This is a genomic window from Corallococcus sp. NCSPR001 (assembly GCF_017309135.1).
In the GTDB taxonomy this organism is placed as follows: Bacteria; Myxococcota; Myxococcia; order Myxococcales; family Myxococcaceae; genus Corallococcus.
The window spans coordinates 4615375-4672135 of the sequence record NZ_JAFIMS010000002.1; the positions used below are offsets into that span (position 1 = coordinate 4615375).

Annotated in this window: 47 protein-coding genes (2 of these 47 running past the window's edge); 25 read left to right on the forward strand and 22 right to left on the reverse strand. The window is 70.7% G+C overall.

What is annotated here, in order from left to right; translation table 11 throughout:
• Positions 1–1881: the 3' portion of a ribonuclease R gene (gene rnr, locus JYJ93_RS20875; protein WP_206793896.1), read on the forward strand. The gene continues 1491 nt to the left of window position 1, outside the view; 1881 of the gene's 3372 nt are visible here — the last part of the coding sequence; its start codon lies beyond the left edge, outside the window; its stop codon occupies positions 1879–1881.
• A 53-nt stretch (positions 1882–1934) separates the two neighbouring features.
• The gene (locus tag JYJ93_RS20880) at positions 1935–2153 is read left to right on the forward strand and encodes a DUF3185 family protein (protein WP_206793898.1); all 219 of its coding nucleotides are present in this window, start codon (positions 1935–1937) and stop codon (positions 2151–2153) included.
• A gap of 21 nt (positions 2154–2174) precedes the next feature.
• Here JYJ93_RS20880 and JYJ93_RS20885 read toward each other — a convergent pair whose 3' ends face one another.
• The 4 genes from JYJ93_RS20885 to JYJ93_RS20900 form a co-directional block, all read right to left on the reverse strand.
• Positions 2175–3014, reverse strand: a complete 840-nt coding sequence (locus JYJ93_RS20885) for a tetratricopeptide repeat protein (RefSeq protein ID WP_206793900.1) — start codon at positions 3012–3014, stop codon at positions 2175–2177.
• A 121-nt stretch (positions 3015–3135) separates the two neighbouring features.
• Positions 3136–4077, reverse strand: coding sequence for an iron ABC transporter permease (locus JYJ93_RS20890; protein WP_206793902.1), 942 nt, complete (start codon positions 4075–4077; stop codon positions 3136–3138).
• Positions 4074–4868, reverse strand: coding sequence for an ABC transporter ATP-binding protein (locus tag JYJ93_RS20895; protein ID WP_206793904.1), 795 nt, complete (start codon positions 4866–4868; stop codon positions 4074–4076). The genes JYJ93_RS20890 and JYJ93_RS20895 overlap by 4 nt, the downstream gene beginning before the upstream one ends.
• Positions 4865–5734, reverse strand: coding sequence for a helical backbone metal receptor (locus JYJ93_RS20900; protein ID WP_242543880.1), 870 nt, complete (start codon positions 5732–5734; stop codon positions 4865–4867). Before JYJ93_RS20900 ends, JYJ93_RS20895 begins: the two co-directional genes overlap by 4 nt.
• Positions 5735–5836: 102 nt before the next feature.
• On the opposite strand from JYJ93_RS20900, the gene JYJ93_RS20905 reads away from it, so the two are divergent.
• A complete protein-coding gene (locus JYJ93_RS20905) occupies positions 5837–7045 on the forward strand; it encodes a polysaccharide deacetylase family protein (RefSeq protein ID WP_206793907.1) in 1209 nt (402 codons plus the stop codon).
• A 59-nt stretch (positions 7046–7104) separates the two neighbouring features.
• On the opposite strand, the gene JYJ93_RS20910 is transcribed toward JYJ93_RS20905, so the two are convergent.
• Positions 7105–8463 (reverse strand): glycoside hydrolase family 16 protein, encoded by a 1359-nt coding sequence (locus JYJ93_RS20910; RefSeq protein WP_206793910.1) that lies wholly within the window; start codon positions 8461–8463, stop codon positions 7105–7107.
• Between the two features lie 72 nt (positions 8464–8535).
• Positions 8536–9528, reverse strand: coding sequence for an aldo/keto reductase (locus tag JYJ93_RS20915; RefSeq protein ID WP_206793912.1), 993 nt, complete (start codon positions 9526–9528; stop codon positions 8536–8538).
• Positions 9529–9683: 155 nt separating this feature from the next.
• Here JYJ93_RS20915 and JYJ93_RS20920 point away from each other — a divergent pair, with 155 nt between their 5' ends.
• The 3 genes from JYJ93_RS20920 (at position 9684) to JYJ93_RS20930 (ending at position 13808) form a co-directional block, all read left to right on the forward strand.
• Entirely contained in the window at positions 9684–10706 is a 1023-nt protein-coding gene (locus tag JYJ93_RS20920; protein ID WP_206793914.1) for an ABC transporter substrate-binding protein, read from the forward strand.
• Positions 10707–11115: 409 nt separating this feature from the next.
• The gene (locus JYJ93_RS20925) at positions 11116–12774 is read left to right on the forward strand and encodes an iron ABC transporter permease (RefSeq protein ID WP_206793916.1); all 1659 of its coding nucleotides are present in this window, start codon (positions 11116–11118) and stop codon (positions 12772–12774) included.
• Positions 12774–13808, forward strand: coding sequence for an ABC transporter ATP-binding protein (locus JYJ93_RS20930; RefSeq protein ID WP_206793918.1), 1035 nt, complete (start codon positions 12774–12776; stop codon positions 13806–13808). Before JYJ93_RS20925 ends, JYJ93_RS20930 begins: the two co-directional genes overlap by 1 nt.
• Before the next feature lie 3 nt (positions 13809–13811).
• Here JYJ93_RS20930 and JYJ93_RS20935 read toward each other — a convergent pair whose 3' ends face one another.
• On the reverse strand, positions 13812–14423 hold the full coding sequence (locus JYJ93_RS20935) for a pyridoxamine 5'-phosphate oxidase family protein (RefSeq protein ID WP_206793920.1): 612 nt from the start codon (positions 14421–14423) through the stop codon (positions 13812–13814).
• A gap of 118 nt (positions 14424–14541) precedes the next feature.
• Here JYJ93_RS20935 and JYJ93_RS20940 point away from each other — a divergent pair, with 118 nt between their 5' ends.
• Genes JYJ93_RS20940 through JYJ93_RS20950 form a run of 3 tightly spaced genes read left to right on the forward strand, consistent with a single transcriptional unit; the run spans position 14542 to position 16379 of the window.
• Positions 14542–15003 (forward strand): carboxymuconolactone decarboxylase family protein, encoded by a 462-nt coding sequence (locus tag JYJ93_RS20940; protein ID WP_206793922.1) that lies wholly within the window; start codon positions 14542–14544, stop codon positions 15001–15003.
• 49 nt (positions 15004–15052) lie between these two features.
• On the forward strand, positions 15053–15514 hold the full coding sequence (locus JYJ93_RS20945; protein ID WP_206793924.1) for a carboxymuconolactone decarboxylase family protein: 462 nt from the start codon (positions 15053–15055) through the stop codon (positions 15512–15514).
• Entirely contained in the window at positions 15501–16379 is an 879-nt protein-coding gene (locus JYJ93_RS20950; protein WP_206793925.1) for a sigma-70 family RNA polymerase sigma factor, read from the forward strand. Before JYJ93_RS20945 ends, JYJ93_RS20950 begins: the two co-directional genes overlap by 14 nt.
• Positions 16380–16385: 6 nt before the next feature.
• On the opposite strand, the gene JYJ93_RS20955 is transcribed toward JYJ93_RS20950, so the two are convergent.
• Positions 16386–17279, reverse strand: coding sequence for a LysR substrate-binding domain-containing protein (locus JYJ93_RS20955; RefSeq protein ID WP_206793927.1), 894 nt, complete (start codon positions 17277–17279; stop codon positions 16386–16388).
• 77 nt (positions 17280–17356) lie between these two features.
• Here JYJ93_RS20955 and JYJ93_RS20960 point away from each other — a divergent pair, with 77 nt between their 5' ends.
• A complete protein-coding gene (locus tag JYJ93_RS20960; RefSeq protein ID WP_206793930.1) occupies positions 17357–18580 on the forward strand; it encodes an MFS transporter in 1224 nt (407 codons plus the stop codon).
• On the opposite strand, the gene JYJ93_RS40635 is transcribed toward JYJ93_RS20960, so the two are convergent.
• Entirely contained in the window at positions 18573–18707 is a 135-nt protein-coding gene (locus tag JYJ93_RS40635; RefSeq protein WP_269012443.1) for a hypothetical protein, read from the reverse strand. The genes JYJ93_RS20960 and JYJ93_RS40635 overlap by 8 nt on opposite strands.
• On the opposite strand from JYJ93_RS40635, the gene JYJ93_RS20965 reads away from it, so the two are divergent.
• A complete protein-coding gene (locus JYJ93_RS20965; RefSeq protein ID WP_206793932.1) occupies positions 18706–19668 on the forward strand; it encodes a class I SAM-dependent methyltransferase in 963 nt (320 codons plus the stop codon). The two genes, JYJ93_RS40635 and JYJ93_RS20965, sit on opposite strands and share 2 nt — an antisense overlap.
• Here the strand turns inward: JYJ93_RS20965 and JYJ93_RS20970 are convergent.
• The 4 genes from JYJ93_RS20970 to JYJ93_RS20985 all read right to left on the reverse strand — a co-directional run bounded on the left by JYJ93_RS20970 (position 19619) and on the right by JYJ93_RS20985 (position 21798).
• On the reverse strand, positions 19619–20014 hold the full coding sequence (locus tag JYJ93_RS20970; protein ID WP_206793934.1) for a hypothetical protein: 396 nt from the start codon (positions 20012–20014) through the stop codon (positions 19619–19621). The genes JYJ93_RS20965 and JYJ93_RS20970 overlap by 50 nt on opposite strands.
• The gene (locus JYJ93_RS20975; protein WP_206793936.1) at positions 20011–20457 is read right to left on the reverse strand and encodes a hypothetical protein; all 447 of its coding nucleotides are present in this window, start codon (positions 20455–20457) and stop codon (positions 20011–20013) included. Before JYJ93_RS20975 ends, JYJ93_RS20970 begins: the two co-directional genes overlap by 4 nt.
• An 81-nt stretch (positions 20458–20538) precedes the next feature.
• Positions 20539–21000: a YdeI/OmpD-associated family protein gene (locus JYJ93_RS20980; RefSeq protein WP_206793938.1), complete on the reverse strand. Its 462-nt coding sequence runs from the start codon at positions 20998–21000 to the stop codon at positions 20539–20541.
• 15 nt (positions 21001–21015) lie between these two features.
• A complete protein-coding gene (locus tag JYJ93_RS20985; RefSeq protein WP_206793939.1) occupies positions 21016–21798 on the reverse strand; it encodes a class I SAM-dependent methyltransferase in 783 nt (260 codons plus the stop codon).
• A gap of 168 nt (positions 21799–21966) precedes the next feature.
• Between JYJ93_RS20985 and JYJ93_RS20990 the strand changes: the two genes are divergently transcribed.
• Complete coding sequence (locus JYJ93_RS20990) at positions 21967–24372, forward strand: ABC transporter permease (RefSeq protein ID WP_206793941.1); 2406 nt, start codon at positions 21967–21969, stop codon at positions 24370–24372.
• 4 nt (positions 24373–24376) lie between these two features.
• On the opposite strand, the gene JYJ93_RS20995 is transcribed toward JYJ93_RS20990, so the two are convergent.
• The 6 genes from JYJ93_RS20995 to JYJ93_RS21020 all read right to left on the reverse strand — a co-directional run bounded on the left by JYJ93_RS20995 (position 24377) and on the right by JYJ93_RS21020 (position 37005).
• On the reverse strand, positions 24377–27745 hold the full coding sequence (locus JYJ93_RS20995) for an ATP-binding protein (RefSeq protein ID WP_206793943.1): 3369 nt from the start codon (positions 27743–27745) through the stop codon (positions 24377–24379).
• Between the two features lie 179 nt (positions 27746–27924).
• Positions 27925–29232, reverse strand: coding sequence for a hypothetical protein (locus JYJ93_RS21000; protein WP_269012442.1), 1308 nt, complete (start codon positions 29230–29232; stop codon positions 27925–27927).
• Between the two features lie 356 nt (positions 29233–29588).
• Positions 29589–29975 carry a DUF642 domain-containing protein gene (locus JYJ93_RS21005; RefSeq protein WP_206793947.1) on the reverse strand — a complete coding sequence of 129 codons (387 nt, stop codon included), beginning with the start codon at positions 29973–29975 and terminating at the stop codon, positions 29589–29591.
• Between the two features lie 131 nt (positions 29976–30106).
• The gene (locus JYJ93_RS40640; protein WP_269012441.1) at positions 30107–32206 is read right to left on the reverse strand and encodes a putative metal-binding motif-containing protein; all 2100 of its coding nucleotides are present in this window, start codon (positions 32204–32206) and stop codon (positions 30107–30109) included.
• 128 nt (positions 32207–32334) lie between these two features.
• Positions 32335–34521, reverse strand: a complete 2187-nt coding sequence (locus tag JYJ93_RS21015; protein ID WP_206793951.1) for a putative metal-binding motif-containing protein — start codon at positions 34519–34521, stop codon at positions 32335–32337.
• A gap of 78 nt (positions 34522–34599) precedes the next feature.
• Positions 34600–37005, reverse strand: coding sequence for a Smr/MutS family protein (locus JYJ93_RS21020; protein WP_206800400.1), 2406 nt, complete (start codon positions 37003–37005; stop codon positions 34600–34602).
• Positions 37006–37080: 75 nt separating this feature from the next.
• Between JYJ93_RS21020 and JYJ93_RS21025 the strand changes: the two genes are divergently transcribed.
• From JYJ93_RS21025 to nadD, 5 genes are all read left to right on the forward strand, one after another.
• Entirely contained in the window at positions 37081–37815 is a 735-nt protein-coding gene (locus JYJ93_RS21025) for a tetratricopeptide repeat protein (RefSeq protein ID WP_206793953.1), read from the forward strand.
• Positions 37816–37882: 67 nt separating this feature from the next.
• On the forward strand, positions 37883–39271 hold the full coding sequence (locus JYJ93_RS21030) for an adenylate/guanylate cyclase domain-containing protein (protein ID WP_206793955.1): 1389 nt from the start codon (positions 37883–37885) through the stop codon (positions 39269–39271).
• A gap of 44 nt (positions 39272–39315) precedes the next feature.
• The gene (locus tag JYJ93_RS21035) at positions 39316–40506 is read left to right on the forward strand and encodes a DUF1343 domain-containing protein (protein ID WP_206793957.1); all 1191 of its coding nucleotides are present in this window, start codon (positions 39316–39318) and stop codon (positions 40504–40506) included.
• Positions 40507–40513: 7 nt separating this feature from the next.
• Positions 40514–41188, forward strand: a complete 675-nt coding sequence (locus JYJ93_RS21040; protein ID WP_206793959.1) for a hypothetical protein — start codon at positions 40514–40516, stop codon at positions 41186–41188.
• A 10-nt stretch (positions 41189–41198) separates the two neighbouring features.
• Positions 41199–41759 carry a nicotinate (nicotinamide) nucleotide adenylyltransferase gene (nadD, locus tag JYJ93_RS21045; protein ID WP_206793961.1) on the forward strand — a complete coding sequence of 187 codons (561 nt, stop codon included), beginning with the start codon at positions 41199–41201 and terminating at the stop codon, positions 41757–41759.
• On the opposite strand, the gene JYJ93_RS21050 is transcribed toward nadD, so the two are convergent.
• Positions 41756–44872: a hypothetical protein gene (locus JYJ93_RS21050; RefSeq protein WP_206793964.1), complete on the reverse strand. Its 3117-nt coding sequence runs from the start codon at positions 44870–44872 to the stop codon at positions 41756–41758. The genes nadD and JYJ93_RS21050 overlap by 4 nt on opposite strands.
• An 89-nt stretch (positions 44873–44961) precedes the next feature.
• Here JYJ93_RS21050 and JYJ93_RS21055 point away from each other — a divergent pair, with 89 nt between their 5' ends.
• Positions 44962–46287: a hypothetical protein gene (locus JYJ93_RS21055; protein ID WP_206793965.1), complete on the forward strand. Its 1326-nt coding sequence runs from the start codon at positions 44962–44964 to the stop codon at positions 46285–46287.
• A 45-nt stretch (positions 46288–46332) separates the two neighbouring features.
• Here the strand turns inward: JYJ93_RS21055 and JYJ93_RS21060 are convergent, their stop codons facing one another.
• Positions 46333–47205, reverse strand: a complete 873-nt coding sequence (locus tag JYJ93_RS21060) for a Rossmann-like and DUF2520 domain-containing protein (RefSeq protein WP_206793967.1) — start codon at positions 47203–47205, stop codon at positions 46333–46335.
• A 2-nt stretch (positions 47206–47207) separates the two neighbouring features.
• On the reverse strand, positions 47208–49805 hold the full coding sequence (locus JYJ93_RS21065) for an ATP-dependent Clp protease ATP-binding subunit (RefSeq protein WP_206793969.1): 2598 nt from the start codon (positions 49803–49805) through the stop codon (positions 47208–47210).
• Between the two features lie 216 nt (positions 49806–50021).
• On the opposite strand from JYJ93_RS21065, the gene JYJ93_RS21070 reads away from it, so the two are divergent.
• The 7 genes from JYJ93_RS21070 to JYJ93_RS21100 form a co-directional block, all read left to right on the forward strand.
• Complete coding sequence (locus JYJ93_RS21070) at positions 50022–50720, forward strand: YIP1 family protein (protein ID WP_206793970.1); 699 nt, start codon at positions 50022–50024, stop codon at positions 50718–50720.
• Complete coding sequence (locus tag JYJ93_RS21075; protein ID WP_206793972.1) at positions 50717–52042, forward strand: TolC family protein; 1326 nt, start codon at positions 50717–50719, stop codon at positions 52040–52042. The genes JYJ93_RS21070 and JYJ93_RS21075 overlap by 4 nt, the downstream gene beginning before the upstream one ends.
• Positions 52039–53292 carry an efflux RND transporter periplasmic adaptor subunit gene (locus tag JYJ93_RS21080; RefSeq protein WP_206793983.1) on the forward strand — a complete coding sequence of 418 codons (1254 nt, stop codon included), beginning with the start codon at positions 52039–52041 and terminating at the stop codon, positions 53290–53292. Before JYJ93_RS21075 ends, JYJ93_RS21080 begins: the two co-directional genes overlap by 4 nt.
• Positions 53289–54050 (forward strand): ABC transporter ATP-binding protein, encoded by a 762-nt coding sequence (locus tag JYJ93_RS21085; protein ID WP_206793984.1) that lies wholly within the window; start codon positions 53289–53291, stop codon positions 54048–54050. Before JYJ93_RS21080 ends, JYJ93_RS21085 begins: the two co-directional genes overlap by 4 nt.
• The gene (locus JYJ93_RS21090; protein WP_206793986.1) at positions 54047–55285 is read left to right on the forward strand and encodes an ABC transporter permease; all 1239 of its coding nucleotides are present in this window, start codon (positions 54047–54049) and stop codon (positions 55283–55285) included. Before JYJ93_RS21085 ends, JYJ93_RS21090 begins: the two co-directional genes overlap by 4 nt.
• A 4-nt stretch (positions 55286–55289) precedes the next feature.
• Positions 55290–56519, forward strand: a complete 1230-nt coding sequence (locus tag JYJ93_RS21095; RefSeq protein WP_206793987.1) for an ABC transporter permease — start codon at positions 55290–55292, stop codon at positions 56517–56519.
• An 84-nt stretch (positions 56520–56603) separates the two neighbouring features.
• Positions 56604–56761 carry the beginning of a GNAT family N-acetyltransferase gene (locus JYJ93_RS21100; RefSeq protein ID WP_206793989.1) on the forward strand. It continues 421 nt past the right edge of the window, so 158 of the gene's 579 nt are visible here — the first part of the coding sequence; the start codon lies at positions 56604–56606; its stop codon lies off the right edge, out of view.

Genomic DNA, 56761 nt, shown 5'->3' on the forward strand with positions numbered 1-56761 from the left:
GAGAAGCGCGAGCGCAAGGACAGCCACCGGCTCATCGAGGAGTGCATGCTGGCCGCCAACGAGGCGGTGGCCACGTACTTCCAGGACGAGGGCCTGCCCACGGTGTACCGGTTCCACGGCGAGCCGGACCCGCAGAAGCTGGCGGCGTTCGCGGTGCTGGCGGAGGCGTACGGCTTCCAACTCGACGTGGAGAACGGCGTCTCGTCCAAGGAGCTGGACGCGTTCATCACGCAGCTGGAGGGACACCCGGAGCAGCGGGCGCTGAACCAGCTGCTGCTGCGCTCCATGATGCAGGCCGTGTACACGGCGACGCGCGTGGGCCACTACGGCCTGGCGGCGGAGAACTACCTGCACTTCACGTCGCCCATCCGGCGGTATCCCGACCTGCTGGTGCACCGCATCCTGAAGGCGGTGTGGGCGCGCAAGGGCAAGAAGCCCTCGGATGCGCAGCTGGACCGTGAGGAGGAGCGGCTGGAGGGCATGGCGCAGCAGTGCTCGGAGCGCGAGCGCGCGGCCATGACGGTGGAGCGCGAGGTGGTGGCGTTCTACGCGGCCCTGATGATGAAGGACCGCGTGGGCGAGGAGTTCGACGCGACGGTGGCGGGCATCGCCGAGTTCGGCTTCTTCGTGGAACTGGACGAGGTCCACGTCGAGGGCCTGGTGAAGGGCGAGTCGCTGGGGCCGGGCTCCAAGCTGGACAAGCGCACGCACTCGCTCGTGTATCCGAATGGCCGGCGCGTGCGCGTGGGGCAGAAGCTGCGCGTGCGGCTGCTGTCCGCGAACACCACGGCGAGGAAGATCGACTTCGAGGCGCTCCAGTTCCAGGACGAGGCACCGCTCCAGCGGACCGGCGGCGCACGTCCGCAGGCGCGCCCTCGCGAGTACGTGAACGAGGCGCCGGGCCGTCACAAGGGTGGCAGGCCCGGACGCGGTGAGCGCGAGGCCGCGAAGACGGGCCGCACGCCGTCGCGCAAGCCCGCCGGGGCGGATGAGGCCGCGGACGCGGCGCAGTGGCGGTCGCTTGGGGAGGCGGAGGAGACTCCGTTCGGCGTGAAGAAGGCGTGGGAGCCGCCCACGCCCGAGGAGGCCGCCACGGTGGAGGCCGCGACGGTCTCCGGATACGGCGATGAGGTCCTGGGAGAAGCGCCGGCCGCGCATCGTCCGCGAGGACGGTTCAGCCGGGAAGGGCGCCGCGAAGAGGCCGCGCCCTCGCGTGACAAGGCCCGCTTCCTGCGTTCCCGCACGGAAGAGGCCCCCGCGCCCAAGGCGGAGCCCGCGGCCCCAGCCAAGGGCAAGCGCAAGGTCATCCGTCCCTCGCTCCCCGCGACCGATGAGGGCATCGAGTCCATCACGGCGCACCGCGACGACCTTGCCGGCGCGGACCGCTTCGGTGACGAGGCCGGGCAGGAAGCGAAGGGCTCCCGTGAGGCCCAGGGCGCGGAGCGTTCGGGCGACGAGGCCGTGCGCGGGACGAAGCGCTCCCGTGAGGCCCAGGGCGCGGACCGCCTCGGCGACGAGGCCGTGGGCGGGGCGAGGCGCTCCCGTGAGGATTGGGACGCGGAGCGTTCGGGCGATGAGGCGGCTTCCCACGCGAAGCCCTCTCGCGAGGCCTTCACGCCGCCCTCGTTCGACTCCGATGACAACGCCCCGGCCGCTTCACCGCACCCGGGCTTCGACCGGATCCGCGCGCTGGCCGCGCAGCGGGGCCAACTCTCCACGGGGGCGGCTCCGGGCCGCGCGGGCGCGTCCAAGAAGGTCCGCAAGGCGGCCCCTGGCGCGAAGGCGAAGCCCTCGAAGAAGTCCGCGCCGAAGAAGGCCGGCGGCTCGAAGGGCGCGGGCAACAAGGCGGGGCGGAGCGCCCCGGGCAAGCGCAAGCGCTGAACGCGGGGCCGGACCTTCCGGCCGCGCGCCGCCGTTTCACTCAAGGAGGCCGTGTGGGTGCTGTGCGAATCGTGGGGTTGATGCTCGCGGTGGCGGGCGCAGTGCTGCTGTTCACCGGGCTCAAGGCGCGGGACTCGCTCACGGAGCGCGCCACGGAGCTCATCACCGGCCGTAACACCGAGCAGACCACGCTCTACGTCGCGGGCGGTGGCGCCGCGCTGGTGGGCGGCGTGCTGCTGGCCCTCTTCGGGGGAGGACGAGGCCGGCGTTAGGCCCCGTCCCCTCCGCCCGGACTACTTGGTGGCGCCGGAGGCCTGCGCGGCCTTGGCGCGCTTGGTCGCCTCGCCGAACTGCTTGGTCGCCTCGTTGGCCTGGGCCGTCAGCTCTTCAATCCGCTTGGCGTGAGCGGCGGCGCTGGCCTTGGCGGCGGCGACGCGCTCCGCGGCGGCCGGATCCACGACGGCCTTCTTGCCCTTCTCCGGCTTGGGCGGCGTGGCGGCCTCGATGGCCTCCTGCTCCGCGGCCTGCTGCAGCGCCTTCTCGTGCTCGATGTACTTGAACATCACGATGCGCTTGTTCAGGTACGTGTTGGCCGAGTCCGGGTTGATGGCGATGACCTGATCATAGGTCTTCAGCGCCAGGTCCAGCTCCGCGGGGTTCGCGGGCGCGGACATGGAGCGGGCGCCACCGCGCTGCGAGTGCACCTCCGCGATCCAGCTGAGCGCGTCGGTGTCCTTCGGGTTGATCTTCAGGCACTCCTGGAAGTACTGCTCCGCCTTCTCCAGCGGGCCGTTCTTCGCGTACATCGCCGCGACGTTGCGGTAGGCCTCGGCCTTGTCCTGGGGCGTCTTCGCGAAGTCCACCAGCTTCAGCGCGGCCTGCGCGGCCTGGTCCGTCTGGCCCGCCTGCATGTGCGCGAAGGCCTTCTTCTCCCAGACCTTCTCCTGGGTCGGGTCGATCTTCAGCGACTCCTCGTACTCCTTCACCGCCTCCGCGTAGTTCTTGTCGGCGAGGAAGTTGGTGCCCTTGACCCGGTGCTCCTTGGCCTTCTCTTCCTTCTCATCCGCGCAGCCGAAGGAACCGCCCAGGGTCAGCACACCCAGCATCAAACCCACGCTACCCAGTCGCTTCATGCCCAAAGCCTTTCGTGAAGTTCCAGGGGGCACGTCCCAGCCGGGGGCCCCACGCGGCGCGGAATATACCTGAACTCGCCTCGTGATCCCCCGTCCTGAAGGCCGGGGCCGGCAGGGCGCTTCAGGAGCGTGCGCGCGCGAGCAGGGAGACGAGCAGGGGCGCGCCCAGGGCGGCCGTCACCACTCCCACGGGCAATTCACGCCCGGGGAGGATCATCCGCGCCGACGCATCGCACAACGCGAGGAACGCGGCCCCCACCACCACGGACCCGGGCAGCAGCACCCGGCGACTCACACCGAGCGTCCGGCGCACCAGGTGCGGGACGATGAGCTCCACGAAGGCGATGGGGCCGCACCACGCGACGCAGGCGGCGACGCCCAGCGCCCCCAGTCCAATGGCCACCGTGCGGACGCGGCGGACGGGGACGCCCTGGGACTCGGCGTGTTCCTCGCCCGCGATGAAGACCTCCAGCGCGCGGGTGAGGGCAAGCAGCCCCACCACGGTGACGGCCGCGAACGGGGTGAGCAGCAGCACGCCGGAGTAGCCCACCTGCGGCAGGTGGCCCAGGGACCAGCGCATGGCGGCCATGAGCTCGGCGGAGTCCGCGGTGAACTGCAGTCCGGTGGAGATGGCGCCCGCCGCCATGGAGCAGGCGATGCCCGCGAGCACCACGTCGTTCATCCGCACGCGGCGGCCCGCGGCGATGGCGGCCACCACCAGGCTGACGCCCAGCGCCCCGACGAAGGCCGCGGCGGTGACGAGCGGCCGGCCCTCCGGCGCCAGCCGCGCGCCCAGGATGATGGCCACCAGCGCGCCCAGGGTCGCCCCCGCGGTGGTGCCCACGGTGCTGGGCGCGGCGAGCGGGTTGGCGAAGAGGGACTGGTACACCGCGCCCACCAGCGACAGCGTGCCGCCCACCAGCATGGCCATCAGCGTGCGGGGCACGCGCAACTGCCAGAAGACGAAGTCCGACGAGTCCGGAGAGAGCCCCGGGCCGATGAACGGCGCCACCGCGCACGCGGCCGCGCAGACCGCCACGAGGATCCAGGCCTTCACCTTCACGGAGCACCTCCGCTCCGGGGCAGGCCCACGAAGACGCGGTGGCCTTCCACGATCATCCCGTGCATGCGCACGCCGAACAGCTCGCCCAGCTGGTCGCCCAGATCGGCGGCGTCGAGGCTTCGCTCGAAGGCCACGCGGCCCTGGGACAGGCCCACGACGCGGGGAGCGCGCGTGCCCGGGGCCTGCGCGTGGGAGAGCACGTTGACGTCGTGGGTGACGCAGAGGATGCCGCGTCCCGCGCGCCAGAGGTGGCCCATGCGCGCGTACAGCTCCAATTGCTGCGCGGGGTCCAGGAAGTTGGCGGGCTCGTCCAGCAGCACCAGCGGGGTCTCCTGCGCGAGCAGCCCCGCGACCGCCACACGCTGCCGCTCGCCGCCGGACAGCTCCGTGATGGGGCGCAGGGCGAAGGACTGCGCGCCTGCTTCCGCCAGTGCCTGGTGCGCGGCTGCCTCGGAGGCCCGGCGGGATTCGGGGAAGCGGTAGCGCGCGGAGACGACCTGCTCCAGCGCGGTGATGGGCTCCGCCGCCTCCAGCCGCTGGGGCAGCCACGCGAGCCGCGCCGCGCGCTCCCGGGGGGCGAGGCCCGACACGTCCTCCCCGTCCATGAACGCGTGCCCGGCATCCGGACGCAGCAGGCCCAGCGCCACGCGCAGGAGCGTGGACTTGCCCGCGCCGTTGGGCCCGACGATGGCCACGAACTCACCGGGGGCCACGCGCAGGGACACGCTGTCCAGCAGCGTCCGCCCCCGCGCCCGCACCGTCACCGCGTCCAGCGTCAGCCCGGCCGTCATCGCGTGGAGGGCAGGGTGCCCAGGGCGGCGCGGAGCCGCTCGACGACATCGAGGATGGCGGGCCCGGTGGACTGCACGTCGGGCCCGATGACCAGCCGCACCCGGTCCTCCCGCGCCGCGCGCAGGCCGGTGAGCTGCTTCCATGGGGCCAGGACCCGCGCCTGCCCCGCGGCGTCCAGGGACGGTGCGCTGATCAGCACCAGCACCGCGTCCGGATCCAACGCGATGACGCCCTCCAGCGACAGGTTGGGAGGCCCGGTGACGGCCTCCGCGACGGCGTTGCGAGCCCCCGCCGCCTCCAGCGCCGCGCCGTGCAGCGACGCGCGCTTCATGTACCAGACCTCCGACAGCGTGCCCGCCGTGTCGCCCAGCACCAGCAGCACGCGGGGGGCATCCTTCGGCGCGGGGCGCGACAGCGTCTGGTGCAGCTTCTCCGCGAGCGCGGTGGCCTGGGGCTCGCGGCCGCTCAGCCGGCCCAGCTCCTTCACGCTGTCGACCACCTCCTGGAGCGACGTCCAGGGCAGCACCTTCAGCGGCGCGAGCGCGGAGAGCGACTCCGCGGGGGCCTGCTTCACCTGCTGATCCACGAGCAGCGTGGGCTTGAGCTTCGCGATGGTCTCGAAGTTCGGCGCGAACGTGGTGCCCACCTTCGGCAGCGCGGGCGTACCCGGGGGCAGGACGGTGAAGTCGGACACGCCCACGAGCTCCGAGCCCGCGCCCAGGGCGAACAGCGTCTCCGTGACGGAGGGCGACAGCGAGACGATCCGCCGCGCCTGGGCTTCCGGAGTAGGGGGCGCGGGACGCTGGCAGCCCACCGCGAGCGCGAGCACCACGCACAGCAGGGAGGGGAGGCGGAAGAGACTCATGGGCGGGCCGACTTCTAGCACGCGCGTCATGGGCGGGCGTCCGGGAAGCGCTGTCTGGGTTTCGCTTATCCTGGGAACTCCTCACAGAGGGGATACCCGGACATGACCTGGATGAATTGGACCTCCCGCGCGCTCTGCGCCGCGGCGCTGCTTTGCACTTCCCCCGCCCTTGCCGCGTCGCCGTTCGCGGAAGGGATGATCTCCATCACGTTGGATGACGGTTGGAGCACGCAGTACACGCTGGCGCGGCCGGCGCTGAAGTCGCGCAACATCCCCGCGACGTACTACCTGGTCACGGACGCCATCGCGCAGGGCTGGGGCGGCTACATGAGCCTCGCGCAGGTGCAGACGCTCAAGGCGGAGGGCAATGAGATCGCCAGCCACACGCGCACGCACGCGGACCTCACGTCGCTGACGCCCGCGCAGTTGACGTCGGAGTTGCAGGACTCGCGCACGTGGCTGCAGACAAACGTGGGGGCGATGTGCGGCAAGGACTTCGCGTCACCCTACGGCGCGTACAACGCGACGGTGATGACGGCGATGAAGGCGGAGTACGCCAGCCACCGCACCATCAACGCGGGCCGCAACTACCGCGACACGGTCGTCTACGAGCTGCGCGCCAACGACGTGTCGAGCGCGGTGACGGTGGCGCAGGTGAAGGGGTGGATCAACCAGGCCATCGCGGAGAAGAGCTGGCTCATCATCCTCTTCCACGAGTTCACCAGCGGCACGCCCACGCGCGAGACGCAGTACAAGACGACGAACTTCACCAACATCCTCAACTACGTGCAGACCACGGGCATCCGCACCGTGACGGTGGAGCAGGGGCTGGCGCTGACGGACGGCCTCACGGAGGCGCCGCCGTCGGTGGGCACGGTTGTCTACGACGACGCCATGGGCAGCGGCTTCCAGGACTGGAGCTGGGCGACGCACGACCTGGACCAGGCCGTCACGGTGCACTCCGGCTCCACGGCGGTGAGCTTCGAGCCGGACTACTGGGAGGCGCTGATGTTCCATCACACGGGGCTGGACCTGTCGCAGTACCAGTCCGTGGACCTCTGGGTACACGGAGGCACGACGGGCGGGCAGCAGGTGCGGCTGGCGCTCTACAACGGCGGCACGCCGCTGGGCAGCATGAACCTGGAGACGGCGCTGGGGCACCCCATCGCGGCGGGCACCTGGCAGAAGGTCTCCATCCCGCTGAGCGCCCTGGGCGCGACGTCCGGCACGGTGGATGACTTCTACGTGATGGATGACTCCGGGTCGGATCAGGGCACGCTGTACGTGGACGACTTCGTCCTGGTGCCGTAGTCGCCAAGCCACCGCGCGCGCCGGTGTCCGCTCCGGCGCGCGCGTGAAGACAGCCGTGGCTACAGCTTGATCAGCTCCACGTCATCCATGTGGATGAAGTTGGAGCCGTTGTGGGCCGGCGACTTGCTGTGCAGGCCGAACTCCAGGTAGCCGTTGGTGACGTTGATGGCGGGCGTCTCCAGCAGCGTGTAGTTGCCGTAGGCGCCCAGGTTGGTGATGGCCGGAGCGCAGCTGCCGCAGTTCTTCACCTGGAAGCGCGCGAAGTCGAACGTGCCGCCCTTTCGGAACCAGGCGCGCAGCTTGTAGTTGCCGGACGCCAGGCCCGTCTTCGTCTGGTACGTCCACGCCTCGTAGGCCGCCGCGGACGTCCAGTGCGTCAGGTGGTAGCTGCCCGAGTGCCCGCCGTTGTACGTCTCCGAGAACGCCGCCGCGGCCGTGCCGTTCGGACTCCAGGTGGTCCAGCCCGTCATGCCCTGCTCGAACCCGGCGTTGGTGAGCCCCAGCGACTGCGAGCCGCCCGGCTGGTACCAGCGCACCCACTCCACCTCCATCGTCTTCTTCGCGCCCCAGGCCAGGTCGATGGAGGCCGGCGACGGGTTCCCGTACCAGACGCCTCCCAGCGCCAGGTTCAGGATGAGGTAGTGGTTCTGCTGGAACTCCGACTCGTTGTGGTTGAACGTCGCCGTGGACACGAAGTCCTTGTCCAGGCGGAACACGATGGTGTTCGCCGTCCACTCCACTTCATACGTGTGGAAGTCCTGCGACAGGTCCACGCCACGGCTCGCGCCCGTGCCCCAGTCCGCGTTGCCGCCGTTGTGCCAGTGCAGCGCGGACTTCATCCACGTGGGCTCCGTGGACTTCCACTCCAGGATGTCGATTTCGCCCGCGGCCGGCCAGCCCGCGCTCTGGATGTTCGAGCCCAGCGTCCAGAACGCCGGCCACATGCCGTAGCCCGGCGGGACCTTGATGCTCGCGACGATCTTCCCGTAGCGCCCCTCCACCTTGCCCTTGGTGTGGATGCGGCCGGAGTAGAACGACCGGTACTGCCCCGCGCAGCGCGAGTCCGTGGGGTTGTCCGCCGTGCGCTCCGCCGAGATGATCAGCTTGCCGTTGGCCACCGCCACGTTCTGCGCGCGCGGGAACTCCAGCTCACCCGTGCCGAAGTTGCAGTTGTTGGTCACCGGATCCCAGTTACTCGTCAGCACGTTCCATGCGCCCGTGTTCAGCGCCGAGCCCGTGAAGTCGTCTTGCCAGGACAGCGACCATCCCGAGCCCGGGTCATACGAGCGCTCGCCCTGCTGCGTCTGGCCGTAGCCCTCCGCCTCCACCGGGGCGGCGGCTTCCGGCTCGGGAGAACAGCCGGAGAGGGTGGTCAGGAGTCCTGCGGCGACGAGGCCTGCTCGAAAGGGGCGGTGCATGAGTGCTCCGGGGTTGGGGGAGCATTCATATTTACCGGTTTTAACGTGTATTGCCAGGAAGTCAGGAGGGCCTCAGCCGAGCCATTGGGGATTCTGGACGGTCCCGTCGAAGTGGTGGCTCGTCTTGTATTTCTCGTAGGCGCCGTCCTGGGCAGCGTCCTTGGTCCTGGCGAGCAGGGCCTGGACGTCCTTCTCGCTCAAGGGCTTGAAGGTGCGCGCGGCGGTCAGCGCCTGCTGGAGCCGCTCCTGCGAGTCGATGCCGGTGATGACGACGCTGACGGGCAGGGACAGGTTGTAGCGGAGGCACTCGGGCGCGGTGACGGTCTTGCTGTCGAGGATGAACGGGTCGCCCATGGACTTCATGGCGAGCACGCCGATGCCCTCCTTCACGAGCACGGGCAGCACGCGCTTCTCGAAGCTGTTGAAGTGGGCGTCCATCACGTTGAGGGGCATCTGCACGGTGTCGAAGCGGAAGCCGTGCTTCTTCGCCGTCTCCAGCATCTTCAGGTGGATGTCCGGGGACTTGTGGCCGGTGAAGCCCAGGAAGCGCGCCTTGCCGGCCTTCTGGGCGTCCTTCATCGCCTCGATGGCGCCGCCTTCGGCGAAGGCGCGGTCGGGGTCGCTGTCGCGGATGACTTCGTGGAGCTGGAGCAGGTCCAGGTGGTCCGTCTGGAGGCGCTGGAGGGATTCGTCGATCTGCTTCGCGGCGGTCTTCTTGTCGCGGCCGTCGATCTTCGTCATGAGGAAGGCCTTGGCGCGGTAGCCGTCGCGCAGCGCCTTGCCCATGCGCTCCTCGCTCTTGCCGTCGTTGTAGTCCCAGCAGTTGTCCAGGAAGTTGATGCCCTGGTCCAGCGCGCCGCGGATGAGCGCGATGCTCTCCGCTTCCTCCTTCTGCTTCCCGATGTGGAAGCCCCCGAGCCCGATGCAGGACACCTCCTGGCCGGTGCGCCCCAGCTTGCGGCGAGGCACGGCGGGCGCGTTCTTCGCCTTCTTGGGCGAAGCCCCGAGCACGGGAGGGGCAACCATCAGCGACAGCGTCGCGGCGAGGAATTCCTTCCGGGTCATTCGCGGGCGTCCTTCCAGAGGGCAGGTGGCGTCTGGGAGGCCGACGTTGGGACCGGGCGGCGCCCGGGACAACGGGCGCGAGGGCCGAATGTGCAGGAGCCACCGATGTGGAGCGCGTGTGCAGGGAGGGCGGGTGCCGCATAATCGACACCCGCATGCGCATCCCCCTCCTCGCGCTGATCCTCCTGTCCGCGTGCCGCATCGAATCCGCCGCGCCATCGGGCGGCGCCGCCGTGGCGCAGGCCTCGACCCCGTCCGGCGAGGTGTGGGTCTACACGTCGATGTACCGGCACGTGCTGGACGCGATGGAGCCCCTGCTCAAGGAGAGGCTGCCCGGCGTGCAGGTGCACTGGTACCAGGCGGGCAGTGAGAAGGTGGCCAGCCGGCTGGAGGCGGAGCGGGCCGCGGGAGCGGTGCGGGCGGACGTGTTGATGACGTCGGATCCGTTCCTCTACGAGCGGCTGGCGCGCGAGGGCGCGTTCCTGCGCTACGCGTCCGTGAACGCGCTGCGCATTCCGCGAACGCTGCTGGACCTGGACGCGAGGTACGCGGCGGTGCGGCTGTCCACGATGGTGCTGGTGCACCGCGTGGGCGCGGGAGATGCGCCGAAGTCGTTCGCGGCCCTGGTGGATGGAAGCTGGAAGGGGAGGGTGGCCATCGGGGACCCGCTCACGTCGGGCACGGCGTTCACGTGGGCGGTGTTCCTGCACGCGCGGCGCGGGGACGCGTACTTCGCGGGGCTGCGCGAGAAGGGCGCGGTGGTGGCGGGAGGCAACGCGGCGGTGCTCCAGAAGGTGGAGAGCGGCGAGGTGGACGCGGGCGTGTTGCTGCTGGAGAACGCACTGGCGGCGCAGGCGAAGGGCAGTCCCATCGAGGTCATCTGGCCGACGGACGGCGCGGTGGTCATCCCGGGCCCGGTGGGGCTGTTCGCATCGACACGCAACCCGGTGGCGGCGAAGGCGCTGGTGGATGTCCTGCTGTCGCCCGAGGGCCAGCGCATCATCGTGGAGAAGGGCGACATGCATGCGGTGGACCCGCGGCTGAGCGGCCCACGTGGAGAGTCTGGCGTGGACGGCCTGTTGAGCCGCGCGCAGACCTGGACGCCGGAGCTGCTGGAGCAGGGGTTGCTGCACGGCGGCGACATCAAGGAAGCCTTCAGCAAGGCCTTCGCGCGATGAGCCAGGAACGCGAGACCCGCTGTGGGGACGCAGCGTGGCAGCCACCGCTGATACGGGCCCTGAGCTCCCGGACCTTCAAGGAGGCCCCCTCCGGGCCGGCACGCGCAAAACCTGTCCGACTGTCGGACAGGTTTTCGCTGTTCGGGTGGAGCAGGAGCGCCTCCGCCCTGGCGAAGGACGCGGCCAGGTGGATGGGAAACGACAGCCGGAGGGCGTCAGTACGCTGCGCCCCCGGTGGTCGTCCAAACCTGTCGGACAGTCGGACAGGTTCGTGCGGTGGTGCCGGCTTGTCCGACTGTCGGACAGGTTTTTGGGGGGCTCCGCCGCCGGGGCGCCTCGGCGGGATTCTCCCTTCCGTGGGACTGGCGCACTGTGCGCTCATTCGCTCGACCCTCGATGGGGGCGCGAGATGAGGGGCCGGTGGATTGCTTTGGCCTTGTGGCTCGTGCCGCTGTTGCTCTTCGCGGTGGTTCCGGTCGTGGCGCTCCTGGTGCGGGGCGTGGGGGCGGTGACGGGGGGATTGGGTTCGGTGCTCTCGGCGGAGTCCGGGGCGCTGGTGAACACGCTGGGCATCTCTCTGGGTGCGACGGCTTGGGCGATGTGCCTGGGGGCTCCGCTGGCGTTCCTCCTGTTCCGCACGGACCTGCCCCTGCGTGGCGCGTTCACCGTGCTGTTCACGCTGCCGTCCGCCATCCCCGCGTTCATCTGGGGCATGGGGTGGCTGTCGCTCGCGAGCCCTCGCGCTGGCTACCTGAACCGCATGCTGGGCGCGGACGTGTTCGACCTCTATGGCGCGGCGGGCATCGCGTTCGTGGAGGGGCTTTCGGGCCTGCCGCTGGTGCTGCTCGCCGGGGCCGCTGCGCTTCGGCGCGTGGACCCGGCTCTGGAGGAAGCGGCTCGCATCTGTGGCGCTTCGCCGCTTCGCGCCGTGATGAGCACCACCGTGCCCCTGGTGCTGCCCGCGCTGTTGTCGGGCGCGGTGATGGTGTTCCTCATGGCCGCGTCATCCTTCGGCGTGCCGTACCTGCTGGGCGTTTCGGCGTCGCCGCCCACCCGGGTGCTCACCACGCGCATCTATGAGCTGGTGCTGCTGGGCAGCGAGGAGGGATTGCCGCGTGCGTCGGTGCTTGCTTCGTTCCTCCTGCTGCTCACGCCGCTGGCGCTGGGGCTGACGTGGTTGCTGGGCCGGAGCGGACGGGTGCGATTGAGCGCGGGGAAGGGTGTGTCTCCTCGGGTGCTCGCGCTGGGGACGTGGCGGACGGCGGCGCTCGCCGGGGTGGGCCTGATCGGTGGTGTCCTGGTGGTGCTGCCCCTGGCGGCCATCCTGCTGACTTCGCTGCAACGCAGCTTCGGCGCGGCGCTGACCTGGGACACGCTGACGCTGTCGCACTGGTCCGGCGTGCTGTGGGACGCGCGCACCCTGCGGGCCACGGGGCGCAGCGTGTTGCTCGCGGCCGGGGCGGGGCTGCTCGTGGTGGGCCTGGGCCTTTCGGCGGCGCTCCTGCGGCGGGCCTTCCGTCGCGGCGGCGCGGGCGTGGAGGCCATGGCGGTGTGGCCCTTCGCGGTGCCGGGCACCGTGCTGGCGCTCGCGCTGCTGGTGGCCTTCTCACGGGACTGGCGGCTGGTGGTGCTGGACCGCTTCGCTTTCGTGCTGGCCCTGGCGCATACGCCCTGGCTGATGCTCGTGGGCTACGCTGGGAAGTACCTGGCCCTGGGCGAACGCAACAGCTCCGAGGCCCTGGCCCAGGTGGATCCGTCGCTCGCGGAGGCTGCTCGCGTCGGGGGGGCCGGACCCGTGCGAGCGTTCGTGGACGCGACACTGCCGTTGCTTCGGCCCGCGCTCACGGTGGCGTTCGTGCTCGCGTTCCTCGCTTGCGCCACGGAGATCACCCTGTCCGTGCTGCTGGTGCCCGCGGGCTCCGAGGTGCTGGGGACCTTGCTGTTCGAATTGCAGAGCTACGCGGACCCGGCCGCCGCGGCCGTGCTGGCGTGCGCGTTCGTGGCGCTGGTGGTCGCGGGACAGGCCGTGCTCGCCTGGGCTCGGCGTCGAGTGCCGGAGGTGCGGTGATGGCGGCCATCGTCCTGGAGGATCTGGTCAAGGCGTATGGCGGGACGCCCGTGGTGCGCGGCCTGAGCCTCCACGTGGGGCAGGGCGAGCTGGTGTCGCTGCTGGGCCCTTCCGGCTGCGGGAAGACGACGACGCTGCGGATGCTCGCGGGGCTGGAGCATCCGGACGCAGGCTCCATCAAGCTGGGAGACGAAGTCGTCGCGGGTCCCGGCGTGCGCGTTCCTCCCGAGAAGCGCGGCCTGGGCATGGTGTTCCAGAGCTACGCCATCTGGCCGCATCGCAGCGTCGAGGCGAACGTCGCCTATCCCCTGGCGCTCCGGAAGGTGCCTCGCCACGAGATGGCTTCCCGCGTGCGCGAAGCCCTGCGCTGGGTGCGGCTGGAGGCCTATGCGGCGCGGATGCCGCACGAACTGTCCGGCGGACAGTTGCAGCGCGTGGCGCTCGCGCGGGCGCTGGTGGCGGGGCCTCGCGTGCTGCTGTTGGATGAACCCCTGTCGAACCTGGACGCGGCCCTGCGCGAGGAGCTGCGCGCGGAGATCGCCGCGCTGCGGGCCCGGCTGGGCACGACGCTCGTGTTCGTCACGCATGATCAGGGCGAGGCGCTGGCCCTGTCCGACCGCATCGCCGTGATGAACCGGGGCGTCATCGAACAGGTGGACACGCCGGAGCGGCTGTACCGGGAACCGGCGACGCCGTTCGTCGCGGGCTTCGTCGGAGGCGCGAACGTGCTGCGGGGCGAGGTGCGCGCGGGCGCCTTCTACTGCGCGGGGATGGAGGCCTCGTTCGACCTGCCCATGGACGCGAAGCCCGGGCCGGGGACGTTGGTCGTGCGTCCGGAGGACCTGGAGCTGGGGGAGACCGGGACGCCGCTGGTGCTGTCCGCTCGGCTGTTCCTGGGGCATGCGGCCGAATACCGCTTCCCTGTGGGCGACGCGTTCCTTCGCGTCATCGGGCCCGCCCTGGAAGGCGTGCGCGCAGGGCAGACGCTCCGCGTACGCGTGCGCAAAGCCACCGTGTTCGACGCGGGCGCTTGAGGATCAGTACAGCGTCGTCTTCACCCGGGCTGGCAGCTCTCGGTCGTACTCGCCGCCGTCGAAGTCGCTCGGGCTCAGCGCTTCGAGGATGGAGCCGGGGCTCGGGAATTCAGCGCGGGGGACTTGCCGGGCCGGGTCCCAGAGCCCGGAGCGGATCAACGCGCGGCTGCACTGGAAGAAGACCGTCTCCACGGTGATGCGCAGCACGGAGCGCGGCAGCTTTCCGTCATGGGGGAAGCGCTCCAGCATGGACGGCTCGATGACGATGCTCGCCCGGCCGTTGACGCGCAGGGTCTCGTTCACACCCGGGACGAAGAACAGCAGCGCGACGCGAGGGTCCGCCAGGATGTTCCTCAGCGAGTCCATGCGGTTGTTGCCCCGGCGGTCGGGCAGCAGCAGCGTGTGCGCGTCCTCGATGACCACGAACCCCGCGGGGTCCCCGCGAGGCGACACATCCAGCCCCTCGGGCCCGGACGTGGCGAGCACCATGAACGGCGAGCGTTCAATGAAGGGCCGGTACGCCGGATGGAGGTGGTCCACCTCCTTGAGCACGGACGACTTGCCGGGGACCCCGTACAGGCGTTCGAGCGTCTCCACATCGGTCACGGTCTTCATCCAGGGGCGCCTCCTGGGGCCTTTCTAGGCATTTTAAATGGCCATGTCACACGCGGCACCGGCTGCGTCGTCCTGGGGATGGAAGGGGACTTCACCCTCCCAGAACGAGGAACTGCACATGAAGAGCCGGATGAATGCCTTCGCGGTCGCGCCGGATGCCCTCGGCCTCATGATGGATTTCAGCAAGAAGGTGGAGGCCCTGGGGCTGGAGACGAGCCTGTGCGAGCTCGTCAAGATCCGCGCCTCCCAGATCAACGGCTGCGCCTTCTGCATCCACCTGCACACCCGCGACGCCCGCGCGCAGGGGATGACCGAGGAGCGCATCTACCTGCTGGACGGCTGGCGTGAGTCGCCGCTGTACACCGAGCGCGAGCGCGCGGCCCTGGGCTGGACCGAGGCCCTGACGCTCGTCTCGGAGACGCACGCGCCCGACGAGGACTACGCCGCGCTCAAGCCGCACTTCACCGAGGAGGAGATCGTGAAGCTGACCCTGATGATCGGCGTCATCAACATCGCGAACCGGATCATCCTTGGCTTCCGGGTCGTGCACCCGGTGACCCCTCGCAGCGAAGCCGCCTGAGCTTCGAATCGCTTTCAAAACGTTGTCCCCCCAGAACGAGGAGCTGCACATGAAGACCCGCATGAATGCCTTCGCCGTCGCGCCGGAAGCCGTCAACCTGATGCTCGAGTTCAGCAAGAAGGTGGAGGCCCTGGGCCTGGAGCCGAGCCTCCGCGAGCTGGTCAAGATCCGCGCGTCCCAGATCAACGGCTGCGCCTTCTGCATCCACATGCACACCCGTGACGCCCGTGCCCAGGGGATGAGCGAGGAGCGCATCTACCTGCTGGATGGCTGGCGCGAGTCGCCGCTGTACACCGAGCGTGAGCGGGCGGCCCTGGGCTGGACCGAGGCCCTGACGCTCGTTTCCCAGACGCACGCCCCGGATGAGGACTACGCTGCGCTCAAGCCGCACTTCACCGAAGAGGAGATCGTGAAGCTGACCCTCATGATTGGTGTCATCAACTCCTGGAACCGGTTCGCCATCGGCTTCCGGGCCATCCACCCGGTGACCGCTCGCAGTGAAGCCGCCTGATCCAAACCCTGCGGACGTCTTCGACCCGCTCCGCCCCCGGCTGCTCCGCATCGCGTACCGGATGCTGGGCATCGTCGCGGAGGCGGAGGACGTGGTGCAGGAGGCGTACTTACGTTGGCACCAGACGGACCGCGAGGCCGTGCGGGACGCCGAGGCCGTGCTCGTCCGCACGGTGACGCGCCTGTGTCTGGACGTCCTGAAGTCCGCGCGCGTCCGGCGCGAGGAGTACGTGGGGACCTGGCTCCCAGAGCCCATCATCGAGACAGTGGAGGGCGACGACTTGACGCTGACCCTGATGATGGCCCTGGAGCGCCTGTCCCCGCTGGAGCGCGCCGCGTTCCTCCTGCACGACGTGTTCGGCATGGACTTCGAGCAGGTGGCGAAGGCCCTCGACCGCGAACCGGCGGCCTGTCGCCAGCTCGCCAGCCGCGCGCGGGCCCACGTGCAGGAGGCCCGGCCCCGCTTCCCCGTGACGGAGGCGAAGGGCCACGAGCTGGCCTCGGCGTTCCATGCCGCGTCGCGGAGCGGCGACATGCAGGCGCTCCAGGCGCTGCTTGCACAGGACGCCATCATGTACGCCGACGGCGGCGGCAAGGTGAAGGCGGTCCTCAATCCCATCTACGGCCGGGAGAAGCTGCTGCGCTTCTTCGAAGGCGTGCGGCGCGTTCCGGCCGTGGGCTCGGCGCAGCTCGTGCACGAGGGCTCCATTGACGGCCTGCCCGCGTACGTCACGATGGAGCAGGACGGGCAGCTGCAGACCACGGCGTTCGCCATCGAGGATGGCCGCATCGTCGCGATCTACGTCACGCGCAACCCCGACAAGCTGAAGGGCATCCGGCGGGCGGTGGCGGGGCAGGCGTCGTAACGGCGTTCAGCTCGCGGCGAAGGATTCGCGCGCGAACTCGACGAACCGCAGCAGGGCCGGGGAGCTTCCGGCCTTGCGCCAGGCGATGACGGTGTTCGTCACCGGCGCGTCCGCCGGCAGGTCGATGAAGGTCACGCCGGAGTGGTGCTCCGTGTCGGGCGTGTGCGGCATGGGCGCGATGCCGAAGCCCGCGGAGACGAACCAGATCTTCGTCGCCACGTTCTGCGCGTACTGGCGCACCGCCGGAGCGACCCCCGCGTCACGGAGCCGGTCGAAGAACCCCGCGTAGTAGTCCGGCGGCGCGACGCCGGGCTCCACCAGGACGAGCGGTTCATCCCGCAGGTCCTTCCAGGTCACCGCCTTGCGCTTCGCGAAGGGATGCCGCGCGGGCACCGCCAGCCGGAAGGGCTCCCGGCGGATGAGGTGCGAGACGACGTCCGGCGGCATCCGCTCGCGAGGGCGCAGGATGCCCACGTCCAACGTGCCCCGTTCCAGGGCCTCCAGCTGCCACGCGGACGGATGGTTGCTCAGCTCGATGTGGACCCCGGGCACCTTCTTCTGGAAGGCGCGCAGCATCGCGGCGAACCGGGGCGTCGCGAATGACGAGATGAGGCCCAGCACCAGCACGTCCTGTTCGCCCCGGGCCTGCCGTGCCGCGTGCTCCTGGAACCGCTTCGCTCGCTCCAGGAGTTGGTGCGCTTCCGGCAGCAGCTCGCGCCCCAGCTTCGTGAGGCGCACCGCGCGGGCCTCGCGTTCGAAGAGGGCTCCGCCCAGCTCCGTCTCGAACTTGCGGATCTGCTGACTGAGCGGCGGCTGGGCGATGTGCAGCCGCTTCGCGGCCCGAGTGAAGCTGAGCTCCTCCGCGACCGCGACGAAGTACCGCAGGTGGCGCAGCTCCATGGTCCATACGCTCCAGGTCTGGACTCCAGACCCAGGATATATTGGAAGTATGGGAGGGGGAGCGCTAGGCATGTCGCATGGAGACCTCCTCCGCCACGCTCCCCGCCGCCGTGCCTCAGTCCGCGCCGTTGGATCGCCGGCTGCTGTGGACGATGACGACGGCGACGGTGCTCGCGGTGGGCAACGTCTATTACAGCCAGCCGCTCCTGGGCGTCATCGCGCGGACCTTTGGCCTGTCCGCCTCCGCCGTGGGCTCCGTGCCGATGGTGTCGCAGCTGGGCTACGTGGCGGGCCTGGTGCTCCTGACGCCGCTGGGCGACGTGCTGGAGAAGCGCGGCCTGCTGGTGACGATGCTGGGGCTCGCGGCGGCGGCGCTCTTCGCGGCGGGCCTGGCGCCCACGTTCCCCCTGTTCCTGTTCGCCTGCGTGGCCATCGGGCTGACGTCCGTGCTGGTGCAGATCCTCATCCCCTTCGTCGCGGCGCTCAGCTCGCCCGAGGAGCGGGGGAGGAACCTGGGCGTGGTGCTCAGCGCCGCGCTGGTGGGCGTGCTCATCTCCCGCACGCTCAGCGGCTTCGTGGCGACCCACCTGGGCTGGCGCGGGGTGTATTTCGCGGCCGGGGCGACGATGGTGGGGCTGGCGATGACGCTGCGGCTGGGACTGCCTCGCTACGAGTCCTCCACGCGGCTGACGTATCCGCGCCTCCTGCAATCACTGTGGACGCTGCTGCGGGACGTGCCGGGGCTGCGGGCCATCGCGCTCACGGGCGCCCTGATGTACGCGGCGCTCTCCGCGTTCTGGGCGTCGCTGGCGTTCTTCCTGAGCAGTGACGCGTACCACCAGGGGCCGGGCACGGCGGGCATGTTCGGGCTCATCGGGACGGTGGGGGCGCTCGCCGCGAACGTCACGGGCCGGCACGCGCAGCGCATTGGCGCGCGGCGGATCGTCCGGGCGTGCATCGTCACGATGCTGGCGGCCTTCGGGGTGTTCGCCGCCTTCGGCACGCTGTGGGCCGGGCTCATCGCGGGCGTGGTACTGCTGGACCTGGGGGCGCAGGCCGCCACGGTGTCCAACCAGACGGAGCTGTACCGCCTGCACCCGACCGCGCAGACGCGCCTCAACACGCTCTACAAGATGTTCTACTTCGTGGGCGGGGCCTGCGGTTCCGCGCTCTCCGCCATCTCGTGGGACCACGGGGGCTGGCGGGGCGTGTGCGCGGTGGGCGGCGGGTTCCTGGTCATCGCGTTCGTGTGGGAGCAGGTCCAGGCGCGGCGGGCGGCCGCATCGCCTGCCGTCACTTGATGGGGCCGGGCAGCTTCTGCGCGAGCGCGTCGATGGCGAGGCGCACCCGCACGGGCAGGTGCGGAGACGTGGGCAGGAAGATCGTGGTGGAGTCCCCCTGAGCCACGCGGGGTAGGGTGCGGCGCATGTCGTCGAGCTCCTCCGCCGAAAGCCCTCGCCGCTTCCACGCCGAGCCGTTGATCGTCGTCCTGCGCCACCTGGAGGCGCGGGTGTCGTCCGGGCCCGTGTCCATCGACGTGCCGGATCCGGACCTGGGCCACGGGCGCTATCCCGGGGAGCACGTGGAGGGTGGGCTCGTGCACCGGCCGCTGCGGAGCTGGTGTGACCTGGCGGAAGGGCTGTCGTGCCGACTGCGCACACCGCGCTCGGTGGACGCGACGCACGTGCGGCTCACGCTCGAGCCGCTGGGATCGGAGGCTTCGTGGCACGCGGGAGGCGGGGCGCGGACGGAGGCGCCGCAGGAGCGCTATGGCGCCGCGTCCGACTTCGCGCGCGTGCGGAAGTTCGAGGACGCGGGCTTCCTCCTGCCCTGGTTGGAGGCGGTGGGGCGGTTGGCGCTGTCACCGGGCGCGAGGCTCCTGGACCTGGGCGTCAACCGGGGGGATGAGCTGGCGGCCTTCGCGGAGGTGGAGGGCATCCGCTTCGTCGGCGTGGACCACAGCGCGAGCGCGTTGGAGGAGGCACGGGCGGCGTTTCCGGATCCGCGCCATGCATTCATTCAGGCGGACCTGAACGCGCTGCCCTCGGACCTGGGCCGCTTCGACGCGGTGGTGTCGGTGGGCACGTTGCAGAGCCCGGGCGTGGATGACCGGGCGCTCCTGCGCAAGCTGGTGCAGGAGCACCTGGAGCCCAAGGCCTCGCTGGTGCTGGGCTTCCCCAACTCACGCTTCCGCGACGGAGAGGTCGTGTACGGCGCGCGCGTGCGCAACCTGCGCGAGCCCGACCTGTCGCTGCTGGTGAAGGACCTGTCCTTCTATCGCCGCTACCTACACCAGCACGGCTTCCGCACGTTCCTAGGCGGCAAGTACGACCTGCTGCTCACGGCGGTGAGAGGTCAGGCCTTCGGTTCGGGTGACGAAGACACCTGAGGAGGGGGTTCACGTACCAGGTGAGCGACGACAGCCCGAGGATGCACGCCGCGCAGCCGACCCAGAACGCCTTGCGGTCCGCACCCGCGAGGAGCAGGACAAAGGCCAGGGCCAGCAGGAGGTTCGCGTACCAACCGAACTGGAACATGAACGCGCCCAGCCACCCCAGGAGCAGCAGCACCATGCCCCACAGATGCTCCTCGGCACGCTGGCCCGTGTTGAACACAGTCATCGCGGGCGTCGCGCAGGCGAGCACGAAGAGCAGGGCCGATGCACCACAGGCGATGAGGCGTGTGCGCTGCTGGGATTGGGCGTGCGCGGAAGTCGCTGGCCGGGGCGAGGTCATCGGGAAGGGGACTTTTGAAGGAGGAGCGCCGTAACAGGGACGATCAACAGGCTGGCCATCCAGACATAGAAGCCGATGGCGGTCCCCTGCACGTCGGAGCGGTAGGCGCCCATCCCGAAGATCGAAGACAGCCCGAGGATGCACGCCGCACCGCCGAACCAGAACGCCTTCCGGTCCTTCCCCAGCCCAAGCATGAAGAGCGCCACGAGCAGCAGGGGATTGGCGAACCAACCGAAGTTCCCCGAAACCACGGCCGTGATGCCGATGAGCAGCAGGAACGCCCCATTCGTCGCCGAGTCTCCCCCGCCGTGCGGAGTGCGTGTAATCAGCGCGGGCAGGAAACAGGCGATGACGTAGAGCCCGATCGACACACCACAGGCGGTGATGCGTGCGTTCGAGTCGTCAACGCCGCGGGCAGGACGTGCCGGGATGGATGAGGCCATGCGGGTGGAGGCTACTTCAGCCTTGATCCGGTCCGCATGAGCGCCCCAGGTTGCCGCTAGCAGACACTGTCTGCGTGAAGGTCACGCCTTGGCCACCTTGGCGCGCAGCTTCTCCAGGGTCTGGGCCAGGCGACGGGCGCGGGTCTCTTCTTTCTTCGCTTCAGTGAGCGCCTTCACGAACTCCTTGCGGTGCGTGAACGCGAGCTTCGTGAACACGTCCCGCAACTCCGGCTCCGCGTCCAGCGCACGCTGGAGATCCTCCGGCACCTCGAGCTCCCGAGGTGCCGTGTCCCGCTCCAGCGTGATGCTCAGGGTCGCGCCGTCCTCGACGCCCGCGGCCTCGCGCACGTCCTTGGTGAAGCCCAGGTAGGTGATGCCTCCGTACACCATCAACCGGCTGCGGAAGGGCTGCCCGTTGACGGTGCCCACCACGGGGGGCCGTGCCTCGCCGTAGGCCTCCTTGCTGTCGAACGGACAGCGCACGAACCGGCCTCCCTGGTCGTTGGCCACTTCGAGCTTCGCCTTGAACTTGCGCACGGCCATCCGTGGATCCCCGTCCTACGGCTTGACGAACTTCAGCGCGAACCGGTCGCTCGTGCCCCGGCGCTCACCCGCGGCTCCAGGACTGGAGCTCCAGTCGCGCGTGTCCTCCGGATTGCGCCAGGTGTTGCTCTCGTCCTGGAGCTTGAAGCCCGCGGCCTGCACCTCGTCGCGCACCAGCTGCTCGTCGATGCGGTGCAGCGTCTGGCCCTCCGTGATGCCCGTGCCCGGCTTCGCGCTGGAGTCGAGGATGACGTACACGCCACCCGGCTTGAGCGCCTGGAACACCGCCGCGTTCATCTTCGCCCGGTCCACGCCCAGCCATCCCGTGTCGTGGTAGATGATGTGGCTCACCACCGCGTCCAGCGTGCCGTTCAGCTCGGGCGGGAACGGCGCGTCCAGCTCGCCATCCAGGCGCACCACGTTCTGGTTCACCGGCCGCGCCAGCCGCTCCTGCCACGGCTTCGCCGCGAACTTCTCCAGTATGACGCTGGGGTTCTCGCCGTACACCTTGCCCTCGGGCCCCACCGCGCGCGCCAGCAGCTCCGTGGTGTAGCCGCCGCCCGCCATCAGCTCCGCCACGTGCATGCCGGGCTTCACGCCCACGAAGTCCAGCAGGGCCGCGGGATGCCGGCCCGCGTCCAGCTTGCGGTCCGCCTCCGGGCGGTCCGGCGCGTCCACCAGCGCCTGCGAGGACACGGCCGCCGCCTGCGCCTGGGGGGAGGACGCCGGAGCCGTGGGCGTCGAGTGGGAACAGCCCGCGAGGGCCAGGAACGATGCCGCCATCAGTGCGTTTCGCATGCGCGATCCATATCGCCCATGCTCGCGCCTGCCTTCCGAAAAAGAGGGCCGCTGTCCGCTTGCGGGACGCCACGTGCCACCAGCGGACACCGCGCCTCCGACCCGGGGGCCCGCCGACCCACGGGGCGGCCGTGGCGCTAGAGTTGCAGCCCGCCCCGGACCGACACCATGTCCCAGCTCCTCCAAGACGTCCGCCTGTCACTGCGCCGGATGCGCCGCGAGCCCGTGTTCACCACGGTGGTCGTGGCCACGCTCGCGCTCGCCATCGGGGCCACCACCGCGGTCTTCAGCCTCGTGTACCAGGTGCTGCTCAAGCCCCTGCCGTACCCCGAACCGCAGGAGCTGCTGCGCCTCTATCAATCCACGCCGCAGCGCGAGCGGGGCGGGGTGGCGTACTCGTACCTCCATGCGTGGAGCGAACGCCCCGGCGCCTTCCAGGCCATCGAGGGTGTCACCGCGATGGACTACACGCTGACCGGTCCGGGCGCGGCGCAGCGGGTGCGCGCGGGGCTCGCGACCCCGGGCCTGTTATCCATGCTGGGCGTGCGGCCCGAGCGGGGACAGGACTTCGGACCGGAGTCCCCGGTGCCCGGGCGCGACCAGAGCGTGCTCGTGTCCCACGCCTTCTGGTGGAGCCACTTCGGTGGACGCGCGGACGTGGTGGGCCAGACGCTCACGCTGGATGGCGCACCTCACGTCGTCCAGGGCGTGCTGCCCGCGTCGTTCCGCTTCTGGCCGGGCGTGGACCTGTGGAAGTCGCTGCCCCCCGCGCCGCCAGGTCAGGCCTCGGAGGAGCTCTACCTGCGCGGCGTGGGCCGGTTGCGGCCGGGTGTCCCGCTGGAGCGCGCCCGCGCGGAGCTGGAGGAGCACTCGCGAGCCTGGGCCGCGACGATGGGCGGGACGGAGGCGGTGCCCGGGGTGCGGCTGGTGCCGTTGCATCAACAGGTGGTGGAGACCTCGCGCGAGCAACTGTGGCTGCTGGCCGGAGTGATGGCGTTGGTGCTGTGCGTGGCGTGCGCCAACGTGGCGAACCTGCTGCTCGCGCGCGCCAGTGCCCGCGAGCGCGAGGTGGCGGTGCGCGCGGCGCTGGGCGCGGACCGGGGACAGTTGGTGCGGCAGTTCCTGGTGGAGAGCGCGGTGCTGGCCCTGATGGGCGGCGCGGTCGGCCTGCTGCTGGCGCTGTGGGGGATGGACCTCCTGCGCGTGTTCGTCCCCGGGGAGGTGGTGTCGCCAGAGGAGCTCCGGCTGGAGCCGCACGTGCTCGCCATCGCGGCGGGCCTGTCCCTGACGACCAGCGTCCTCTTCGGCCTGGTGCCCGCGCTGCGCGCATCCCGCGCCGAGGCGAAGGGGGCGCTCGGAGGGCTTCGCGGAGGGAAGGGCGCGACCGGGCCGATGCGGGCGCGGGCCGTGCTGGTGGTGGCGCAGGTCGCGCTGGCGCTCGTGCCGCTGGTGGGCGCGGGCCTGATGCTGCGCACGCTCCACGCGCTTCACGCCGTGGCGCCGGGCTTCGACCCGCGCGGCGTCAGCGCGATGGACCTGTCCTTCCCCCGCGAGGCCTACGGGCAGGATGACCCCCGGCGCCGGCGGGTGAGCGCGGAGCTGCTGGCGCGGGTGCGGGCGTTGCCGTCGGTGCGGTCGGCGGGGCTGGCCAGCACGCTGCCGTTGTGGAACCGCAACGGCTTCAGCGCGGTGGTGCTCCCGGGTGAGACGGAGCAGGAGGCCCAGGCTCGCGAAGCGGTCAACTTCCGCGCGGTGAGCGACGGGTACTTCGCCACGCTGCGCATCCCGCTGAAGGAGGGCCGCGACGTGAGCCGCGCGGATGGCGCGGGCGCGGCGCCGGTGATGGTGGTCAACGAGACCTTCGCGCGGCGCTTCCTGCCGAAGGGCTCCGCGCTGGGCCAGCGCGCGCGGCTGACGCTCGACGGCGAGCCGTTCCGGGAGGTGGTGGGCGTGGTGGGGGACGTGCACCACGCGAGCCTCGCGGAGGAGCCGCGCGCGGAGGTGTACCTGCCCATGGATCAATTCGAGGGCCTGTTCATGGTCCTCGCCGTGCGCGCCAGCCGGGACTCGCAGGCGCTGCTGCCCGCGCTGCGCGAACAGCTTCGCGCGGTGGATCCCCATCTGCCGTGGGTCCAGGTGCGCGACCTGGAGGCCGTGGTGGAGGAGAGCCTGGGCCGCACGCGCGTGATGAGCGGCCTGCTCACGGCCATGGCGGTGCTCGCGCTGACGTTGGCGGGCGTGGGGCTGTACGGCGTGCTGGCGTACACGGTGAGCCAGCGCACGCGCGAGCTGGGCATCCGCATGGCGCTGGGCGCGACGGAGCGGCAGGTGCTGTGGCTGGTGGTGGGGCAGGGGCTGCGGCTGGCGGCCATTGGCGTGGGGGTGGGGCTCGTGGGGGCGGCGGCGCTCGCGCGCGGCCTCGCGGGGATGCTCTACGGCGTGGGCGCGCTGGACGCCCTGACCTTCGGGGGCGTGCCCCTGCTGCTGGGCGCGGTGGCGCTCGTGGCCAGCTGGCTGCCCGCGCGCCGCGCGCTGCGCGTGACGCCCGCCATCGCGCTCCGGGCGGACGAATAGGGCCTCAGGAAACGGTATCGTAGGCGGGGGGCGCCTCCCTCGGCAGGCGGACCGTGAACGTGGTTCCGTCCGCTTCGCTGGAGGCCGCGCTCACGTGGCCTCCGTGCGCGCGCGCCACCTGCTGCACGATGTAGAGCCCCAGCCCCACGCTGCGCGAGGAGCGGCCTTCGTCCTGAGGGCCGCGCCGCATGGCCTGGAAGAGGGTGGGCAGCATCTCCGGCGGGATGGGGCGGCCCCGGTTGTGGACCTCCAGCACCAGGTTGTCCCCCTCCTCGCGCGTGGACACGCGCACCGTGGAGCCCGGCTCGCTGTAGCGAAGGGCGTTGGTGACCAGGTTCTGCACCACCTGGCCCAGCCGCTCCTCGTCCCAGGAGCCCAGGCCGTCGCCCTGGGCGTCCAGGAGCACCTGCCGCTCCGGGAACGCCACCTGGACCTCCTCCAGCGCGTGGCGCGTGGCCTCGTGGAAGTCCATGCGGCGGCGGTGCACCGGCAGCCCTCCACCCAGCCTCGCCTGGGTCACGTCCAGCAGGTCGCGGATGAGGCGGTTCGCGCGCTCGGCGCTGCTGATGATGCGGCCGGTGTTCTTCGTCGCGCGCTCTCCCAGATCGTCGCGCTTCAGCAGGGCGTTCGCCGACAGGAGGATGGCGTTGATGGGGCTGCGCAGGTCGTGGCTGACGATGCCGATGAGCTGCTGTTCGAACTCCCGCTGCTCCCGCGCCTCCGCCTCGCGCCGGTGGCGTTCGGTGATGTCGCGGCTCACCGTGGCGATGCCGATGTCCTCGCCCGTCGCGGCATCGCGCAGCATGAAGAAGTTGTAGTGCACGGGCACCGCCGCCCCGGTGCGGAAATGCCGGAGGCGGAACTCGCCGTCCCAGCGCCCGCGCTCGCGCAGCCTGGGCAGGATGACCTCGCGCACGTAGGAGCGGTCCTCCTCCAGGAAGTAGTCGAAGAGGTGCGTGCGCCGCACCGCCTCCGGCCCCTCCAGCCCCAGCATCCGCTGGCCCGCCTCGTTGACGAACAGCGCCCGTCCGTCCGGCCCACCAATGCCGATGAGGTCCGAGGATTGCTCCACCACCGCGATCAGCTTCTCGCGCTCCCGCTCCGCCTGACGCTGCTCCCGGCGCGCCCGCGCCGCCACGAGGTTTCCCTCCACGCGCGCCAGCAGCTCCCGCGCGGAGAACGGCTTCACCAGGTAGTCGGTGGCGCCCATGCGCAGGCCCTCCACCGTGGCCTCCTCGCCGGCGCGCGCGGACAGCAGGATGACGGGCACGTGTGCCGTCGCCGGGTCCTCGCGCAGCCGCCGCAGGAGCCCGAAGCCATCCAGCTCCGGCATCATCACGTCGCTGACGACGAGGTCCGGCATCCGGGCCCGGCACGACTCCAGCGCCTGCTGTCCGTTCTCCGCGAGCGTCACCTCGAAGCGGTCCGCGAGCAGCGACCGCACATACGCGCGCATGTCCGCGTTGTCGTCCGCGAACAGGATGTGGCCGCCCACGGTCCTCGTGAGGGGAGCGGGGGCCGTGCCACTCGCGAGCATGGTCGGCGTGCCCTCTGGCCCCATCCAGCCGGACGCCTCCTCCAGGAACGCCGCGGCGGTCGCGCTCGCCGGAACGTGCGCGGGCGTGGACGTATCCCCGACAGGGGCGGCCATGGAGGTCCCCTCCGCGGGCAGCGTCACCGTGAACGTGGTGCCCTGGCCCAGGTGGCTCTCCGCCCGCACGTCGCCGCCATGCAGGCGAACCAACTCCCGCACCAGCGCGAGCCCGATGCCGCTGCCCTCGTAGCTGCGCCCCTTCGCGCCCTGCACGCGGTGGAAGCGGTCGAAGATGCGCGGCAGTTCCTCCGGAGGGATGCCCGTGCCGGTGTCCGCCACGCGCAGCACCACCTGCGCTTCGTGCGAGCGCAGGCTCACGCGGATGCCGCCCTGGTGCGTGAACTTGAACGCGTTGGAGATGAGGTTGAGGACGATCTTCTCCCACTGATCCGGCTCCACCTTCACCGGGTGCGGCAGCGGGGGGCAGTCCACGTCCAGCGTCAGGCCCGCGCGCTCCACGGTGGAGCGGAAGCCGCTGGCGAGCCCGCGGGTGAGCGCGGCCAGGTCGGTGGGCACCGCGGTCGTGTGCAGGTGGCCCGCTTCGATGCGGGAGAACTCCAGCAGCGTGTTGACGAGCTTGAGCAGCCGCAGGCCGTTGCGGTGCACCGTCCGCTGCCGTTCGAGCTGCCGGGGGCCGAGCGGCTCCAGCGCATCCTGGAGGCCGTCCTCCACCGGCCCCAGCATCAGCGCCAGCGGCGTGCGGAACTCGTGGCTCACGTTGCTGAAGAAGTCCGTCTTCGCGCGATCCAACGCGGCCAGGGCGTCGGCGCGGCGGCGTTCCTCCTCGCGAGCGCGGGCCTGCGAGATGGCGGTCGTCACGCCCCGGGCCAGCAGCTCCAGGAAGCCCTGGTACTTCGCATCGAACGCCAGCCGGCGGCTCAGCCCGGTGATCAGGAAGCCCGCGGGCCGCGCATGTCCCACGCGCGGCAGGGGCTGCACCCACGCGGACGCCGTTCCCTCCGGCCACGGGCCCACCGCGACGGTGCCTGACGCTCCGGGCAGCTTCTCCCAGAGGAAGGCCGCGCCGGTGCTCGCGGAGGCGCCCAGGGGCCAGGCCGCGCTCGCCTCGCCCTCCGGGAGGGGCAGCGACCCGGGAGCGAGCGCATCTCCCGCGGCGAGCCCGCTCGTCCCGGCGAGCCTCGCGGTGCCGGTGGCGTCATCCACCACGTAGAGCAGGGCGAAGGGCACGTCGAGCGGCGCCGCGGCGATGACGCGCATGGCCTCACGGCAGGCCTCGTCCGTGGTGGCCCGGTCCGCGGTGGAGGCGCCCAATTCGCGCAGCATGTCGAGCCGCCGCGTGCCCACCACCTGTCCGGTGGTCTCCGTGAGCGCCGCGAAGATGCCCGCCACATCGCCGGACTCGTCGCGCACGGGCGAGTGGCTGTAGGTGAAGTAGCACTCCTCGACGAAGCCGTTGCGGTCGAGCGGCATCATCAAGTCCGTGACGAAGATGGCCTCGCCGGTCTGGCGGATGCGCTCCCAGCCGGGGCCCAGCATGTGCCAGACCTCCGGCCAGGTGACGGCCGCGGCCTGTCCCAGGGCGGCGGGGTGCTTCGTGCGTCCGCAGATGGGCCGGTACGCGTCGTTGTAGAACTGGACGAACTCCGGACCCCACGCGACGTACAGCGGATAATCGGACGCGAGCACGATGCCGACGGCCGTGCGCAGCGACTGGGGCCACGTCTCCACCGGGCCCAGGGGCGTCTTCGGCCAGTCCACCTGCCGAAGCAGGGCGCCACACGCGCCACCTCCTCGCAGGATGTCGTCCACCGCGCTCATGTGCCTCCATGCCCAGGCGCGTCTTCATCGCCGGGTCATGGAACTTCGGGTTTTCGCCGTCGGATGGCCAGTCGGCCCGGAGGGAGCCCCGGCGAAACGTGCATCGATGAACGGCGCGGCGCCTGGAGGGTGACCAGGCGAGCGCCCGCGGATGTCTTCACGGGGATGGATCAGCTTGGTCAGGCGACCTCGTGCGCGGTCCGGGCCCAGCGCACCCCCTGCAAACCCAGGCTCCGCGTCTCGGCCTCCATCAGCGCGCCGTACTGTTCATCCACCCATTGGCGGAAGTAGGCGTCCGGTGCCGCGAGCACCAGGTGTCCGTCCTCCAGTCCCACCGCGCGGGCCTTGCCCAGCCACGACAGCGCATACCGCTTGCCCTGCGCGCGCACTCCTTCCAGGCATGCACTCCAGACGCGAGCCGCTTCCGTGGACGCGCCCTCATCCGTGGCAGGTCCGCCGGATGTTTCGGAGTCCACCTCCGCACCGTCCTCCAGGGGCGGGACGTAGCGCGTCCACACCCGGGGCGAGCAGAACGCGATCACCGTGCCGGGGGGCTGCCGGGCGCGGCCCCAATCGGATTGAAGATAGCCCTGGCAGGCCGCGTGGAGCCGGGACTCGTCGCCGTCCACGCCGCGCAGCGCCTGGGCGTACCAGTCCGCCCATCCGGCGGGCGGCTTCTCGCGGGGAACGCCGCGGAAGGTCCGTGCGCGGGCGTCCTGGAAGGTGTCGAAGAAGGCCGCCGCGCGGGCCGCCAGGGTGGGGGCGGGGAGCGGGCGTCCGGCGTCCGGGGACGGCGCGGCGGTGTCCTCGCGGGGCGGCGTGGCGGGGACCAGGTGCGTGCCGGGGAGGGAGAGCTGGATGGGGTCCTGCTCCGCGTCCGGGGGCGTGTCCTCGACCGGGATGAGCGCCACGGGGGCCAGGTGCGCCGCGAGCGGGGGCGCGGTTTCCAGTTCATCCAGGCCGGCAGCAGCAGAGGAAGATCTCTTTTTCTCCTTCTCCCTTCTGTTTCTGGGCGAGGACGTCCCGGACGTGTCCCGAGGACGTCCGGCGGACACATCCATGCCCTTCGCGGCGGCCCGCTCCCTCCGTTTGCGCTCCGCCTCCTTCTTCCGCTTGTCGAGCACCCCGACGTAGCGATCGCAGAGCGTGAGGCGCACGCCGTCCTCTTCACGGATCAGGAGGCGGGCCTGGAGGAGGGCGGACCAGAAGGCGCCGGGGGTGCCCGTCCAGCGGACGGCGGACTCCAGCGCTTCGATCCACACGGCTTCGTCCAGGGACGCGTCCCACGCCTGTCCGCCGGACGTGTCCGCGGACGGTCCGAAGGACACGAAGCGCCCTTCAGGCAGGGCCTGCACGGCCCAGATCTGCAGCTCCACCATCGCGCCCAGGAACGCGCGCCGCTCCATGCCCAGCGCACGCGCGGCGCCGATCACCGCGAGGCTCATGGGGAAGCCCACGTCCACCTGCACCCAGTCCAGACCCGCCACGTCCACGCCTCCCAGCCCGGACGCCACCGCGCGCCCGGTCCCGTGCCCTGGTGCCTGCTGCTACGGGCGTCCGTCCCTGCCCGATGCCGTGGGTCGTCCCCCGGTCCGCTGATCCCGCGTTGATCGCGGCGGCCCGGCCGGAAGCCGGACGCCACACGAGCGCAGGAGGTGGGACGGGGGCGGGGGATGATCCACGGACCCGCGATCTGTGTCGTGAGGTCCGAACCGTCTACCCCTTGGGTTCTCCAGCGGACGTCAAATTTTTGGACGCTACAGGGCGCTACAGGAAAAGGGCCGCCGCCCCACGAAAGCGGAGCGGCGGCCCAAGGCCCGTATGGATCAGCCGACCGCGTGCATCACGGCCCGTTCACCTGGAGGTTGTCGATGGCGTAGCCAGCGCCGACGACGGTGGGCACGTCCTGGTACAGGGATCCCGCGCCCAGGCCATTGAGGTCAATGGACTGCACGCCGTTCTGCGGCGTCTTGTACGTGTTCTTCATCACCTTGATGCCGCTGGTGATGGTCCAGCCCGGCAGCGCGGTGCTCCCGGCGTTGAGGACCACGTCGTTGAAGTTGCCGATGGCGTTGTTCTCGAAGCTGCCGTTGGTGGCGACGTTGATGCCCTGCTCGACGTTGCCGAGCTCGGGCTCGTGGATCACGGCATCCGGGCCCCCACAGCCCATCAGCGCGAAGATGCCAAAGCCCACCACCGCGCTGCGACGCAGCACTTGCTTGCCATTCATATGATGTGATTCCCCCTGAGTTGTGTTTCACCCGCGCGTCGTGCAACGGGTGAAACACATCACGCGTGGTCTCACTTGAAGTATGTTGATTTCACGGTGAGGATTTCCGTGTCGGTTGCTTCCCAGGCGGATCAGGGGACCAGGCAGCCCCCTGAAGGCGGGGGACTGAGGACGTGTCCGACCGCGAGGGAGCAGGACTGGACGCTGCGCAGGTGGATGTAGCCTGCGGCGCCACCGCCGCCTCCGCCACTGCCTTCGGTGCCGAAGCCATCCCTGGTGCCGTCAGTGCCGTTGACGGGCCCCGACGTGCCCGTCCCGCCAGCGCCTCCATCGCCACCTGTCACGTTCCCGCCAGCGCCGCCATTGGCAGGGTTCGCGGAGTCTTCGCTGCCATTGGCCCCATCGTTGCCGTCATTGGCGGTGCTGCCCCCCTCGCCACCACCGCCGCCGTTGGCCGTGACGCGGGCACTGACTTTGAGCGTCAGTTGGAAGGCTTCGAGCACTACCCGGCCGCCACTGCCGCCGCCACCACCACCACCACCGCTGCCCCTCTGGCCACCGAAACCACCTGCACCGACGGCCTTCGAGATTGTCAGGTTGCGCGCGACCGACAGCTGGATGGCGCCTCCTCCAGCTCCACCCATGCCGGCGGTGGCGCCGCCATTGCCGCCACCGGTGCCGCCCGGGCAGCCTCCCAGAAGGGGCTCGGGGCTGCTGGGCCGAGACGTACCCGCGCTGCCATGGCTGGTGCTGTTGTTGTAGCCCTTGCCTCCGGCCACGCCAGGCGTGCCATTGCCCGCGCCGCCACCGCCACCGCCATTCTTGCCGGCATAGGTGCCATTGCCTCCCTGGGAAGCGCCGCAGGCCGCAGTGGGATTCGTGATGCTGCCCGAGGCCAAGATAGACTGGCTGAGGTTCACATCGCCGTAGACCGCAAGGATGACGGGGGAGGGGCCACTGATTCGAAGGGTCCCGTTCAGCTCGAGGGTCTTCACCGGGATGAGCAGCACGGGCGGATTCCCGTTCTGCTGCGGCATGCTCACGATCCTGAGTGATGCCGCGGTGGAGATGGCGTTCGCGGGGTACCAGCTCTGGTCGGCGGTGTTGAAGGTGACGTTCGAGTTGGTCTTGATCTCACCGATGTCCGCTGCCGCGACGGCGTTCGGATCGAAGTTGTAGGGCCGGTAGGGGAATGCGCTGCACTCGGCTGTCGCCAGGCACACACCTGGCATTCCACCTGAAGTGGTGCAGGCCCCGTTGAGGTTCACTTCGTACTCACACTCGGTCGTGGTCGAGCAGACCTGCTTGACGCGGTAGCACGGAGGCGGAGTGCAGGCGCTGGGTACGCCCACGCACTCCCCGTTTCCATCACAATGGTCCGCCGTGGTGCACGCCACGTTGTCCTGGCAGGAGGTCGTGTTCGGAAGCGGGGTGAAGACACATTGGCCGTTGGTCGGGTTGCACGTCCCTGAACTGGCCAGGCACTGAGCCGTCGAGTTGGTGCACGTGAGCCACGCGCCCGCGCACTTCCCATCGGACATGCAGACGTCCTGGGTCGTGCAGAGGTTCCCGTCATCGCAGAACCTACCGAGGGTTGACTCCGTGGGCTCACAGAGACCGGAATTGGGATTGCACGCTTGTCGCGCGTCGCAGATGCCCGTGGGCTGGGGGCACGTTGTCGTCTGGGACGGCACGCACTTCGCCTCCAAGCCAGAGCCCTCGCAGTGTTCTCCCGTGGTGCAGGCATCGCCGTCGTCGCACGCCTGGCCCCTGCAGTTTGCTTCCTGGCAGCCCACCAACTGGTTGCAGTCGAGGTCCACCGTGGAGCCGCAGGACTCCGTGGCGTTCGGGTGCACGGCCGGATTCGAGTCGTCGCAGTCGGGCCGCTCCGACCCGGGCGCTTCGGCGAAGTAACCGTCGCCATCCATGTCCGTCGCCCGCAGTGTCACGCTCCAGTCGTCGGAGGTCCCCGGGGGGACGTCCATCGAGGGCTGCTGGCGGACCTCCACGACCGTTCCCGTGCACTGCGTGCCGCTGACGGCGCTGAACGCAGTCACCGTGAGGTCCATCACCCGCTTCCAGTCCGGCTTGCGGACCATGGCGAGCCGGAACTCCTTGTCCTGGAACTCACTGGAGGGGACGTCTGTCTTCACTTCGTGGACGCCGTCCCCCACCTGCACGCGGACGCAGCGGGGCTCCAGGGAGACGTACTTCACTGTCACGCGAAGCACGCCCTCGGCGGGATCCTTCGTACGGCAAGCCGCGAGCAGCACCATGCAGGTCAATAGACAAATCAGACGCATGGTGCCGCACTGTACCCGTCAACCCTCCATGGCTGGAATTCCAGGAGGGCGGCGGGTCAGGGCGCCGTGCAACCGCCCGTGGCGGGAGGGCTGATGAGATGCCCACTCGCGAGGGAGCACGTCTGGACGCTGCGCAGGTGGATATAGCCCGCGGCGCCACCGCCACCACCGCCGCTGCCCTCGGTGCCGAAGCCATCCCTGGTGCCGTCCGAGCCTTTGACGGGACCTGCCGTGCCCGTCCCGCCAGCGCCGCCGTTTCCTCCAGTGTCGTTCCCGCTGTCGCCGCCCTCAGCCGGACTCGCCGAGTCCTCGCTGCCATTGGCTCCATCCTTGCCGTCATTGTTGGCGCTGGTGCCCCCCCTGCCACCACCGCCGCCATTGGCAGTGACGCGGGCGCTCGAATTGAGCGTCAACTGGAAGGCTTCGAGCACCACCCGACCGCCGCTACCGCCGCCGCCCGCGCCCCCTCCGAAACCTCTCTGGCCACCGAAACCGCCTGCGCCGACGGCCTTGGAAATCGTCAGGTTGCGCGCGACTGATAGCTGGATGGCGCCGCCACCGGCTCCACCCGTGCCGGCGGTGGCGCCACTATTGCCGCCACCGTTACCGCCCGGGCAGCCTCCCAGAAGGGGCTCGGGGCTGGTGGGCCGGGCGGTTCCCGCAGCGCCAAACTTCTGGCTGTTGTTGTAGCCCGCTCCTCCGTCAACGCCAGCCGTGCCATTGCCCGCGCCGCCACCGCCACCGCCATTCTTGCCGGCGTAACTGCCGTTGCCGCCCTGGGCGGTGCCGCAGGCCGCGGTGGGATTCGTGATGCTGCCCGAGGCCAGGATGGACTGGCTGAGGTTCACATCGCCGTAGACCGCCAGGATGACGGGGGAGGGGCCACTGATTCGCAGGGTCCCGTTCAGCTCGAGGGTCCTCACAGGGATGAGCAGCACGGGCGGATTCCCGGGCCCCTGCGGCATGCTCACGATCTTCAGCGACGCCGCGGTGGAGATAGCACCCGTGGGGTTCCAGCTCTTGTCGGCGGTGTTGAAGGTGATGTCCCCGCTGGTCTTGATCTCACCGATGTCCGCGGCCACGACGGAGGTCGGATCGAAGTTGTAGGGCCGGTAGGGGAACGGGGTGCACGTGAGGTCCGCCTGGCACACACCGGGGACTCCACCCGAGGTCGTGCAGAGTCCGTTGACGTCAGGCTCGAACTCGCAGTCGCTCGTGGCCGAGCAGACCTGCTTGACCTTCTGGCACACCGGCGGCGTGCAGACCTTGGGTGTTCCCACGCACGCCCCATTCCCATCACAGCGGTCCGACTCGGTGCACCTGTCGTTGTCCTGGCAGGGCGTCGTGTTGGGGCTCGGCGTGAAGTCACAGGCACCGGTGTCCGTGTTGCAGGTGCCCTGGGCCGCGAAGCACTGCTCCGTGGTGGTGCACGACTTCGGGGTGCCCGTGCACATCCCGCTGGCATCGCACTTGTCTTCGCTCGTGCACTTGTTGCCGTCGTCGCAGCTCTGTCCCGCGGGGGAGCTGACGGTCTCGCACACGCCGGTGTCTGGCTTGCACTCCTGACGTGGCTGGCACGCGCCGCCAGGCTGGGGGCAGGTTTTCGTGCTCTCGGGCTCACACCGCGCCTCGAGGCCCTGGCCCACACAGCGGTCGTTCAGCGTGCACGCATTGCCGTCGTCGCATGCCGTGCCCCAGCAGTTCGCCTCCTGGCAGCCCACCAGGTTGTTGCAGTTGAGGTCCACCGTGCCGCCGCAGGTCTCGGTGGCGCCAGGGTGGATGTCCGGGTTCAGGTCGTCGCAGTCGGGATCCTTCGACCAGGTGGCACCCTTGAGGTACCCGTCCTTGTCGCTGTCCTCGGCGGAGAGCCGGAGGTCCCACCGGGCGAACGCCTTCGCGGGGACGGCCACGGGCTGCTCGCTAAGGCGCGTCTCCACGACCTCGCCCGTGCACCGGTCGCCCGCGGCCTCCGTGTACGACGACACCGTGAGGCTCAGCGCCGTCTCCCAGTCCGCCTTGCGGCGCACCGCGACCAGGACCTCCTGCTTGTCCGGGTTCTTGAACTGGGCGGCCGGAATGTCCGTGGAGTCCTGGTGCCCCTTCGTGTCCTTCGCCTCCACGCGCAGACACGCGGGCTTGAAGGTGCCGTAGGTCACGGACACTCGGATGGCGCCTTCGTCGGGGGCCTTCTCCCCACAGGCGGCCAGGAACACCACACATCCCAACAGGCAGAGCCGATACATGGCGCCGCACTGTAGCGAACACTTCAGGGGGCAGGGGAGCGGGGCCATCCAGACCCCGGCCCCCTGTCACAGGATGTTTCAGCCGCGCAGGGACACCACGGTGACGCCGTCTCCGCCCTCGTGGCTCTCGCCGGGACGGAACATGCGGATGTAGGGGGACGCGGCCAGGTGGTCGCGGATGGCCTGCTTGAGCGCTCCGGTGCCGTGGCCGTGGATGATGAGCGCGGCCTCCTCACCCTTGCGCAGGCCCTGGTCCAGGAACGTCTCCAGCTCCGCCAGCGCGTCGTCCGCGCGCATGCCGCGCACGTCGCAGCGGAAGTTCGTGGCGTCCACCTGCGACGGCGCCGCGGAGGCCGCGCGCTTCAGGGCTGCTTCGCCCTTCTTCTGGTCCGGGAACTTCGCCTGCTGCGGCTTCTTGCTCCGGGAGCCGGACAGCTCCGTCGTGGGCACCCGCATCTTCAGCGCGCCGCCCGCGGACACCACCGCCTGACCTTCCGTCAGCTCCAGGATCTCCACGTCCCGGCCCAGGCCGGAGTGGTGCACCCACGCGCCCACCTTGAGGTTCGCGGGCCCCGGGGCCTCCACCTGGAACAGCTCCGCCTTGGCCGCCGCCGCGCGCTTCAGCGCCTCGTCCGCGCGCTGCTGCAACTGCATCCGCGCCTCGGAGAGCGCCTTCTCGTTCTGCTCCGAGCGCAGCTTCGCCAACAGGTCGCGGACCTCCTGGGCGGCGTGCTCGCTGGCCGCGTGCACGTCCTCGTTGAACTGCATCATCCGGCCCTTGCGCTCGCGCTCGAAGGCGACCTTCTGCTTCTCCAGGTCCGCGCGGAGCGCCTCCGCCTCCTTCGCCGCGATGCGCGCGTTCTCCAGCTCCTCGGAGAGCTTGCGCCGCTCGTCCTCCGCCGCCGCCAGCGCCTTGCTGAGCGGGCCGCCCGCGTTGAGCGACAGCTCTCGTGCGCGCTCGCACACCGAAGCAGGCAGGCCCACCCGCGCCGCCACGTCGATGGCGGACGACTGGCCGGACGCGCCCATCTGCAGCCGGAACGTAGGCGCCATCCGCTTGGCGTCGAAGCCCACGCGCGCGTTGAGGAAGCGCGGATCCATGTGCGCCAGCGCCTTGAGCTCCTCCAGGTGCGTCGTCACCAGGACGTACGCGCCCTTGCCCAGCAGCTCCTCCAGCACCGCGATGGCGATGGCCGCGCCCTCGCGCGGATCCGTGTCCGAGGCGATCTCGTCGATGAGCACCAGCGAGTCCGTCGCCACCGCCGCCAGGATGTCCCGCAGCAGGGTGACGTGGCCGCTGAACGACGACAGGCCCTGCGACAGGTCCTGCGTGTCACCCACGGTGGAGTGCACGGAGCGGTACAGCGGCATCCGCGACCCTTCGCCCACCGGGATGGGCAGGCCCGCGCGCACCATCAGCGCGCACAACCCCACGCCCGTCAGCGTCACCGTCTTGCCGCCCGCGTTGGGGCCGGACACCACCAGCGCCCGGGCGCTCTCGGTGAGCGTCACGTCGTTGGACACCACCTCCGTGCCCTTGAGCACCAGGCGCGGGTGGCGCAGCGAGCGCAGCTGCAGCTCCTTCACGCCCTCGAAGGTCGGCGTCGTGGCGTCCAGGTCCGACGACAGGGTGGCGATGGCCTCCACCTCGTCCAGCTCCGCCACCGCCTCCAGGCCCTCCAGCATGCGCGAGGACTCGCGGCCCACGAGCCGGCTCAGCTCCTGGAGGACCTTCAGCTCCTCCTCCGCGACCTCCGACTGCGCGATGGCCAGGTCGTTGCCCAGGCCCACCATCGCCTGGGGCTCCATGAAGAGCGTCTGCCCCGTCTGGCTGGCGTTGTGGACGATGCCGTCCACCTCCGCGCGGTAGTTCGACACCACCGGCACCACGTACCGCCCGTTGCGCAGCGTGTAGTAGTTCTCGCGCAGCTTGGCGGTGAACGTCAGGTCGTGGAGCATCTCGTCCAGGCGCGATTTGATCCGCCGGTGCAGGCCGCGCGCGCGGTCCCGCGCTTCCTTCAGCTCCGGGCTGGCGCGGTCGGAGATGGTTCCGTCCGGTTCGAAACACTGATCCAACCGGCGCGCCATGGCCTCCAGGAAGGGCAGGCGCTTGGAGATCTCCACCAGGCGGGGGACGCGCTCCTTGCGCTCATCCAGGGCCTCACGGGTGCGGGCGAAGGCGAAGAGGAGCTGGGCCGCGTCGATGAGCTGGCGGGGCTCCAGCACGCCGCCCTTCTCGGCGTGGCCCACCGCGGTGCGCAGGTCTGTCACGCCGCCCAGGGGCAGGGAGAACTGCTGCTGGGAGAGGAAGCGGGCCTCGTCGACGAGCGCGAGCGCCTCCGTCACTTCGGCCTCGGTGTCCAGGAATGGACGGGATAGCACCCGCTCCCTCCCTGGCTCGGTGCGACAGCGCTGCGTCAGCGCGCGGAGCACTTCCGGGAAACCAAGGTCTTCCAACGTCCTTTGGGAAATCTGCACGGTCATGGGTTTCATGCGAGGCCGGGTGTCCGTCAAGGGGAAGTATTGAGGTGGCCCACCGGGACCTGCTATCTGCCAACCATGATGTGGGTTCTCGTGGCGGCGCTGCTTGCGGGCGCGTCCGACGCACCGGCCTCTCCGGTCCTGACGGCGCAAGCCACCCCTGCCCCCAGTCCGCTGGCGGATGCGCTGGCGCTGGAGACCGCGGGCAACGACGCGGGAGCCCTCGTCGCCCTGGAGCGGCTGATTACTAACCAGCCCCGCTGGGAGTTGCCCCGGCTGGAGGCCGCGCGGCTGCTCCTCAAGGGAGGCAGCGCCCCGGAGCTGGAGCGCGCGAGCAGCCACCTGGACGCCGCCCTGCGCGAGGCCCCGGACAACCCCCGCGTGTACTTCCTCCGGGGGCAGCTGCTGGAAGAGCAGGGCGCCACCTTCGACGCCATCCGCGCCTATGAGAAGGCCGTGTCCCTGCGCCCGTCCTATGACGACGCGCGCTTCCGGCTCGCGGGCCTCTGGGCACAGGTGGGGGACTGGCTCAAGGCGGAGCTGCACTACCGCCCCCTGTCCAAGTCCCGGCCCGCGTGGGTGCAGGTGCGCATGCAGCTGGCGGCGGTGCTGGAGAAGCAGGGCCGCACGCTGGACGCGGAGCGGGAGTTCCTGGCCGCGCGCGACGCCCAGCCGGAGAACCCGGGTGTCCTCAGGACCCTGGCGGCGTTCTACGAGCGGACGGACAGGCCCCAGCTCGCAGCGAAGGTGAGGGCGCAGCTGACGGCGCCAGCGAAGCGCAACATGCGGGCCCTCAAACCTTCGAAGCGCTGACATCGGACGGCGGAGCGCGGTCCGTGGCGATTGCTTCGCGCGACGCGCTGCATACACTGCCCCCGCTTTGAAGACCGCCAACCTCGCCATCGTCTTCACCGACATCAAGGGCTTCACCGAACGCACCAGTCGGCAGACGCTGGAGGAGAACCAGCGGCTGCTCCAGGTGCATGAGGCGTTGCTCGCGCCGCTGTTCAAGGCGTTCGGTGGACGCATCATCAAGTCGATCGGCGACGCGTTCCTCGTCACCTTCGAGTCCCCCACCCAGGCGGTGCTGAGCGGCATCGCCATCCAGGACCGGCTCTGGCACCACAACCGGGAGCTGCTGGAGGATGATCAGATCCACGTGCGCGTCGCCGTGAACGTGGGCGAGGTGCGGGTGGAGCCCAACGACATCTTCGGCGAGCCCGTCAACATCGCCGCCCGCGTGGAGGGCATCACCGAGGCGGACGAGGTCTTCTTCACGGAGGCCGTCTACCTCTCCATGAACAAGGCGGAGGTGCCGTCGCAGGAGGTGGGCGCGTTCGAGCTGAAGGGCATCCCCGGGAAGATCCGCGTCTTCCGCGTGCCGCGCGCGCCCTACCGGGTGCTGGCGCCCGCGCCGGACGCGGTGCTGCCCTCGCCGGAAGAGGCGGCCCTGCTGCCGCCCTTCGGCAACCTGGCCCTGGCGCGCGTGGAGGCGAACCAGGACCTGGGCCAGCGCGCGGCGGCGAGCGCGGCGGCGGTGGGGCAGGGCGCGGTGGTGGTGGGGCAGCGCGCGGCGGCGGGCGCGGCGGCGGTGGGCGCGGGCGCGGTGGCGGTGGGCCAGCGCGCGGCGGCGGGCGCGGTGGCGGTGGGCCAGCGGGCCACGGTGCTGGGCAAGCAGGCGCGCACCGCGACGGATGCGCTCTGGGCGCGCATGTACGCGAAGCTGCCGCCCTCCATCACCACGAAGGTGTCGTCCTCGGTGGCGGGATGGAGTGTGTGCGCGGGGCTGCTGACGGTGGTGCTGCTGGGCGGATGGGTGCTCGTCAACGCAGGCGGCCCCGCGATGCGGGCCATCCGCGACGTGGAGGGCGCCTCCAGCACGGAGAAGGCTTCGCGCGTGAACGAGGCGAAGCGGCTCATCAAGCTGGAGGAGGCGGACCAGCGCGCCTACCTCAACGGACGGCTGGAGGAGGCGCAGGGCAACATGGGCGCCGCGGTGGTCCACTACGCGGCGGCGGTGCGCAAGGACAACAACGGCCGCGCGGAGTCCCGGCTCATCTCGCTCTTGAAGCATGAGCAGTGCGGTGTGCGCTCCGGCGCGGCGGTGGCCTTGGGCGGCCTGCGCCTGGAGAGCGCGCGCGGCGCGCTGGAGTCCCTGGCCGACGACGGAGGCCCGAACGAAGGGAGCTCCGGTGGGTTCCTCGGCCTGGGCACCTGTGACTCGAAGCAGGCGGCGGCGGACGCGCTCAAGCGTCTCCCCGCGAACTGACCCTTCCAGCGCCCGCGCGACGCCGCGGGACGAGGCGACTGAACGTGACGAAGGTCAAGACGGGACTGGATGTGTGGGCGGCGCAGGGGTTCTCCGCGCTCAAGGGCAAGCGCGTGGGTGCCATCGTCAATCCCACGAGCGTGGACTCGCGCTTCCGCCACCTGGCGGACCTGCTGGCCGGCACGGACGGCGTGACGCTGGCGGCGCTCTTCGGGCCGGAGCACGGCATCCGCGGTGAGGCCCAGTACATGGTGGCCGTGGACGAGGCGCGCGACCGCAAGACGGGTGTCCCGGTGCACAGCCTCTACGGCTCCACCTTCGAGTCGCTCTCCCCGCGCCAGGAGTGGCTCAAGGGGCTGGACGCGCTGGTGTTCGACATCCAGGACGTGGGCAGCCGCTACTACACCTACGTCTACACCATGGCCCTGGCCATGAAGGCCGCGGCCCAGGCCCGCGTGGCGTTCTACGTGCTGGACCGGCCCAACCCGCTGGATGGGGTGACGCTGGAGGGCAACCTGGTGGGGGAGAAGTTCCGCTCCTTCGTGGGGCTGTACGCGCTGCCCAACCGCCACGGCATGACGGCGGGGGAGCTGGCGCGGCTGTTCAACGCACAGGAGGGCTTCGGCTGCGACCTCACGGTGGTGCCGTGCGAGGGCTGGACGCGCGAGATGTACTGGAGCGACACGGGCCTGCCGTTCCTGCCGCCGTCGCCCAACATGCCCACCGCGGACACGGCGCTGGTGTACCCGGGCATGTGCCAACTGGAGGGCACCAACGTGTCCGAGGGCCGCGGCACCTGCCGGCCCTTCGAGCAGTTCGGCGCGCCGTGGGTGGACACGGATCAGCTGATGGCCCGGCTGGACAGGGAGCGGCTGCCGGGCGTGGCCTTCCGTCCGGTGGGCTTCACCCCCACGTTCGACAAGTACCAGGGCCAGTCGTGCAACGGGGCCTTCATCCACGTCACGGACCGCAGGGTGTACCAGCCGCTGCGCACGGGCATCGCCATCACCCAGGCGCTGCACGACATTGGCCCGGGGCACTTCGCCTGGCGAGCGGACGCGTACGAGTTCGTGGAGGACGTGCCCGCGTTCGACCTGCTGTGCGGCACCGACCAGGTGCGTCGCGGCATCGAGGAGGGGTGGTCCCTGGACCGGATGCTGGAGGGCTTCGAGGCGCAGGCGGAGGCCTTCCGCAAGCGCCGCGAGCCCGCCCTGCTGTACGCTTCCTCGCGGTGACCTCCCCGTGATTGGTGTCTTCTCCGATACGCATGGCGACCTGGACGCCTTCGACGCGGCCTACGAGCTGCTGCGTTCGAAGGGGGCCCGGCGATTCCTCTTCACCGGCGCGCGCTACACGGACCTGGATGAGTGGGTGCTGTGGCGCCGCAAGAAGAGCCGGGGCGGGCGCGAGTACTCGGACGCGGACTTCCTTGCGGACGTGACGCAGTGGCTGGTGGCGCCCCAGGACGGCCTCGGGCGCACGCCCGCGTCTCGCGAGGCCCCCTCGGACCTGACGTCCGAGGACGACCGGCGGCTGGTGATGGAGCGCTTCGTGCGCGTGCCGGAGCGCGACTCGCTGGCATACCGGGACCCGGGCGTGGCCAACAAGGCCATGGACCTGGTGGGGGACACGCTCTGCTGCGTGGTGCACGACAAGAACGACCTGGTGCGCGACGACCTGCTCAACGCGCAGGTGTTCATCCACGGCAAGGAGTCCGAACCGGCGGTGGTGCAGATTGGCCCGCGCTACTTCGTGACGCCGGGCAGGCTGGTGGGGGCCGCGGAGCAGACGTGCGGCCTGCTGGAGAAGGCGGAGCGCAACCTGAGCTTCTCCGCGTTCCGGTTGGATGGGCACCTGGTGCTGCCGCCCCGGGTGCTGCAGGTCGATTCGCGCTCGACGAAGCTCACCGTCAAATAAGAGGCCCGCCGTGAAGGTCGCGCTGCTCGGAGGCTCGTTCAACCCGCCGCACGTGGGCCACCTGATGGCGGCCTCCTACGTCCACGCAACGCAGGGCATGGACGCCGTGTGGCTGATGCCCACGTTCCACCATCCGTTCGGCAAGCAACTGGAGCCCTTCGAAGCGCGCGTGCGCATGTGTGAAGCGCTCTGCCGTGAGACGTCCGGCTGGCTCCAGACGAGCCTGGTGGAGCGCGAGCTGGGCGGCGGCGGGCGCACGGTGGACACGCTGGCGTACCTGGTGGAGCGCTTCCCGGACACACGCTTCTCGTTGATCATCGGCAGCGACATCCTGCGGGACCTGCCGCAGTGGAAAGACTTCGACCGCATCCAGCGGATGGCGCGCGTGCTGGTGCTCTACCGCGCGGGCTACCCCGCGCCGGACACGGTGGGGCCGCCGCTGGCGGAGGTGTCCTCCACGCAGGTGCGAGATCAGCTGGCGCGCGGCCTGGAGCCGTCGGAGCTGGTGCCCTCCGCGGTGCTCCAGGTGGCGCGTGAGGAAGGCCTCTATGGCCTGCGCGGGCCTCGCTAGAAGGTCATCCCGATGAGGTGCAGGTCGCCGAAGCCGTCATCGAAGCGGTGGGCGTACTGGTAGAAGAACGAGAGCGCGTAGGCTTGGCCCATGGTGAGCCGCAGCGTGGCGGAGCCGCCCACCGCCCCGTGGTTGGCCCGGTTGTCCGTGCGCGCGAGCGAGCCGAACGCGTCCAGCTCGACCTGGCTGACGAAGAGGGACGGCAGCACCCACAGCGTGGACGCCCAGCCGTAGTCGATGATGAAGCGGTAGCGGTAGCGCGCGTTGGCGAGCAGCACGTTGCGCGCGCGGAAGGTGTGGTCCTCGTAGCCGCGCAGGTACTCGCTGAAGGCGAGGCCCGGCTGGAGCTGGAGCGGCAGGCCGCCTTCCGTGGTGCTGTCGCGGTTGAGGAAGAAGGCCTGGCCCGCGACGATGCCGCCCACCTCCAGCAGCTCGGTGGGCGCGCCGGGCAGGGCGCGGCCCGCGACGGAGAGCTGGAGGTTGTCCTTGCCGGTGAAGGGCAGGCCGCCCAGATAGCCGTCCACGCCCAGGCGCACGTCGCCCACGGTGGAGTCGAGCGTGAAGGCCTTCGGGAAGACGCCGCCGCTCAAGGACAGGCCCAGGCCGCGCTGCGTGCCGCCGTAGGACGTCCCCTCGCCGGCGAAGTACGACGCGGCGACCTCCGGTCCGATGAGGCGCGTGGTGATGGCCGGACGGCGCTCCGTGGCGTCGAAGCGGCGGTCGAGCGCGAGCACGCCGAAGCTCACGGGCGTCGTCCAGAACGTGCGGGACGCGAACGCGGTGGCCTGCAGGTCCGTGCGTCCGTTCTCCCGCAGGCGTGACGCGGAGACCTGGAGGTAGAAGGGCGACAGCAGCGCGTTGCCGTAAGCGAACGACACGCCGGGCTGCTTCTCCTTCAAGTCGTAGGTGAGCGTGAGCGCGTAGGCGTTGAAGCCCAGCCGGTCCTGGCCCGCGATGGAGATGCCGCCCGCGAAGTACGGGTCGTTTTCGTCCACGTCGTTGGGGACCGTGTAGAAGTAGGGGACGCGGTAGTTCGGGATGAAGAAGCCTTCGAGCGGCGAGTAGGGCTCGTCCGTCAGCACGTCCACCGCGTGGCCGACGACGGCCGGAGGCGTCACGGGCGCGTCCACGTCATGGGCGGGATCCACCGGCAGGGGCGGCGGCGCCACCGGTGCCGAGGCGATTTCGGAAGCGGCCTGCGTGGGGGCATCCGTCGGAGGGGCGGGCTGACCGGGGAAGGTGACGAAGCCGTCCTGTCCGTCCGTGGCCTGGGTCGTGGCCGCCGTGTCGGGAGCCGGTGCGGTCGCGACGCTCTCGGCCGGCGGCTCGGGCGTGGCGCGCAGCTCGGCCAGGGCTTCGGTGAGGGGCGCGCGGTCCACGGTGAAGTTGATGCCGTCGCGGTTGAGGAAGGCCACGGCATCCCCGCTCACGGGCGCAGCGTCGAGCACCAGGAGAGGCGCGTCGGTGACGCGGGCGATGCGCCGCGTGGACACCGTCATCACGTGCGCCTGGAGCCGGCCTTCATGTTCGCGCAGGAAGACGAGGTGACCCGCGTCCAGCCACCGGGGCGAGTAGTTGAACAGCCCATCCCGCGTGAGCCAGCGCAGCGAACCGTCCGGCTCGCGCAGCACCAGGTCCCAGCCCTCCGTGCCGTTCATGGGGAACACGTACCGCCCCCCGTCCGGTGACGTCACGGGCGTGCCCAAGGCCGTGTGCGCCTTGAAGTCCGTCAGCCGCTCGCGCTGGCCGCTCTCCAGGTCCAACCGCACGAGGTTGGCCGCGTCGCCGTTCACCTCCACGAACACGTAGGACCGGCCATCCGCCGTCACGTCGCCGCCCATGCCCACCAGGCCGTCCCACAGCCGCACCACGTCGCCCGTGCGCGCGTCCACCCGCCACAGCTTCCCGGTGTAGCTGCCCACCGAGTCCACGTCCGCGCTGACCAGGTACAGCCACTGGCCGTCCCGGCTGAACGTCATGCCGCTGACCAGCGACGGGCTGGCCACCACCCACCGGCGCCCCGGCAGCAGTTGCACCAGCGCGCGGCTGAAGCGCTCGCGGCCGTCGCGCTCGCGCACGGTGAGGTGGGTGATGTCTTCACGGCCCACGCTCACCAGCGCGGTGCTCCCGTCGGCCGGGTTCGCGACGAGCCGCGAGAAGTAGCCCGCGTCCCGCACCAGCACCTGCTGCGTGGCGGGGCGCTCGCGCACCTGGAGGTCCTTCTGGAGGCTCTGCTCGAACTCGCTGAACAGCGAGCCGATGTCCTTGCCGTACACCCGCTTGAAGCGCAGCGTCACCGCGAGGGGCGGGAACAGTGAGCCGCCCTGTTCGTCCACCAGCTTCCACAGGCGCTTCTCGCCGTACGTCTTCGCCAGGTACTCCACGAAGTTCATGCCGCTCAGGTAGTTGCCGCCGAACGGATCCAGCGCGCGGTTCTCCGGGGACAGGTAGCCCGCGTTGAGCTCGCCCTTCCGGGCGACCACCGCGCCCTCCCACCAGCCGCGCCACACCGGGCTGTAGGGACGTCCCGTGTCCTTGCCCAGCCGGCCCTCGTAGTAGGTGGCCAGGCCTTCCAGGAACCAGGACTCGGTGAAGATGTTGGGCTGGAAGAGGCCGCCCGTGACCTTGTTCAGCACGTTCCACAGGCCGCCCACCTGCTGCATCTGCACGTAGTGGACGGACTCGTGACAGGCCACGTCGCCGATGTCCGTCTCACCCAGACCCAGCAGGTTGAACTGCTCCAGCGTCATGTGCTGCGGCAGCACCATCTGCTGCGGCGTGCTGGCGAACTCCGACTGGACGTACGCGTTGTTGAAGTCCGCGCTCGTCAGGTAGACGAGCACCCGCTTGCGCTCGGCCTTGCTCCACGCGTCGGAGCGCAGCCGCTCCACGCAGCCTTCCATCCGGGCAGCCACCCGCAGCGCCGTCCCGCGCAGGTGCGCCGGGTAGTACAGCTCCATCGACCGCGTGGTCAGCTTGTGCATGTCGTCCCGGGCGAACGACGCCTGGACGTTCTGCGGAAAACGGGGTGCGACGAAAGCACACCCCGATGTCAGCAGCAGGAGACACACGAGGATGGCGGGCTGGCGGGCAGGCCCGCGAGAGGCTGACATGGCGGCGCATCCTACCGACCACAAATCGTAGTCACGAACGCGTTTTTCACGGTAAGGGAACGCGTCGCATTCCCCACAGGAACCTTCCCATGACCGAACCCGCCGAGCCCCAGGGGCTCCCCGTCCCGCAGCACGTGCACAATGCGCAGCTCCAGCTCTCCGCCGCGTTGGAGAAGGCCAGCGGCGCGCCGGTCGACCTGACGAAGGCGCCGTGGGCGGACGTGGAGACGTCGGTCATCCAGCTCCTGGGCGGCCGGTTCGACCCGAACAACCCGAACCACCAGGGCGCGGCGCTGGGCCTGGCGGGCGGCTTCGCGCTGCGCCTCATCACCGAGCACCAGGCGTTCTGGTTCCCCAACCGGGACTCGCCGGAAGGCGCCTCGCTGGGCTTCCCCGAGGCCATCATCATGCTGTCCCCGTTCGGGGCGGTGATGGACGCGCTGGCGCAGGGCAAGTTGACGCGGCTGGACGACCTGGCCGCCGACATCCGCCGCTCGCTGGGGCAGGTGAAGTTCGGCACCAACCCGGCGCAGGCCCTGGGTGGCGGTCAGCCCCAGCGGCTGGGCCCCCAGGACTACCAGCGCCTGTTCGACCCGGGCTTCCTCCAGTTCATCGTGGTGGATCCGGCCAAGACGAAGCAGGCGCTCGAGGCGAAGACGGACGCGCTGGCGCGCGACGTGCGTGACGCGCTGGGCCGCACCCAGCCGCCGCTGCCGCCGGAGGCCCGCCAGCAGTTCGAGGGGCAGATCGTCACGTCGCTGCAGCGCATGGAGCAGGGCAAGTCGCTGGCGGATCAGGCCGAGCGCGCCCCGCGGCTCGCGGAGCTGCTGACGCACCTGGTGGCGACGGTGGGCGGCACGGGCTCCGCGCCGGAGGAGTTCTGGCACGACGTGGTGCTGCCGCTGCTGTTCATCGGCACGCCCGCGAGCTTCCCGCCGCTGGATGACGACGAGCTGGAGGCGTTCAAGCAGGGCGCGGATCCGCTGGCGCTCTTCGTGGACGTGGTGCCGCACTCGCACCGCGCGCCGGACGAGGGCCTGCTGGGCGCGTTCGAGATGTCGGAGATCGGCCTGGTGCACCCGGCCTTCCAGAAGGTCGGCGCGCTGCGGCTCATCCGCATCAATCCGGATCGGCTGAAGCCGATGCTGGAGAAGTACGACCCGAACGCGACCATGGACGCGGTGCAGCGCTTCACGGCGCACGTGTCCCAGGCGGCGGGCAAGCCGGCCGCGGAGTCTCCGCAGGGCAAGGAGATGCTCCAGGCGGCGCTGACGCTGCTGGCGGACCTGAAGCGCTCCGTGGCGGTGGGCGGCGACGTGTGCCTGCGCCGCCTCACGGAGGCCGAGGCCGCCTCCGAGCAGGCGCTGGCCATCGTGCGCCGCGCGCTGCAGAGCCCGCGCATCATCCTCACCTAGTCCGGTGGGAAGGGCGCGCGTCCGGGGCCACCGGGACGCGCGCCGTCACTTCTTCGCGAGCAGGGCTTCCAGCGCGGCACGGGGCTCCGGGCGGAGCCGATCCGAGGCCAGCCGCAGGGCCCGCCGCGACAGTTGCGCGTAGAGCGGTGCGATGTCCGTGGGCAGGGCCGCCAGGTGCGCCGCGACGACGCCCGCGTCCCCCCGGACGATGGGGCCGGTGAGCCCACCCGAAAGGCCACGCGCCTCGATGCCTCTGAGTGCCGAGCGCATCAACGGCAGCAGCGCCTTCAAGGCCGCCTCGGGGTCGATGCCCGCCGCGCCCAGTGCGCCCACGGCCGCGTCCGCGAGTGCCACCAGTCCACCGGCGCTCAGCACCGCGCCTGCGTGGTAGGCGGCCCGGTGCGACTCCGGCACGTCGAACATCGCGAAGCCCACGTCCTCCGCCATGCGCTGGAGCACGGCGCGCAGGGCAGGGGAGCGCGTGCTGATCGCGGCGGTGTGGCCCGCGAGCGAGTCCTTCGCGGAGGACACCGCGCAGAGCGGATGGAAGGAGCCCACCGCGCGGCCCCGCTGCGTGCCCAGCGCGGAGAGTGGCAGGGCGCCCGCGGTGTGCACCAGCGCCACCGTGCGCGGGAGCTCGCGGGACAGGGACTCGGACACCGACGGCACCACCGCGTCCGGAACACACAACACGCAGACGCGAGCCTTCTTCAGGTCCGCGGGCGTCGCGGGCTTCAGGCCCAGGGCCCGCGTGCGCTCATGGCCCGCGTCGTCGCGCGAGTACACGCGCACGGGCCAGCGCTTCGCCTGCAACGCCAACGCGAGCGCACCACCGAGCCGCCCCGCGCCAACGATGACCACGGAGACCCGACGCGCCTTCGCCGTACCGCTCCGCGGGCTCCGGCCTCGCCGCGCCACCGTCAGGCGGCGTCCCGGGCGAACTGGAGCTGACCGGCCTGCACGGCCACGCGCACGCGGTCTCCCGCGCCGAACTCGCCGGAGAGGATGCGCTCCGCCAGGGGGCCTTCCACCAGCCGCTGCACCACCTGGCGCATCGGCCGCGCGCCCAGCATCGGGTCGAAGCCGCCGGACTTGAGCAGGTGCCCCACCACGTCCGTGCCCGCCGTGTAGACGATGCCGCGCTCCGTCGCGAGTCGCTTGCTGCTCTCCGCCAGGATGAGCGTGGCGATCTTCGCCACCTCCTGCTCCGCCAGCGGACGGAACGGCAGCCGCTCATCGATGCGGTTCCACAGCTCCGGCGGCAGCGCCTTGCGCGCGGTGTCCGACGCCAGGTCCAGCGCCTTGCCCTCGGCCGCGTCCGCCGCGCCGAAGCCCACCGCGCGGCCCGTGCGGCTGAACGCCTCCGCGCCCAGGTTCGTGGTCATCACGATGACCGTGTTCGAGAAGTCGATGTGCCGGCCCTTGCCGTCCGTCAGCCGCCCCTCCTCCAACACCTGGAGCAGCAGCATCTGCACCTCGCGGTGCGCCTTCTCGATCTCGTCCAGCACCACCACCGACGACGGCCGGCGGCGCACCGGCTCCGTGAGCTGCCCGCCCTCACCGAAGCCCACGTAGCCCGCGGGCGAACCGATGAGGCGCGACACGCCGTGGGACTCGGACATCTCGCTCATGTCCAGGCGCACCAGCGCGTCCCGGTTGCCGAACAGCACCTCCGCCAGCGCCCGCGCCATCTCCGTCTTGCCCACGCCCGTGGGGCCCAGGAAGAGGAAGCTGCCCATGGGGCGGCGCGACGCGAAGCCGGCGTAGTTGCGGCGGATGACCCGGGCAATCCGCACCACCGCGTCGCCGTGGCCAATCACGCGCTCCGCCAGGTCGTTCTCCAGCCGGAGCAGCCGCGCGGAGTCGTTCATCAAGAGCCGCTCTTCCGGCACGCCCGCCAGCTTCGCCACCACGCGCGCCACGTCCGCGGCGTCCACCCGGTGCTTGCCCTCGCGGTGGCAGCGGCTGCCCGCCAGGTCCACCACGCTGATGGCCTTGTCCGGCATGAACCGGTCCGTCACGTAGCGGCTCGCCAGCGACGCGGCGGCCTCCAGCGCCTCCGGCAGGTAGCGCAGCGCGTGGTGCTCCTCGTAGCGCCCGATGATGCCCTGGAGGATCTGCACCGTCTCCGGCACCGACGGCTCGTTCACCACCACCGGCGTGAAGCGGCGCTCCAGCGCCGGGTCCGCCGCGATGAACTTGCGGTACTCGTCGTGCGTCGTCGCCCCGATGCAGGGGAACTCGCCGCGAGCCATCGCCGTCTTCAGCTCGTTGGCCGCGTCCTGCGGGCCCTCACCCGTGGAGCCCGCGCCCACCAGCGTGTGGATCTCGTCGATGAAGACCACCACGCGCCCCTCGGCCCGCCGCACCTCTTCCTTCAGCGCGTTGAGCTTCTCGGAGAACGAGCCGCGCAGCTGCGTGCCCGCGACCAGCGTGGCCATGTCCAGCTCGACGAGGATCTTCTCCGCCAGCGTGCCGCGAAGCCCCAGCAGGCGCTGCGCCACGCCCTCCACCACCGCCGTCTTGCCCACGCCGGGCTCACCCAGCAGGCACGGGTTGTTGGTGCGGCGCTTGCCCAGGATGTCGATGACCTCCTCGACCTCCCGCGCGCGGCCCACCACCGGGTCCAGCTTCCCTTCGCGGGCGGCCTGGCTCAGGTTGCGGCCCAGCGACGTGAGCATCGGGAACGCCTTGGCGTCCAACGTCAGCGGCTGCCCCTTGGCCTGCGAGGGCGATGCGGACGGACGCGTCACCGGAGCCTGGGGAGCCTGGGGGGCCACCGGCGCGGAAGGCGGAGGGGCGGGCGGCGTCGCGCGGGCCACCGGGGCGGGCGGCGCCATGCGCGGCATCGCCGGGGGCGGGGCTTCCGCGACGGCGTCCTGCGTCACGTCGTCCTCGTCCACGTCAATCAGGTCTCGCGGCGACAGCGCGGGCGTCGAGCGCGCGGCCGGCGGAGGGGTCGTCACCGGGGGCGTCATCACCGGCGCTGGTGGGGGCGCCGGGCGCGGCACGCTCAGCGCGAACGTGGAGGAGGGGAGGGGAGACGGCGGCGCGCCCACCGGGCGGCTCACCGGCGCGCGCGTGGCCACCGCCTGGCCATAGCCCGGCTGGAGCCGGCGCGGCAGGCCACCGCTGGTGGAATAGGCGAGCGCCGTGTTGGACAGGGAGATGAGGTCCAGGCCCGTGCGCCCCAGCAGGTCGCTCGCGGCGCAGCGCTTGCGGATGATGGCGATGAGCAGGTGCAGGCAGTCCGCCTCCCCCGCACGGAAGGTGCTGGCCAGCTCGCGGGCGCGCGCGGTCAACTCCTGCACCACGTTGCCCGTCTCCGCCGGGGCCTCCGTGATGAGCTGGAGCAGCGCGTCCTCGTCCACGCCCTTCTCCTTCAGGAGGAGCTGGGCACGGTTCTCCACCGTGAAGAGCGCCAGCAACACGTGGGCCGACGTGGGCTTCTGGGCGACGCTGCGGGCGATGTCATGCGCCTCATGGAGAACCTGGGCGAGATCCGTGCTGTCGACCATTCATGCTCCGGCAAGCGTCCAGCCGAGCGGAATACACCGTCCGCCGCTCCGCCGCAAAATTTAGGCTACAGACCGCTACAGGATGGATGCAAGGCAGGATAAACCTTGGGGCGCCGCCGGATTTCGTTTGGCTGCCCGCCCGTTTCCCGACTGAATTCAAGGGACCGGGCAATCACTCCGGGAGGGCTGCGTAATCCGCCCTGAGACCCCATCCCTATGACCTCCCTTGTTCAACCGGCGCGCATCTTCGTGGACCCCCTGGGGGGCACGCGCGCGGCCGTCGAGGCCCGGCGTTGGCTGTGGCCGCTCCTCATCCTCGCCTTCTGCGTCGCCATCTCCGGCACCGTCTTCGCGCTGCGCTGGGACGCCACCGCCTCCATCGTGAGCGCCCTGCCCACGGACTCGACCGCGTCCAGCGTGTCCGAGTCCGACATCGCCGAGCAGATCCAGACGGCGTCGCGCAAGGCGCTGGTGGGCGGCATCGCCAACGGCCTCATCGTGATGCCCCTGATGGTGCTGCTGCTCGCGTGCATCCTCTGGGTCACCGCGTGGCTCTTCAACAAGCCCGCGTCCTTCGGGCAGCTGATGGCGGCGGCCTCCGTGGCGCTCTTGCCCATCGCGCTGTACCACCTCATCTACGCGGTGTGCGCGGCCTGGCAGCACTCGCTCACCGACCTGCGCGCGGCGCGGCTCGTGCCCTCCAGCCTGGCCATGCTGGACGGCCTGTCGCCGAAGATGCAGCGCGTGCTCAAGGGCGTGGATTTCTTCAACCTGTGGAGCGTGGGCCTGCTGGGAGTGGGCTTCTCCACCGCCACCGGCATGCGCCTGGGGCGCGCGCTGGTGCTCATCGGGGTGATGTACCTCATGTACGTGGGCGTCTTCTTCATTGGCTTGCCTGCGGGAGGTGCGCAGTGAGCGCCTTCCTCGTCGTCGCGACGCTGCTCACCGCCACGCCCATCACGCTGGAGGAGACGCGCCAGCTGGGCCGCAAGAACACCCAGGCGCTCCAGGCCGCGCTGGATGTCGCCGTGGCCCAGGAGGACCAGCGCGTGGCGCGCTCCGGCCTCCTGCCGCAGGTGCAGCTCAACCTGGGCCCCAGCCTGGACTACGTGGGCCAGCGACGGCAGGTCTTCACCGTCCCCATCAGTGAGACGGAGACCGTCACGCGGGAGGTGGTGGCCACCTCCAATACGGCGGACAGCTACTTCGCGTCCGTGGGCCTGTCGCAGGTCATCTACAACCGCGGTCTCTGGAAGCAGCTGGAGCAGGCCGGCGTCAACGTGGACGCCACGCGCAACCAGTCCATCGAGGAGTCGGACACCTCCGAGCTGGAGGCCATCCGCCGCTTCTTCAACCTCTTCCTGTCGCAGGCCTCGCTGGACGTGCTCAAGGCGACCGCGCAGCGCAGCGAGGAGCAGCTGGAGCGCGCGCGCGCCCTCTTCACCGCGGGCCGCGTGGGCAAGTCCGAGGAGATCGCCGCGCAGGTCAACCTGGGCAACGACCGCATCAACGTCGTGCAGCGCCAGAACCAGCTGGTGGCGGACCAGGTGCAGCTGGCCGTGTGGCTGGCGCGCCCCGGCACGGAGCTGCTCCAGGCGGTGGACCCCGGCGTGTTCCAGCAGGAGCCCGCGCCGGCGCCCGCCCTGGATGACGCCCTCAAGCAGGCCCGCGAGCACCGCGCCCTGCTCAAGGCGCTCCAGCAGCGCGTACAGGTGGCGCAGCTGCAGCGGGCCATCGTGCAGGGGGACTACATCCCCCGCGTGGGCCTGTCCGCGCGGTACTCGCACAACAGCCAGGCCCCGGGCCCGTTCTTCAGCGAGCCCGGCTACGGCAACATCTTCAACGGTAGCATCAACCTGACGTGGGACCTGTTCAACGGCTTCGCCACGAACGCCCAGTCCGCGCGCGCCCAGGTCAACATCCGCAAGGCGGAGCTGACGTTCGCGCAGACGGCGCGGGAGCTGGAGGCGGAGGTGCGCCGCTCCCACCAGGTGCTGGAGGGCCAGATCGCCTCCGCGAAGCTCGCGACGGACAACCGCGCGGTCGCCCAGCAGGGCCTGGCGCTGGCGGAGGAGCGCTTTCGCGCGGGCGCCGGCTCCACGCTGGACGTGCGAGACGCGCAGCTCAAGTTGACCCAGGCGGAGCTGGTGTTGCTCCAGAGCCGCATCGATGTCGAAATCGCCCGCTATGCCCTGTTCCGGGCCATGGGCACGCTGAACCCGGGAGAATCACAATGACGTGGTGGAAGGCGGCAATCGCCGGCGCGCTGTTGCTGGGAGCGGTGGCCATCACCGTGGGCGGCCTGCGGGACCGGCCGCCCCCGACGCAGGAAGTCCAGATGGCCAAGGCCCGCAAGGGCACCATCACCCGCACCATCACCGGCGCGGGCAAGGTGCAGGCGGCCACCACGGTGAAGATCTCCTCCAACCTGTCCGGAGACCTGGTCTCCCTCAAGGTGAAGGACGGCGACGCCATCACCAAGGGGCAGGTGCTGGGGCAGATCGACAAGCGCTACTACGAGGCGGCCGTGAAGCAGGCCACCGCGTCGCGCGACGCGGCCCGCTCGGAGGTCCAGGTGGCGGACGTGGACGCCGTGCGCCAGCGCGCGGAGCTGGGCCGCGTGAAGGGCCTGGCGGAGAAGGGGCTCGCGTCCGCCGCGGAGGTGGAGCAGTCCCAGGCGGTGGTGGACACCGCCGAGGCGCGCCTCGCCGCCGCCCGGCAGCGCGTGGCCCAGAGCAGCGCCGTGCTGGAGCAGGCCTCCACGGACCTGGCGCGCACCACGCTCCTGTCCCCCATCGACGGCAACGTGATTGAACTGTCGCGTGAAGTGGGCGAGCGCGTGCGCGGCTCCGACTTCTCCGAGGACGTGGTGATGACCATCGCCGCGCTCAACCAGATGGAGGTGAAGTTCGAGGTGGGTGAGCACGAAGTGGTGCACCTGAAGTACGGCCAGCCCGCGGAGGTGACGCTGGACGCGCTGGAGGGCCAGTCCTTCACCGGCACCGTGGTGGAGATCGCCCAGAAGGCCACCATCAAGAACCCGGGCACGGAGGCCGAGGTGACGAGCTTCCCCATCACCGTCGCCCTGGACGCGCGTCCGCCGGGCGTGCTCCCCGGCATGAGCGCCGAGGCGCGCATCAGCGCGGAGACGCACAACGACGCGGTGCTTGTGCCCATCCAGGCCGTCACGGTGCGCGCGGAGCGCTCGCTGCCGGACTACCAGGCGCCGGTGGAGGGCACGTCCCTCACCGCCAAGCGCCGCACGGAGGCGCTGGCCAAGGTCGTGTTCGTGGTGGACAACGACAACAAGGCGCAGGTGCGCCGCGTGCGCACCGGCATCGCCTCCGACACGGAGCTGGAGGTGCTGGAGGGCCTGCAGGTCGGTGACCGCGTGGTGGAGGGCCCCTACCGCACGCTGTCCAAGGAGCTGTCCCACGGGGACGCGGTGCGCGAGCCGGAGAAGGCCGCGGCGAAGGGCAAGTCGTGACGTCGGCCCCTGCACCGGACGCCGGCCCCCTCATCCAGGTGGAGGGGCTCACGCGGGCCTTCTTCGTGGGCGGTGAAGAGGTGCGCGCGCTGCGGGGCGTGTCCTTTGGCATCCAGCGGGGGGAGTGGGTGGCCATCATCGGCCAGTCCGGCTCCGGCAAGAGCACGCTGATGAACGTGCTGGGCTGCCTGGATACGCCCACGAGCGGCCGCTACATGCTCAACGGCAAGGACGTGTCGCGCATGGACGACGACGACCTGGCCGTCATCCGCAACGTGGAGATCGGCTTCATCTTCCAGACGTTCCAGCTGCTCCCCCGCGAGACGGCGCTCGCCAACGTGGAGCTGCCGCTGGTGTACCGGGGCATGGCCGCGAAGGAGCGGCGCGAGCGGGCGAAGGCGGCGCTGGACAAGGTGCAGCTCACGCACCGCATGCACCACCGGCCCAACGAGCTGTCGGGCGGTCAGCGCCAGCGCGTGGCCATCGCGCGGGCGCTGGTGTCGGAGCCGTCCATGCTCCTGGCGGACGAGCCCACGGGCAACCTGGACTCGGCCACGGGCGAGGAGATCGTCAAGCTCTTCGAGCAGTTGCACCGCGCGGGGCACACGCTGGTGCTCGTCACGCACGAGCCCAAGCTGGCCGCCAGATGCCCCCGGGCCATCCGGTTGAGCGACGGGGAGATCGTCGCGGACGGGCCGGGGCCGGAGGTGGCGATGGGCGGCGGGCACGGGGTGGTGACGCAAGCGGGCACCGCATGAGCTTGGGGCGGGTCTTCCGCGTGGACGTGCTGGAGGGGGCCCGCATCGCGGTGTTCTCCCTCCAGGCGAACCGGATGCGCACAGTGCTCACGACGCTGGGTATCGGCATCGGCGTGGCCACGCTGCTCGCCATCGTCGGCATCATCCAGGGGCTCAACTCGTCGTTCGAGAAGCAGTTGGCCACGCTGGGCGCGAACACGGTGTTCATCTCCAAGTACCCCTGGATGATCAAGGGGAACTGGTGGATGTACCGCAACCGGAAGAACTTCACGCTGGAGCAGGTGGCGCAGCTGCGCACCCAGGCGGACTTCATCACCGCCATCTCCCCGGCGGTGATGCGCATGTCGGACGTGGCGCACGGCGCCCTCCAGGTCTCCAACGTGCGCATCAACGGCGTGTGGAGTGACTACCAGGCCATCGGCAACTACGAGGTGGTGTCCGGACGCTTCCTCACCCGCGCGGACGAAGAGGTGAACCGGGCGGTGACGGTGCTGGGCGCGGACGTGGCCGCCTCGCTCTTTCCCAGCATCAGCCCGCTGGGGCAGACGGTGCGCATCGACGGGCGGCCCTTCCAGGTGGTGGGCACGCTGGGGCGCAAGGGGAAGGTCGTGGCGGAGAACATGGACCTGTCCGTGTTCATGCCCTTCAAGACCTTCAACTCGCACTTCGGCAAGGGGCGGCCCATGCAGATCGCCATCGCCGTGGCGGACGCGGGGCAGATGGCGAAGGTGGAGGACCAGCTGGTGGGTATCATGCGGCGCGTGCGCGCGACGCCGCCGGGCCAGGCGGACGACTTCAACGTCAACCGGACGGACTCGCTCGCTGCGACCTACGAGCAGCTCACCGGCGCGCTCTACGCGGTGGCCACGGGCGTGGGCCTCATCACGCTGCTGGTGGGCGGCATCGGCATCATGAACATCATGCTGGTGTCGGTGCGGGAGCGGACGCGGGAGATTGGGGTCCGCCGGGCGCTGGGCGCGCGCCAGCGCACCATCGTGCTCCAGTTCCTGATGGAGGCCTCCAGCGTGTCCGCGGTGGGGGGCCTGCTGGGGACGACGGTGGGGCTGGGCACGGCGAAGATCGTGTCCCTGGTGACGCCGCTGGCGGCGGACGTGCGCCCCAGCACGGTGGTGGGCGGGGTGGCGTTCGCGGCGCTGGTGGGCCTGCTGTTCGGCATCTGGCCGGCCGCGCGGGCGGCGAAGCTGGACCCGGTGGAAGCGCTCCGCTACGAATAAAGCGATGCGGGCCTTCCTGGACAACCTTCGGCTGGCGCTGGGCACGTTCCTGGGCAACCCGCTGCGCTCGCTCTTGACGCTGGTGGGCATCGTCATCGGCGTGGCCACCGTCATCACGATGATGGCCCTGATTGAAGGCCTGCGCGAACAGGTGAACAAGAACCTGGGCAGCCTGGGCGCGCACACCTTCGAGGTGACGAAGTGGCCCACCGGCTTCGGCCGCATCAACTGGGCGAAGTACGCCAAGCGCAAGGACCTGCGCGGCGATGACGTGCGCGCCATCGTGGAGTCGTGTCCCTCGGTGGGGGCGGCCACGCCCACGTCCCAGGAGTGGGGCAAGAAGCTGACCACGGCGTTCCGGGAGACGCCCCCTTCGGTGAGCGTCCTGGGCACGGAGCCCACGTACCTGGAGACGAGCGGCGTCGTCGTGTCGACCGGCCGCTTCTTCAACGAGACGGAGACGCTGGATGGCCGCCCGGTGATGGTCATTGGCGTGGACCTGGCGGACACGCTCTTCCCGGGCATGAACCCGGTGGGCTCCGAGGTGCGGCTGCAGGGCCGGCCGTTCCAGGTGATTGGCGTGCTGCAGAAGCGCGGCAGCGTCATGGGGATGGCCAGCCAGGACAACCAGGCCATCGTGCCCATGCGCGCCTTCCAGCAGTTCTACGGCAAGAACCGCTCGGTGGAGATCGACATCCAGGCGCGCGACGGAGAGTCGTTCCAGAAGGCGCAGGATGAGGTGGTGAACCTGATGCGCCGCCGCCGGGGCCTCACGCCGCAGGAGGCGAATGACTTCGAGCTGCACACCAACGAGTCCATGACGGCGTCCTTCAACGAGCTGTCGCAGGTCATCGCGTTCGCGGGCGTGGGCGTGTGCCTGCTGTCGCTGGTGGTGGGCGGCATCGGCATCCTGAACATCATGCTGATGTCGGTGACGGAGCGGACGCGGGAGATTGGCATCCGCAAGGCGCTGGGCGCGCGCCGCCGCCGCATCCTGGGCCAGTTCGCCACGGAGGCGGTGATGCTGTCGCTCGTGGGCGGCGTGCTGGGGTTGGGGCTGGGCTTCGGGTTCGTCTTCCTGGGCAAGTGGGTGCTGCTGTTCCCCATGAGCGTGCCCGTGTGGGCCGTGGCGCTGTCCCTGGGGATGAGCTGTGGCGTGGGGCTCGTCTTCGGCATCTACCCGGCGTCGCGCGCGGCGCGGCTGGATCCGGTGGAGGCGATGCGCGCGGAGTAGGGCGCCGGGGATGGGTGACGCACGGGCGGAGGCCTCCCGCGCCATGGCGGTGATGGCGCCCACCCGGTAGGGTGCCCGCACCGCATGTCCCTCTCCTACGCCACGCTGCCGCTGCCCGTCGTCCCCGCGCCGTTCCGGGTGCGCGTCTTCACCCCCGAGGACATGGACGGCGTCATCGCGCTGTACTCGCATCCGGAGGTCGCTCGGAGCCTGAACTTCACGGTGCCGGTGCTCCGCGAGAC

What these genes read in the sequence shown, in the direction of transcription:
- JYJ93_RS20885 (WP_206793900.1), bottom strand. Translation starts at nt 3,014, where the DNA reads ATGAAGCGACTGGGTAGCGTGGGTTTGATGCTGGGTGTGCTGACCCTG.
- JYJ93_RS20895 (WP_206793904.1), bottom strand. Translation starts at nt 4,868, where the DNA reads ATGACGGCCGGGCTGACGCTGGACGCGGTGACGGTGCGGGCGCGGGGG.
- JYJ93_RS20900 (WP_242543880.1), bottom strand. Translation starts at nt 5,734, where the DNA reads ATGAGTCTCTTCCGCCTCCCCTCCCTGCTGTGCGTGGTGCTCGCGCTC.
- JYJ93_RS20905 (WP_206793907.1), top strand. Translation starts at nt 5,837, where the DNA reads ATGACCTGGATGAATTGGACCTCCCGCGCGCTCTGCGCCGCGGCGCTG.
- JYJ93_RS20910 (WP_206793910.1), bottom strand. Translation starts at nt 8,463, where the DNA reads ATGCACCGCCCCTTTCGAGCAGGCCTCGTCGCCGCAGGACTCCTGACC.
- JYJ93_RS20915 (WP_206793912.1), bottom strand. Translation starts at nt 9,528, where the DNA reads ATGACCCGGAAGGAATTCCTCGCCGCGACGCTGTCGCTGATGGTTGCC.
- JYJ93_RS20920 (WP_206793914.1), top strand. Translation starts at nt 9,684, where the DNA reads ATGCGCATCCCCCTCCTCGCGCTGATCCTCCTGTCCGCGTGCCGCATC.
- JYJ93_RS20925 (WP_206793916.1), top strand. Translation starts at nt 11,116, where the DNA reads ATGAGGGGCCGGTGGATTGCTTTGGCCTTGTGGCTCGTGCCGCTGTTG.
- JYJ93_RS20930 (WP_206793918.1), top strand. Translation starts at nt 12,774, where the DNA reads ATGGCGGCCATCGTCCTGGAGGATCTGGTCAAGGCGTATGGCGGGACG.
- JYJ93_RS20935 (WP_206793920.1), bottom strand. Translation starts at nt 14,423, where the DNA reads ATGAAGACCGTGACCGATGTGGAGACGCTCGAACGCCTGTACGGGGTC.
- JYJ93_RS20940 (WP_206793922.1), top strand. Translation starts at nt 14,542, where the DNA reads ATGAAGAGCCGGATGAATGCCTTCGCGGTCGCGCCGGATGCCCTCGGC.
- JYJ93_RS20945 (WP_206793924.1), top strand. Translation starts at nt 15,053, where the DNA reads ATGAAGACCCGCATGAATGCCTTCGCCGTCGCGCCGGAAGCCGTCAAC.
- JYJ93_RS20955 (WP_206793927.1), bottom strand. Translation starts at nt 17,279, where the DNA reads ATGGAGCTGCGCCACCTGCGGTACTTCGTCGCGGTCGCGGAGGAGCTC.
- JYJ93_RS20960 (WP_206793930.1), top strand. Translation starts at nt 17,357, where the DNA reads ATGGAGACCTCCTCCGCCACGCTCCCCGCCGCCGTGCCTCAGTCCGCG.
- JYJ93_RS20965 (WP_206793932.1), top strand. Translation starts at nt 18,706, where the DNA reads ATGTCGTCGAGCTCCTCCGCCGAAAGCCCTCGCCGCTTCCACGCCGAG.
- JYJ93_RS40635 (WP_269012443.1), bottom strand. Translation starts at nt 18,707, where the DNA reads ATGCGCCGCACCCTACCCCGCGTGGCTCAGGGGGACTCCACCACGATC.
- JYJ93_RS20970 (WP_206793934.1), bottom strand. Translation starts at nt 20,014, where the DNA reads ATGACCTCGCCCCGGCCAGCGACTTCCGCGCACGCCCAATCCCAGCAG.
- JYJ93_RS20975 (WP_206793936.1), bottom strand. Translation starts at nt 20,457, where the DNA reads ATGGCCTCATCCATCCCGGCACGTCCTGCCCGCGGCGTTGACGACTCG.
- JYJ93_RS20980 (WP_206793938.1), bottom strand. Translation starts at nt 21,000, where the DNA reads ATGGCCGTGCGCAAGTTCAAGGCGAAGCTCGAAGTGGCCAACGACCAG.
- JYJ93_RS20985 (WP_206793939.1), bottom strand. Translation starts at nt 21,798, where the DNA reads ATGCGAAACGCACTGATGGCGGCATCGTTCCTGGCCCTCGCGGGCTGT.
- JYJ93_RS20990 (WP_206793941.1), top strand. Translation starts at nt 21,967, where the DNA reads ATGTCCCAGCTCCTCCAAGACGTCCGCCTGTCACTGCGCCGGATGCGC.
- JYJ93_RS20995 (WP_206793943.1), bottom strand. Translation starts at nt 27,745, where the DNA reads ATGAGCGCGGTGGACGACATCCTGCGAGGAGGTGGCGCGTGTGGCGCC.
- JYJ93_RS21005 (WP_206793947.1), bottom strand. Translation starts at nt 29,975, where the DNA reads ATGAATGGCAAGCAAGTGCTGCGTCGCAGCGCGGTGGTGGGCTTTGGC.
- JYJ93_RS21015 (WP_206793951.1), bottom strand. Translation starts at nt 34,521, where the DNA reads ATGTATCGGCTCTGCCTGTTGGGATGTGTGGTGTTCCTGGCCGCCTGT.
- JYJ93_RS21020 (WP_206800400.1), bottom strand. Translation starts at nt 37,005, where the DNA reads ATGACCGTGCAGATTTCCCAAAGGACGTTGGAAGACCTTGGTTTCCCG.
- JYJ93_RS21025 (WP_206793953.1), top strand. Translation starts at nt 37,081, where the DNA reads ATGATGTGGGTTCTCGTGGCGGCGCTGCTTGCGGGCGCGTCCGACGCA.
- JYJ93_RS21050 (WP_206793964.1), bottom strand. Translation starts at nt 44,872, where the DNA reads ATGTCAGCCTCTCGCGGGCCTGCCCGCCAGCCCGCCATCCTCGTGTGT.
- JYJ93_RS21055 (WP_206793965.1), top strand. Translation starts at nt 44,962, where the DNA reads ATGACCGAACCCGCCGAGCCCCAGGGGCTCCCCGTCCCGCAGCACGTG.
- JYJ93_RS21065 (WP_206793969.1), bottom strand. Translation starts at nt 49,805, where the DNA reads ATGGTCGACAGCACGGATCTCGCCCAGGTTCTCCATGAGGCGCATGAC.
- JYJ93_RS21070 (WP_206793970.1), top strand. Translation starts at nt 50,022, where the DNA reads ATGACCTCCCTTGTTCAACCGGCGCGCATCTTCGTGGACCCCCTGGGG.
- JYJ93_RS21080 (WP_206793983.1), top strand. Translation starts at nt 52,039, where the DNA reads ATGACGTGGTGGAAGGCGGCAATCGCCGGCGCGCTGTTGCTGGGAGCG.
- JYJ93_RS21090 (WP_206793986.1), top strand. Translation starts at nt 54,047, where the DNA reads ATGAGCTTGGGGCGGGTCTTCCGCGTGGACGTGCTGGAGGGGGCCCGC.
- JYJ93_RS21095 (WP_206793987.1), top strand. Translation starts at nt 55,290, where the DNA reads ATGCGGGCCTTCCTGGACAACCTTCGGCTGGCGCTGGGCACGTTCCTG.